We start from the raw sequence: 57372 nt of genomic DNA, 5'->3' as shown, positions 1-57372 counted from the left end.
CCCGACTGACACCACACTGACCTTTAAAGTGGATGACAAAGAATACACCACCGAGCCGGGTACCGCCGCGAAACTGACATTATCACCGGGTATGCACAGCATTGAGAATGCAAAGGGTGAGAAACAGAATTTTATGGTGTATGACAATAACAGCGGCGGCATTATTAACCCGGATAATCACGTCTATTATATGCTGTCTGAGATCTATGCGGTGGAAGGGCAGAGCGATCGCTTTAAACCGGCGCTGTATGATGTCACCATTAACGGCCATGATTTGCAGATGCCGGTACGCAGCAGCAATGCCACCCTGATTGACCACAATCTGTTTAATTGCAGTTACCCTGTCGGTACGGCGTTCCCGGCAGAGATTACCACCAGTAACCGCCAGTCTGTCGGCAATATTAAAACCAAGTGTTTTGATAAAGCAGAACTGGTGGCCTATATCGAATCGGATTACGGCGAAAAATTACAGCCGGTTGCGCCGGGTGATGAGCTGAAAGACTCGGTGAATATGACCTTCGATTACACCATTCCGGAGCCGCAGTTCAAAGATGCTGAAACGCAGAAGCAGGCCCTGAAATTAACCGGGCTGCTGAAACAGATTAAAGAATCGGATAATCCGGATATTCATGACGACCTGAAGAAAGAGATCCACCAGACCATGATGGATCTGGTGTCTGCTTCTGCCGGGTCCGCGTCATCCAATACGGTGGCGGAAAATGAATACTACAATACCTTTATCACACAGACTGGTAATTTCAGCGGTTTTGGTATTCAGCCGAAATAAGTGTTTTTCACCGGAGATGTTAAGGGCGGCATGTGATGCCGCCCTTTTTATTAATTTTTTTTATGAAAAATAATGCATTGCTGGTTTTATCAGCAACAAAAAATTAAACAATAAAGAGAGGGACATCAAATAAAAAAAGAGTATGATTTCAGGAGAGCCGTATTTTTCATCTGAAAACCGGCCGGTAGTATAAAAAAACAACATCAGGGTTAATCTGATGTAAATAATGGTTTAAAACACACTTTATTGCGTAACATCTGTTACGGAATCCTTTATCTGCAACAAAGTAATGGCGGAATAATGTACGGTCCGCCCGGTAAAATAACACATCACTATGTCAATAGCGGTGTATTTTATTGTTCATTTTGTTAAAGGCAGATGTCAGTTTTGTTCTGAACTCCCTCACTTTCTGCTCATGATTTTTTCTGCGGCTGTCAGGCTCAGAAGAAATTAATCAGATTTTTTAAAGTCTCCGGGGGATTAAGTACATCAGCATTATGGAGATAGTATGAAGTCAAGAAGTTTAACGACCTGGATTGTGGCTGCGTTATTTATCGGGGTGATTGTCGGCTTTGCGCTGAACAAACTGGCCACGCCCGGGTTTAATCAGCAATATTCCGCTGATATCTCAGTGGTGACAGATATTTTCCTGCGACTCATTAAAATGATTATCGCACCGCTGATCATCTCCACGCTGGTAGTGGGTATTGCGAAAATGGGGGATGCGCGGACACTCGGCCGGGTTTTCTCCAAGACGTTGTTTTTGTTTGTCTGCGCTTCTTTTATTTCCATCACACTCGGGCTGGTGATTGTTAACCTGCTTAAACCGGGTGCGGGAATTAACTTTGTGGCACCGGCGGATACGGTGGTGGACAATGTGGCGACCGCCGCGTTTTCGGTGAAAAACTTTATCGCCCATCTGATCCCGACCAGTATCGTTGATGCCATGGCCCGTAATGAGATTTTGCAGATCGTTGTTTTCTCTATTTTTATGGGGATAGCGCTTTCCGCAATCGGTGAGAAAGGCAGACCGATTCTGACACTGCTGGAGTCCGTCGTCAGCCTGATGCTGAAACTGACCGGCTATGTCATGTTGTTCGCCCCGCTGACGGTGTTTGCCGCCATTTCCGGTATGATCGCCGAGCGCGGGCTGGTGGTGCTGCTGGAAGCCGGTATTTTTATGGGTGAATTCTACCTGACACTGGCAACATTATGGCTGGTGTTAATCGGTCTGGCGGTTCTGATCACCGGGCGCTGTATTCTGCGGCTGACCAAAGGGATCACCGAACCGGCACTGCTGGCATTTACCACCTCCAGTTCCGAAGCGGCGTTCCCGGGCACACTGAAACAGCTCGAGCAGTTTGGTGTCTCCAATAAAATCGCCAGCTTTGTACTGCCGATTGGCTATTCCTTTAACCTCGTCGGCTCCATGGCATACTGCTCTTTCGCGGTTATCTTTATCGCCCAGGCCTGTAATATTGAGATTTCCATGGGGGATCAGATTACGATGCTGCTGATCCTGATGCTGACATCCAAAGGTATGGCCGGTGTACCGCGTGCCTCGCTGGTGGTGATTGCCGCCACACTGACACAGTTTAATATTCCGGAAGCCGGGTTAATTTTGCTGATGGGCGTCGATCCGTTCCTCGATATGGGCCGTTCCGCGACCAACGTGATGAGTAACGCCATGGGCGCCGCGATTGTCGGACGCTGGGAAGGCGAGCATTACGGGGAAGGTTGTCACGGAAAACCGCCGGTAACGGTTGTTGATATGGCAGAGCCGGAGTTGCTGAAAAAAGCAGGCTGAAGAACCTATTCTATGTATAAAAAAACACAGGTGCGGGTTTTCACCTGTGTTTTTTATATCTGACGTTTGTATCTCATGACCCGCTTAACACTTTTACATTTTCATTGATCTGTATTTCCGTATTAAGATCTCATTTTTTATAAAATAAACTTTAGGTTTTTATTTTATAAATTTAATTCAATCATCAAATGTAACGATAATATGTTATTTTATCATTTTAAAATCGTTAATTAATGGTTTATCTGATTGTTTTAACATTGATTTTTTAATTATGTGGCAGTGGTGTGATACCGGTCTGTTCCTTCATGAAATTCACCAACTTCTTCATTTTAATCATTTGTTTTCGTGCACAATAAGCCACCATAATCGGGGCAGATAATTTTATTTTTAAATTGTGAGTCAATAGGTTCTTCATTTTTCTGATTTAATACGAGTGAATATAATGACAAATAAAACTTTTGAGTATCAGGAGCCATTCCCGTTATCGGAAGATAAAACGGACTATTATTTGCTGAGCAGGGAGCATGTTTCCACGGCGACATTTGAAGGCCGTGAGATGCTTAAGGTTGAACCTGAAGCGCTGACGCTGATTGCTCAGCAGGCCGTGCATGATGCTTCCTATTTCCTCCGTCCGGCACATCAGAAACAGGTGGCGCAGATTTTAAGCGATCCTGACGCCAGCGAAAACGACAAATATGTCGCGCTGCAACTGCTGCGCAATGCGGAAATCTCTGCCAAAGGGGTTCTGCCGAACTGTCAGGATACCGGTACCGCGACTATCGTGGCGAAAAAAGGCCAGCAGGTGTGGACCGGCGTCAATGATGCGGAATGCTTATCCCGTGGTATCTACAACACATTTCAGCGTGAGAACCTGCGTTATTCACAGAACGCGGCGCTGGATATGTACACGGAAGTGAATACCGGCACTAACTTACCGGCACAGATTGATATCCTGGCCACCGAAGGCGCGGAATATCACTTCCTGTTTATCAACAAAGGCGGCGGCTCTGCCAACAAAACCGCGCTGTATCAGGAAACCAAAGCGATTCTGGAACATGATCGCCTGAAAGCGTTCCTGATCGACAAAATGAAGTATCTCGGCACGACTGCCTGCCCGCCGTACCATATTGCGTTCTGTATCGGCGGCACCTCACCGGAAATGAACCTGAAAACGGTGAAACTGGCATCGACCAAATATTATGACAATCTGCCGGATACCGGTAATGCGCTGGGACGCGCCTTCCGCGATCGTGAGCTGGAGCAGGAACTGCTGGAAGCCACCCGTGAGTTCGGTTTCGGTGCGCAGTTCGGCGGTAAATATTTTGCCCACGATATCCGTGTGATCCGCCTGCCGCGTCACGGCGGTTCCTGCCCGATTGGTCTGGCACTGTCCTGTTCGTCTGACCGTAACATTAAAGGGAAGATAACCAAAGACGGGATCTGGCTGGAGAAACTGGAATACAATCCGGCAAGTTACATTCCGGAATCCATGCGCAAAGAGAATGAAAGCGACATGGTCAGCATCGATCTGAACCGGCCGATGGCAGAAATCCTGAAAGAACTGAGCAAATATCCGGTCTCCACCCGTGTCTCTCTCAGCGGCCCGCTTATCATTGCCCGTGATATCGCGCATATGAAACTGAAAGAGCGTCTGGACAGCGGACAGGGATTACCGCAGTATTTCAAAGATCATATGGTGTACTATGCGGGTCCGGCGAAAAAACCGGAAGACCTGGTCTCCGGCTCCCTCGGCCCGACCACCGGTAACCGGATGGATCCGTATGTGGACTTGTTCCAGTCGCAGGGCGGCAGTATGCTGATGCTGGCAAAAGGAAACCGCAGTCAGGCGGTGACCGATTCCTGTAAAGCACACGGTGGCTTCTATCTGGGCAGCATCGGCGGTTCTGCGGCGATTCTGGCTCAGGAATATGTGAAGAGCCTGGACATTCTGGAATACCCTGAACTGGGTATGGAAGCCGTCTGGAAAATGGAAGTGGAAGGGCTCCCGGCCTTTATCCTGGTGGATGATAAAGGGAACAACTTCTTCGAACAGGTTCAGACGAAAAAATGTGAGAAATGCGTGGCAGGCCAGCCTGCCTGAGCCAACACTTTCCCTGAGGAGTTTGCATGAGCGACGAACGTTATCAACAACGGCAACAGAAACTGAAAGAGCATGTCGACGGGCGCGTTGCCGCGGCTCAGAAGACCGGCGGGGTCCTGATGGTCTTCACCGGTAACGGGAAAGGGAAATCGACAGCGGCCTTTGGTACCGCGACACGCGCCGCCGGACACGGTATGAAAGTCGGTGTGGTGCAGTTTATCAAAGGCCAGTGGGAGTGCGGCGAGCGCAATGTGCTGGAAAAACTGGGGGTTGAATTTCATATTATGGCCACCGGTTTTACCTGGAACACGCAGGATAAAGAAGGCGACACCAAAGCAGCACAGGAAGTATGGCAGTTCGGTAAAGCAATGTTACAGGATCCGTCTTATGACCTCGTGGTGCTGGATGAACTGACTTACATGGTGCGCTATGGCTATATTGATCTGGATGAGATTATCAGTTACCTGAAAAACCGTCCTGAAAACCAGAGCGTAATTATTACCGGCCGGGGATGTCACCGTGATATCACGGATCTGGCAGACACCGTCAGTGAACTGCGTCCGGTTAAACACGCATTTGACAGCGGTATTCAGGCACAGAAAGGGATCGACTGGTAATTCATTTCGTAAATACAATCCTGCTGTCACAATCGCTCCGTTGATACGGGGCGATTTTTTTTGCCGGTAAAGCGGTGTTATCGCGGTTTTTCAGAATAGACTGCTGGTGCCGGATAAACCTGTATTGATATTTTCAAAGGCAGGAGATATACCCTGTAAAAAACGGAAACGAATATAATGAAATTAAAGACACTCTCTGCTCTCGCGGTATCTGTTGTTGTTCTGGCCGGTTGCCAGAATATGAATTACGACTCGCTGGCGCAGTCCGGTGGTCAGTTATTTCAGGCCGCAACCCTGACCGATGCGGATATGGTGAAACTGACTGACGGCGCCTGTAAAGAGATGGATGCCCAAAACAAGGTTGCACCGGCATCAAGCCAATATACTGCCCGTATGAACAAAATTGCCAAATCATTGGGCTCTGACGTTAACGGCACCAAAGTGAATTACAAAGTGTATATGACCAATGAGCCGAATGCCTGGGCGATGGCGAACGGCTGTGTCCGTGTTTACAGCGGCCTGATGGACATGATGAATGACAATGAAATCGAAGGTGTTCTCGGGCATGAATTAGGACATGTCGATCTTGGCCATACTAAGAAAGCCATGCAGGTGGCTTATGCTGCTGTGGCGGCAAAAACCGCAGCAGGTTCAGCGGGGGGGATTGCATCCCAGCTGAGTAATTCTCAGTTTGCTGATATGGGGGTAAAACTGGTGAATGCCCAGTTCTCTCAGCATCAGGAAACGGAGGCCGACAATTACTCTTATGATTTGCTGAAGAAACGCGGCATTTCCACTGAAGGTCTGGCCACCAGTTTTGAAAAACTCGCGAAAATGGATAAAGGGCAGAACAGCATGTTTGATTCTCACCCGCCGACCACAGAGCGCGCAGAGAATATCCGTAAGCGGATCGCGGAAGATAAAAAGTAATTATTCCTCATAATAAAGACGTGATACCTTTTGGTATCACGTCTTCACAAAATCAGATTCCGGTTAATCATAAATATCGCCGCGCCAGCCAACTTTTACTATTAAAACAACAAGTTCATCATCAATAATATCATATATGGTACGGATATCACCCATCCGGTAACGATAGCGGTTACTTGTTCCCTGCATTGATTTTATATTAGGTCCTGAACGCGGACTCTCTTTTAAAAGAACTAATTTATTTAACAGCCGCTTCCGGTATACATTATCCAGTTTTTTTAATTCTTTTTCAGCTTTCGGGGAGAATTTAACGTTATACATTATTTATTCTCCTCTAATAGCTGCTCCAGCGTTTTAAAATTTTTGATACTTTGTCTGGTAAAACTCAGCCTTTCCATTTCGGCCTGCTCTGCCAGTTTTTTATCAATTTCGTTATCGTTGCGTTCATCCGTAAACTCAGGGTTATCCATTGTTATTCCTTTAATAGATCATCCAGTGATATTGTGTCTGAATCATGGCTGTAACTGACAGCACTATCTTCAGCATCTTCAATTTCGTTTATCTTATTAATGATAAACTGATAAAGTTTGGGTTGGATTATGACACCCGCTAACTCATTATTATCATCATAAATAAGGATATCCTCACCTTCTGATAAATCCGGATTTTTTATCATTGAAATGATGTTTTGATTAAAATCGTTTATGCTGACTTTCATGTTTGCCTCGTAAAATAATGTGATATGAGATAAGTATATCAGATTGTCAGTTTGGCAATGAAATAAATAATGATAAAAACAGGCTTGTACATAATTTATCTGCGCGGGTAATATAGCAGGCGATATATGACGGGTTCAAATATATCTTTTTGTGAAGTATTTATATTTATTTATTTATTTATTTATTTTGATATTATATTTTTATATTAAAAAACAGAGGTGACGTATTGTTATCCGGATAATGCAGACAACAAAAAGCACGCCCTCTGTATCAACAGAGGACGTATTGATTAAGACAAAATCAGTTCTTTTTCCCGTGATTTCTCATGGATCCAGTCACTGAATTTCCGCAGATTGAGTGATCCTTTTTTGTCCTCTTTATAAGTAAGGACAAAGCGGTTACCGGTACTCATCGGCAGGTCGCACGGGATCACCAGATCACCGTTTTCCAGATCTTTCTGGATAGCAAAACGCGGCAGCAGCGCCACACCGAGATTTGAGCGGATAGCGGAGATCAGCATCGACAGCAGATCAAAGCGCGGACCGACCCGGGTTTTCGGATTGTGAATGCCGGAGAGCTGGAACCAGTCACTCCAGGCATCGAGGCGGGTGGTCTGGTGCAGCAGAGTAAACTCTTCCAGCACCTGGCTGGTGGTGAGTTTGATACTGTCATCGCGCCACAGCATGCGGCTGCACACCGGCACCAGTTCTTCCTCGAACAGATATTCAAAATCCGGCCACGGATTACAGAAATCCTCGCGCATGATCGCCGCATCGTATTTCAGACTGGTAAAGTCCGCCGGAGTAGTTAATGCGCTGATACTTAAGGCGATTTCCGGATGTTTTTCACGGAAGCTCTGTAAATTCGGGATCAGCCAGTGTGTGCTGAAGGTCGGTGTTACTGCCAGTTCAAACAACTGCTGTGATGACTGCCAGGACATAATATCCCGGGTGTCTTTCTCCAGCTTATCCAGCGTGTCATGCACCAGTCCGAGGTAATGTTTTCCGGCATCACTGAGGAAAATGCGTTTGCGGACGTGATGAAACAGCGACACATTCAGAAATTCTTCCAGCGCGGCAATCTGACGGAAAACTGCACTCTGGGTCAGTGATAACTCTTCCGCTGCCCGGGTGTAGCTCTCATACTGTGCAACAGCTTCGAAGGTGATCAGTAAATCCGTTTTCGGGATCTTCTTTCGCATGGCGTTTTACTCCCTAAAAATATAATCCATTTTACCGGGTGGGGGATGGCGGCAGAGTGAAACCACTCCCGGCCTGATGCCCCATATGACAATACATGCTGCATGCGGCATTAATCACGGACATGGCTAATGCCGCGCCGCTGCCTTCACCCAGCCGGAGATCCAAATATAAGAAAGGTTTCAGACCGAGCTGCTCAAGCGCGATACCCGCGCCTTTCTCGGCGGAAAAGTGGGACGGGATCAGATAGTCCCGGACAGCAGGGGCCAGACGGCAGGCTGCGATAGCGCAGGCGTAAGATAAAAAGCCGTCGAGCACGACGGGAATACCGCAGACGGCAGCACCCAGAATGACACCGGTCATGCCGGTCAGATCATACCCGCCGACTTTGGCGAGCACATCAATGGCATCTGCCGGATCCGGCTTGTTCACCGCGATAGCCTGTCTGACGATCGCTTCTTTGTGCGAGACTCGATCCAGCGGCAGATTGGCACCGATACCGACGGTATCATGCGGATCAAGCCCGCACAGGACACTGATCATTGCAGACGCCGGGGTGGTATTGGCGATCCCCAGTTCCCCGGTGCCGACAACGCGGATCCCGGCGGCAACCCGCTGTTTTACCAGCTCAGCACTGGCGATCAGCAGATGCTCCGCATCGGCGTAAGACATTGCCGGGCCTTTGGCGATATTGCCGCAGCCGCGTGCCAGTTTCAGGGAAATCATGTCATCGATAGGATCGCAGTCAATGCCGATATCCACCGGCAGCACGCTGGTGCCGTTGCTGCGGGCAACCGCGCAGACACCGGTCAGCTGTTTCTGGATATTGCGCGCCTGAATAGCAGTGACTTCCTGCGGGGTGACAGCGACACCTTCTGCAAATACGCCGTGATCCGCGCACATCACAATAATTTCTTTCGGCAGATTATCCGGATGGTCAATCCCCGGCATGCCGGCAAGATGCACCGCCAGATCTTCCAGGCGTCCGAGACTGCGCGGCGGCTTGGCTAACCCGTTGATATGCTGCTCTGCCGCCTGCATGGCCGCGTGATCCAGAGGCGGGATCGCACGGATCAGGTCTTTCAGTGTTGTCATTGTTTTTATGCTCACATTCTGTTTTTATAATCAAACAACAGGCGTAAAACGTGATCGCCCGTTAAACACAGCTAACGTCATAAATCCGTCGCGGCATTCCGTCACACTGTAACTGTCCTGTTCACAGGGGAATTGCCACATGGCCTCTGCGGGCAGGCCGAACCAGCGGGTGATGATAAGCCCGAGCACGCCCTTGTGGGCGACAATCAGCCGGGTTGCCGGGGTTTCTGATGCCTCCCGGCGCAGTTCATCTGCCAGCGCCTGAACCCGCGCCGCAAACTGCGGAAACGGCTCGCCGCCGGTCGGCGCGGCATGCAGCCAGTCCTTCATCCAGGTCTCCCAGTCCGCCGGGTAACGGGCGGCAATCTCACGGTAATGCTGCATTTCCCACTCCCCGAAGTGCATTTCATTGAGGCGCGGGTCACAGCGATAGTGATGAGTTTCCGGGGCGCGGATGTATTCCGCTGTCTGTCTTGCCCGCTGTAATTCACTGATTAGTATCGTATCTATATGAATATCATGCAGATAAGCAGCCACGGCGGCTGCCTGGCGGTGGCCGTGTTCTGTCAGCGGCAAATCGGTGCTGCCGTAGAACAGGCCGTCTTTGTTCCCGGCGGTTTCCCCGTGGCGGATAAGAATAAAGCGGCTGATACTCATCCGCTTACACCCAGAACAGGGCGAGCAGGAAGATGATTTCCCCGCACTCTTCAGCGGCACCGAGTGTGTCCCCGGTTTGTCCGCCAAGGTGATGGCGGAAATAGCGCCCCAGCCCGTAAATCATAAAGGCGGTGATAATCAGTGCGCCGAGGGCTTTCATCCCGCCTGCAACCGTGACAATCACCGCGCCGGTGACAAGGGTGATGACAAACTGGCGCAGAGTGATACGACCGATATAAATATTGCCCATCCCTTCCCCCTCGCGGGCGTAGCGCTGGTTGTACATCACCAGTGACATACAGGTGCGGCCTACGACCGGAGCGCAAATCAGCAGTCCGGCGGCGGTCAGAGACAGGGAAGAGGCGGCGAGAAGCTCATACGCGGCAGCAGATTTTGCCATCAGGGCAAAAATCAGTGCCAGACAGCCATGTGTACCGATGCGGCTGTCGCGCATGATCTCCAGCATTCTTTCGCGTTTGCGGGCGGAAAAAATGCCGTCACAGGTATCTGCCAGGCCATCGAGGTGAAAACCGCCGGTGATCAGGATCAGTCCCAGTACATAGCCCAGCGCGGCGATCAGCGGACTGTGAGTCGCCTGCGCAATCCACACCGTCAGCAGTGTTGCAATGATCCCGGCAATCAGTCCGACCACCGGAAAAAACGGCACACCGCGCCCGTACTGCTGAAACTCCGTACCTTCACTCCAGCGCTGCGGCACCGGAATCCGGGTAATAAACTGGAGTGTCGCCCACAGGTATTTCAGGTTCATTTGATCTGAACTCCGATCCCGGAGACCACCAGCCAGACCTGTTCGGCCTGACGGGCGAGTTTTTGGTTAATACGTCCGGCGATATCGACAAAATGACGTGCCAGCCGGTTTTCCGGTGTGATGCTCATGCCCAGTTCGTTGGTAACGATATACACCGGGCACTCACTCTCTTTGCAGGCGTCAATAATATGGTCGATTTCGCTGTTGATGCCGATCTCCAGCTTGGCATAATCCAGCGTGTCCGGATCCGCGCCGCCCGAGGCATCATAAAGCAGGTTGGCAATCAGCGTGGTGATACATTCCAGCATCACCCCTTCGCCCGGTTTGCGTTCATAGCGGATAGCATGGGCAATGTTTTTAAAGCCTTCCCATGTGCGCCAGTGCTGCGGGCGATCGGCCTTATGACGCGCCACGCGGGCGGCCATTTCGTCATCTGTTATCACCGAGGTGGCGATATAGAGCGCACTGTGACAGCGGTTATCCACCAGTTCTTCAGCAAAACTGCTTTTACCGCTGCGGGCGCCGCCGGTGATTAAAATCATGCTGTTTTCTCCTTATGCGCACGCATCAGACGGCCGATTTCATTAATATTGAGGTGTTCCCGCATCTGCTGCGCCAGAATATTAAACTGCTGTTCTTTATGCAGTGCATAGTCAAACGTGCTTTCCGGCAGCGGCTCCAACCCTTTCTTTTTCCGCAGTTGATTGAGCAGCGGACGGGTGAAATTGTTGCGGTCAAAAATGCCGTGCAGATAAGAGCCCATCACACTGCCGTCCGGGCTGACCGCGCCATCAGCATGGTTGCACGGCTCGCGGTTTTTCTCATGCATCTGTGCAAACGGGATGGCATCCGCGCCGGTTTCGGACACGCCCATGTGGATCTCATAGCCGCTGATCGGTTCGCCCTGACAGGCAGACCAAATTCCCGGCAGTGAATGACAAACAGTACCGGCGGTTTGGGTGGTATTTTTTTCCGGAGAGAAGCGGGTGGTGATATCGAGCAGCCCCAGTCCCGGCAGATCGGATAATCCGGATTCGACATCATCATAAATATGTTTACCGAGGATCTGATAGCCGCCGCAGATCCCGGCAACCGGTGTGCCCTGTGCATGGCGGGTGAGAATGGCTTTATCCATTCCTTTCTGGCGCAGCCACAGCAGGTCTCCGAGGGTGTTCTTACTGCCGGGGATAATCAGCAGATCCGGTTCACCGACCAGCAGCGGATCAGATTCATAACGCAGACGGACATCCGGCTGGGCGGCAAGGGCATTGAAATCGGTGAAATTGGCAATGTGCGGCAGCTGAACCACCACAATATCCAGCACTTCTTCGGTTTTGCCGTCATATTTGCCGACCTGTAATGCGACGCCGTCCTCATCTTCCAGATCCACATCCAGCCACGGCAGTACGCCGAGCACCGGAACGTGAGTCAGATCTTCGATTTGTTTAATGCCCGGCATCAGCAGTGCGACATCACCGCGGAATTTATTGATGATCACGCCGATCACCCTGGCGCGTTCGTCATCGGTCAGCAGGGCGAGTGTGCCGTAAATCGAGGCGAACACACCGCCGCGATCGATATCCGCCACCAGGATCACCGGGGCGTCTATCATTTCCGCCATGCCCATATTCACAATGTCGCCGTCGCGCAGATTGATCTCCGCCGGGCTGCCCGCGCCTTCCAGCACAATGATGTCGTGCTCAGAAGCCAGGTCATTGTAAACATCACGGATCATGGCTTTCAGCTGCGGTTTGTAGCGGTGATACTCCGCCGCATCCATATTCTGCGCGACTTTCCCCATCAGGATAACCTGGGATTTGCGGTCAGAGGTCGGTTTGAGCAGAACCGGGTTCATGCGCACATCCGGTTCAATACCGGCGGCTTCCGCCTGAAAGATCTGCGCGCGGCCCATCTCTTTGCCGTCACGGGTGATCCCCGAGTTCAGTGCCATATTCTGTGATTTGAACGGCGCACAGTGATGCCCGTCCTGAGAAAAAATCCGGCAGAATCCGGCGACTAATACACTTTTTCCGACATCGGAAGCCGTACCCTGGATCATCAGTGAAAATGTCATGCCATTACCTCGTGTGTTCCGGCGGCGGGAGTTGTCTGCTGCTGCAATTGTGCAAACAGCGCCTGTTCAGTTTTGCACAGCGGCAGTCCGGTTTCGCAGTGGAGTTTGACCAGCCACGGCTGTTCCAGCCCGGCGGCGGTGATCATCTCTTTTTGCAGGAAAACAGATTCCGGCGTGCCGTGGCCGCACACCTCGCCGTGCGACATCACGTAAATACCATCACAGACCTGATAAATCAGATCAATGTCATGGCTGGAAATCACGATGTGTTTACCGGCGGCGGCAATACGGGCCAGCAGATCAATCATCTGCTGGCGTCCGGCGGGATCCAGCCCCGCAGTCGGTTCATCGAGCAGCAGATAGTCTGACTGCATCACCAGCGCCCCGGCAATTGCCACGCGTTTTTTCTGCCCGAAACTCAGGTGCTGCACCGGTTTGTCGCGGAAGGCGAGCGCATCCACCAGCCGCAGTGCCTCATCGGTGCGGCGTTTGATCTCATCCTCTTCCACCCCGAGATTGCGCAGGGCAAACGCGATATCACTGTCCACATCCGTATAGAAAATCTGCATATCCGGATCCTGAAAAACGGTCACCACATGCTGACGCAATTCCAGCAGGGATTTTTTGTCGTATTTCAGTGGATTACCGCGCCAGAGTACCTGACCGCCCTGTGGCTTCAGAATACCGGACAGGTTCATAAACAAAGTGGATTTCCCGCAGCCGTTGGCACCGATAATACCGGTGATCTGAGACGCGCCGAAATCCATCGTCAGGTTTTTCAGGATATTATCGTCCTGATAGCGGAATGTGAGACCACTGACCGATAATTGCGGGTGATGATTCATAGGTGGAAATCTCCCTGATAGAGCTTCACATTCAGTGCGACGGACATTTGCTGATAGCGCATCATCACGCGGGAAAACAGCATGGTGACCAGCATCGCCAGTGAGCGGTAGCCGGTGCGCAGGTTGCGGTAGCCGAAGCGCAGGGATTGTGCGTGATAAATAGTGGCGGCTTCTTCCAGAAAGATAAAGATAAAGCGCCAGGTCAGCAGAATCTGCTCAATCAGCACCAGCGGCAGACGGCCGCGTTTCATCAGTTTAATCAACTGTTCAAACGGCATATTGAGCATAAACCAGAAGGTGGCAGCGAGAGCTGCCATGCTGCGCCAGAAGGTCTGATTGGCGGTTGCCAGACCGGCGGGATCAAGACCCACCCAGTACTGACCAATCTGAATACCCCACAGCAGACTGTCCGGTGTGCGGGAAAAGGAGATAATAATGGCCACCAGACCCACCGCCAGAAAACTGAACGGGATCAGCAGCCATTTCAGATAGCGGAGCGGCGATACCCGCAGTAACCAGCAGGTAAACGCCGCAATACACAGTAATAAAGCCGCCTGGCCTGCCGGCGGCAGGCTCATTGCCAGAACCATCATCACAACCCAGAAAGCGAATTTCGCTACCGGATCGCGCTGACGCCAGCGGCTTTGATAACTCAGCGCATCAAGGCTTTGCATTTTTCCGGCCGCTGCGGTAGTAACCGAGCACGTAGAAAATCACCGCAGTGCCCAGACAGCCCTGTAATGTGAACAGCAGACTTTCGATTTCACCACTGGCCGGTTCATACAGAGACTCAAACCAGGGTTCATAATCCGGCGCGATAGCGAGGATCTGCTGCTCTGCCTGATCATCTGAGCCGCCGTATTCACCGCCATGATCGATAAAAAACGGGATGATAAAAATCGCAACAGTCAGAAACAGTAAAATCAGTGTCTTTTTCATGCCCGCACCTCGTTACTCACCAGATTACGTTTCACCAGCTGATCATAAACCAGTACCGTCAGCAGACCTTCCGCAATCGCAATCGGTACCTGGGTCAGACAGAAGATACCCATGAATTTCAGGATCGCCGCACCCATCCCCATCTGCGGATCCGGGAAAGCAACCCCGAGCTGCACCGAGGTGACAAAATAGGTGGTTAAATCCGCTATCACCGCGACAAGGAAGACGCAGATATCCTTACGCCAGCCCAGTTTAGTGGTGAAACGCCAGACCAGATAACCGACGATCGGTCCGATAACCGCCATCGACATACCGTTGGCACCGAGGGTGGTCAGGCCGCCGTGTGCCAGCAGTAATGCCTGGAACAGCAGCACGATGGAGCCGAGCACCGCCACCACGGATGGCCCGAACAGGATCACCGCCAGCGCCACCCCGGTAGGGTGAGAACAACTGCCGGTCACTGACGGGATCTTCAGTGCGGAAAGCACAAAGATAAAGGCACCGCACAGCGCCAGCAGAACTTTCTGGTTGGCATCTTCCTGAACAATCGCTTTAAGGCGGACAATCCCCGCACCGAGGAACGGCAGGAAAATCAGCCACCAGGCAATCGCCCACATCGGCGGTAAAAAGCCCTCCATGATATGCATGGCAAAGGCTTCCTGGGGTGCAATCATCAGCAGAATTGTGACGGCGGCACCGGTTAACGAGAACTGCGTGAGTTTCTGTTGCATAACAACCTCACCGAATTATTTCCGGGTTTTATTAATTAATACCGTTGAGAAATAAGGCAGTGTCTGTTCGTCGTCGATCTCATCCAGGCGTCGCCAGCACTGTTCAGTTTCCAGTGTGGCATCGGCCATCAGGATGGCGTGATCAAAGAGATCATGGCGGCGGAGCAGATCGCGTACCTGTTGTAAACGACCATAGACTTTCATTAACACAATGCATTCATGATGCGTGATCGCATGCTCCAGCTCTTCAGGAGATGCGGTACACGACATGACAGCAAGGCTCTGGTTTTCCATTGCCAGCGGGACAACGGCCCGGGACGCGATAGCTGCAAACGAGGTCACGCCCGGAATCACTTCCAGCCATGGCTGATTGCCGATACGCTCCAGCAGGGAAACCCAGGTACTGAACAGCATGGAATCGCCCAGGGTGATAAAGCCGACTTTTTTACCGTCAGCCACATCGTCCTGAATCGCTTTCGCGACGTCATCCCAGACTGCTTCTTTCGCTTCCTGTGAGGCTTTCATCAGGAAGTGATAGGTTTTCACCGTGGTGTTACCGGTGATATACGGGGTGACAATGGTATGTGCCAGGCTCGGGGCATCTTTTTTACCGGCCGGGGCATACAGGATATCCAGCTCACTGATAATCCGTGCGCCGCGCACCGTGATAAGGTCACTGGCACCGGGACCGGTGCCGATAGCGTAAAGTCTGCCCTGTGGTTTTTCTGTTTGCTGACTCATGTGCGGATATTACTCCCCGTTATCCATTGTCTGCGCCAGGTGTTCGACAAACATCTGACGGATCATATTGTTCTCACCCATGCCCTGTAACCACGCGGTTGCCTCGATCCCGGCCTGTTCCAGTTGTGTTTTCCAGGAATCTTCTTCATCGGAGGCCATATCATTGATGGCATGGTCACCGGCGACCAGCATCAGCGGCATCAGGTGGACTTTGCGGACGTTTTCGGCTTTCAGACCTTTAATAATCAGGTCGATTTCCGGATAGCTTTCCACCGCGCCGACACGGGCCGGGAAGCCGCTGTTGGTCATCATGTGATCCAGACAGGCATAAGCGGAGAAGGCGTGGTGAGTGGCACCGTGACCCATAAAGACCACGCGCTCATCTTCTTTCAGTTCCGGCATCTGGGAGTGCAGGGCATCAATCAGGAGGGAATAATCCTCAAAACTGCTCAGCAGCGGTTTGCCCACGCGCAGATAGCGGAAGAACGGACGGTATTTTTCGACCTGGCTGACGATCTTTTCGTACTCATCCCCGTTAATCACATGCAGTGACTGGATAGCCACATCCTCATAACCCTGCTCATGCAGATGGCGTAATGCCTCTTCCGGGTTACTGATATGCAGGTTATCGCGCTCTTTTAACCTGCGGATAATCATGCCGGAGGTGAAGGCGCGGAAAAAATCACGGCCGGGGAACGCTGCCGCAAGCTGCTTTTCACCGCTTTCGATATTTTTTTCACGGGTTTCCGCGTAACTGGTGCCGAAACTAATCACTAATAACGCTTTTTTCATCTCATAACCTCAGTAAATCAACAGACAGAAAAACGGGATGTCAGATACTGCTCTACCCCGCAAAGATCCTGCAATTCAGTCACATCACCGGACACCCGGGTTTGCGGGCGTACCACGACAATGCAGGGAATTCCCAGCGCCAGACAGGGGGCGACTTTTTCACTGAATCCGCCCTGTGTGCCGGACTCTTTGGTGATCACCACATCCGCACCGCAGTAACGGTAAAACGCTTCATTAAACTCCGCCGAAAACGGCCCTTTGAGGGCAAAAATCTGATCAATGGTCATCCCGTAAGATTCACACTGTGCCAGAACGTCCTGTGTCGGCAGTACCCGCGCCAGCACAGTTTTTCCCGGCAGACGGGCAATATAATCCGCCAGCTGTTTACTGCCGGTGGTCAGCAAAATCCGCTGACCGAGTGTCATGGCAATCTCACAGGCGCTGTCAATGGAGTCCGTTTTGTAAATCAGCGGGTTATCAACCGCGTCAATATCACTCGGACGGTTATAACGCACCAGCGGAATACCCAGCTCACGCTGCACCTGCAAAATTGTGTCGCTGAGCACGGCGGCGTAAGGATGTGAGAGATCCGCCAGCAGGCGGATCCCGTGACGGCGGCAGTATTCCGCCATCGCCTGTGCATCCATCCGGCCTTCCCGGATCTCACCCTGTAAGCCGGCTGCCTGCTGACGGCCTGCGGCGGTGGCGACAGAGAGCCGGTAGCGGACCCCCTGTGCATCCAGGCGCTCACAGAGCAGACGGGCATCACTGGTCCCGCCGAAAATCAGCAGTCTGCCGTCATTCACAGTTTGTATCCCCGTGGTGTGATCATCAGATCATCACTGATATAGGTGGATTTATTACCGACAATCACCAGGCTGGTCATATCGACACGCTCATATTCCATCTCACCGAACGTGGTGATCCATTTCTCTTCTTTCTTACGGGCCGCGGCTTTCACCACGCCGACCGGGGTGGTGGCGGCTTTGAACGGTGCCATCAGTTCAAATGCACGGGCCAGATGACCTTCGCGCCCCAGGCTGCGCGGGTTATAGAAACAGATAACAAAATCGGCTTCGGCGGCGGCTTTGATGCGTTTCTCAATCACCTCCCACGGCGTGAGCAGGTCGCTCAGGCTGATGTGGCAGAAGTCGTGCATCAGCGGGGCACCCAGCAGAGAGGCGGCGGCGATACTGGCGGTAATGCCCGGCACCACACGCACCTGAATATCGCGCTTCTCTTTGGTGACGATTTCGAGGATAAGCCCTGCCATACCGTAAATCCCGGCATCACCGCTGCACACCATCGCCACGTTTTTCCCTTCCTGTGCCAGCTCAATGGCCAGATGGCAGCGTTCGATCTCTTTGCGCATGCCGGTTTTGATGACTTCTTTGTCGCCCACCAGAGGTTTCACCAGATGGGTATAGGTTTTATACCCGACGACCACTTCCGCTTCTTTCAGTGCGGTGACGGCTTCTTCGGTCATCATGGCTTCACTGCCGGGGCCAATGCCTATAACGGTTAACATACTGTTTCTGCTCCTAACGTAATGGTGATCCCCCGGGTCTTACAGGTTTGCCCTATCAGACAGCCTTTGCTCATCAGCCAGGCGACCGGCCGGGATACACTCCCGACACCCGTGGTTTTTTTAACAAATTCCGATTCCGGGAACTGTGCCGCCACAGGGGCCAGCTCCTCAGCACTGAATACGGTAAACGGCACCTGATAACGGGCCGCGAGCGCCAGCAGGGCGGGCTCCTGTGCTTTCAGGGTAATACTGCCGATAGCGCGGACGGCTTCCGGCAGCAGATTGTTCTCAGCCAGTTGTTCAGCAAACAGTTGCTGAACCTCATCTGCCCGGGTATCTCTGCGGCAGCCCATACCGGCAATAATCCGGCGCGGGATCAGTTTATACACCGGCACCGGCAGCATAATTTCCTCGCGGCGGTAACTGACACACACCAGCGCATCCAGTTCCGGCAGAGAACGCAAATCAGCCACCGGGATAAGCCCCGGTAAGGCGTATTTGTCCTGCTCAGCCGCCATATCCGGATGCCACCAGATACCGATGCGCTCTCCGCTGACCATCATCTGGTTCAGGGTTTTGACGGTGTTGCGGAAATCGGAGAAAGTGGCATCCATATCCCGCGCCAGCAGATCAAAACTGGTGACCTGATTCACGTCCGTGGCGGTGGTGATCACCGCCTGTCCGCCGATTCTGCCCGCCAGCCAGGCGGCCAGTTCATTGGCACCGCCGAGATGGCCGGAGAGCAGGCTGATCACATGCTGTCCTTTTTCATCCATCACGATCACCGCCGGGTCACTCATTTTGTCCTGAATCACCGGCGCCAGTACCCGGACGGTAATGCCGGTCGCGGCGATGACAATCAGGGCGTCATTCTCTGCAAATGCCTGTTGTAAAGTCGCGGCAAAGCTGTCACGGAACGGCTCAAAGCCCTCCGACACCAGTTTTTCGCTGGTGTAACAGGTCACCGGGAGCAACGGGCGGATCTTTTCCGCCAGTGCTTTACCGCCCGGTGTCAGGCAAAACAGCGCAATGCGCTTACCGCGAGGCTTTGCGGTACTCATGGCTGAAGCCTGCGTCATACAGTTTTGAATAGTGATACTCGTCGCCGAGGAACGGCCCGACCAGAATCAGTGCGGTTTTGCGGATTTTTGCTTCGCGCACGGCGACGGTGATCTCCGCCAGTGTGCTGCGCAGCACCTGACAATCCGGCCAGGTCGCCTTATACACCACCGCCACCGGGGTGGTTTCCGGATAACCGCCTTCGGTCAGTTGTTCCACCACGCCTTTGATATCCTGAACTGACAGGAAAATCGCCATTGAGGTCTGGTGAGCGGCAAAGCTGCGCAGACTCTCTTTCGGCGGCATCGGTGTACGGCCTTCGATACGGGTGATAATCAGGCTCTGGGACACTTCCGGTACGGTGTATTCCACACCCAGTTCCGCGGCGGCACCGAGGAAGGAACTGACGCCCGGGATCGCGCTGAAACCGATATTGTGTTCTGACAGCACTTCACCCTGTTCACGGATAGAGCCGTACAGGGAGAGATCGCCGGTTTGCAGGCGCACCACCAGTTTGTGGCTTTTCACTCCGTCAACCATCACGGTGATGATGTCGTCGAGGGTCATGGCGGCGCTGTCGTAGCTTTCGACGCCGTCTTTACAGTAGTCCAGCAGATCAGTATTGATAAGCGAACCGGCATAAATGACGATGTCAGCCTGTTGTAAAATACGGTAGCCTTTCAGGGTGATAAGACTGATATCCCCGGGACCGGCTCCGACAAACCAGACTTTCTGACGGTCAAACTGTTCAGCCACAACGCGCCTCCTTACGGCAGGAAATAAGATAGGTAGGATTATTCGGTTTAAAATAATAACTGTGTCCGAGCGCGGTCATATTTCCGGCCTGTAATTCACAGCAGTCCAGTTCGCTCACCGTACACTGTTTCAGGTGTGCAATGGCTTGTGTCAGGTTATCCAGCAGGATAAAGGTCATCACCAGGGTGCCGTCGCTGTGCAGATGATCGAGAGACCAGTCGATAATCTCCGTGAGATTGCCGCCGGTACCGCCGACAAACACGGCATCTGCTTTTTCAGCCAGTTCCACCGGTGCATACGCGTCAATCACGCGGATCTGCGGGCAGCGGAAATGGAGGCAGTTCTCTTTGATCAGCGCAATGGCTTCCGGTTTTTTCTCGATGGCAATAATCTCAAGCGCCGGGTGGCTGAGTGCCGCTTCAATGGAAACACTGCCGGTACCCGCACCCACATCAATCAGGCGCTGTGCGCCCTGTAAATCCAGCCGTGACAGGGCGAGTGCTCTCACCGGCTCTTTGGTCATCGGGATCTGTTGTCCGCGTAAAAACAGTTCGTCTTTCATCAGGCCACGCTGCCCCGCTTATCAATTAACACCACATTCATGTTGTAATCACCGGTGACCTCTTCTGCATTGAGAATGGTGATCCGCTCATTCCGGCCGGAAAGGTTTTCCCCGATAATCATCCGCCGGGTCTGACCGCGCAGCAGGATTTCGGCGGCGATTTCTTTCGGGCCGATCTTACTGTCGGTCACCATACCGATACGCTCATGGGCGAGCAGCCAGTCAAAATCGGGGCTGCGGTTATGGCTGCTGGTGAGATAGATATCATTCATATCCATGCCGGCACGGGAACACAGGTATTGCACTGAGCTGATACCCGGCACTATCTGTACCTGTTCCGGTGCAAAGGTTTCGCTGATGCGTTTGCCGATGCCGAAAAACATCGGGTCACCGGAGGCCAGAATGACAATGCGGCGATCAAGACGTTCTGCTATCCAGTTCATCAGGCCGCTGATATCCGCATCAATGACACGGGTTTCGGCAGACAGCCCGGCAAATTCATCCAGATGGCGCTGACCGCCGATTAAAATATCCGCGCCGGAAATTACGTCCGCTGCCCGCCGGGTCAGATACGCTTCTGAGCCGGGGCCCACACCTGTCACATAAATCATCGGAATCCCTCCGTTATGGCGCTCAGCGGACGGTTGGTCCCCAGCACCTGATTATCAAACGAGAACAGAATGGCATCGCAGTGCGGCGGCTCATCGGAGAAACGCAGCATCTGATTAATCCGGTCACAGATTTTTTCCGCGATCCGCGGGTAGACCGCCTGCCAGCCCTGCGCATTGATCAGTTCAATCGCCGCTTCGGTAGTGGTGCAGCCGTCCACGTCCTGTAATAAAGAGAGCGGGGCGCCGATCAGGGCAAGATTAGCGATCAGGGTTTCCATCCGCGCATCCGCAATATGGCTGTGGGTGTGGAAAATGCCTGCGGCGATTTTGACCAGCTTGCCGAAGTGCCCGAGGATCACCACCTGCTCAAACTTCAGTCGTGTGGCTTCCTGCAACATATAGCCGACAAAGTTACTCATGGTGACGACATACGCACCGTCCAGTCCGAGCTGTTCGCTGACAAACCGTTCGCCGTGGTTACCCGGCACCAGGAAAACGCGGGTCATACCCTGAGCGCGTTTCATTTCCAGTTCGATGGACAGGGAGCGTTTCCAGCTCTCTTCCGACATCGGTGTAACAATGCCGCTGGTACCGATTACCGAAATCCCGCCGAGAATACCGAGACGACCGTTATAGGTTTTTTTCGCCCGCTCTTCCCCTTCCGGGGCAAAGATGGTGACATCCGCCCCCCGGTTCGGGCCGATAGCTTCACGCACCGCGGCTTCAATCGTCTGGCGCGGGGTTTTGTTGATGGCGGCATCACCGATTGGCAGTCCGACACCGACTTTGGTCACACGGCCGACACCTTCGCCGCCGTCCAGGGTGATAACACCGCTGTCATTGAGCGCGACCCGGGCGAAAATCAGCATGCCGTGGGTGGCATCAATATCGTCGCCGCCATCTTTGCGGATGGCAGCGGTGGCGGATTGTCCGCAAATCAGCGGCTCTTCCACATTCAGGTTCAGTGTCACGCCGGACGGTGTGACAATCGAAACCTGCTGAATTATTTCCTGACGCAACACCATCAGCGCCGCCACTTTGGCGGCAGCGGTGGCACAGGAGCCGGTGGTATACCCCTTGCGCAGTGCCTTGCCTTTGTGCCAGACGACGCCGGTGCCGTTATCGTCAGGTGCTGTGGTGTTTTCCTGCGTCATGATTACGCCTCCGGCATCCGGTAAAGGATGGCGTTGATAATTGCGGCGGCCACGTTACTGCCGCCTTTGCGGCCGAGTGCGGCGATACACGGCAGCGAGCTCTCCGCCAGCGCATCTTTGGATTCTGCCGCGCCGACAAAACCGACCGGCACACCGACAACGGCAACCGGTTTTTCTGTGTGTTCCAGCACGCGGAACAGGGCGGTCGGCGCATTACCGAAGACAAAAATTTTCTCCCCCGGCTCTTGCATGGCGATATCCACTGCCGCCATGGAGCGGGTCATCTGCTGTTCTTTGGCAGCGGCGACCACACGCGGGTCACTGACATAGCAGCGGCACTCTGAGCCGTATTTCGCCAGGCGGGTTTTGTTGATCCCGGACAGCGCCATCGTGGTATCGGTATAAATAGTGCAGCCGCGCATAATGCCGTCACGGAGGATTTCAATCACGCCGTCAGAAAAATGCAGAATATCCAGCCAGTCAAAATCGGCAGTGGTATGGATAGCGCGTTTGATAATCGCCGCGTGATCATCACTGGCGAAACGGTATTCCGGTCGTGTTTCGCGGATAATGTCATCAATGATCAGAAAACTGTTTTTTTCGATTTCCTGCGGCTGTTGTATGTAACTCATATTTTTCCCTTACAAAATCCACTGTGCCAGAAGATGAATGACGGCGAACAGCGCCAGTGCGGCGGAAGAGGCAACCCACATCAGCCGGATGGTGCTGAGAATATCGTCTGCATTGATGTCGCGGGTGTTGTCACCGATCCACGGTTTATCAACCAACTGCCCGAAATAGGTATTCGGCCCGCCCAGCTGCACACCGAGTGCCCCGGCGACCGTCGCTTCGGACCAGCCGCTGTTCGGACTGCGGTGATTGGCGTGATCACGTAACCCGGTGCGGAAAGCGTCCCGGTAACGGTATTTCAGAACAAAGGCGGCGAAAGTGAACAGCAGCCAGCTCAGACGCGCCGGGATATAGTTGGCGACATCATCCGCACGGGCGGAAAACATACCGATATCGCCGTACTTTTCATTTTTATAGCCGACCATCGAGTCCAGGGTATTCACCGCTTTATAGGCCATTGCCAGCGGCGCACCGCCCAGTAATAAGAAGAACAGCGGGGCGATGACACCGTCGGTGGTGTTTTCCGCGACCGTTTCGGTTACCGCGCGGGTGATCTGCGGCGGTGTCAGCTCCCGGGTATCACGCCCGACGATCCACGATAATTTTTCACGGCTCTCAGCCAGATCATCTGCTTTCAGCGCGTCATACACCCGCATTGCCGCATCCTGCAAACAGCGGGTGGCAAGGACGGTGTAGGTCATCCAGATGGTGACGAGCCAGCCGAGACTGGTTTCCAGATAAAACGCCAGCGCCAGCACACCGTAACTCACCGCCCAGGCGCCGCCGACGATCACAATCCACAGCACGGCTCCGCCCCGGCGCAGTGCCGCACTGCTCTGACAGCGGCGGCGGATCACACCTTCGGTCTTGCGGATGGCGTTGCCAATCCAGCGGACCGGGTGCGGCCAGTGCTCCGGGTCACCGAGGCGCCAGTCGAGCAGGAACGCTGCCAGCCAGCTGAGTAACGTCATAACACACTCCGTGCCAGGGCAAACCAGTGATCCAATAATCCCGGACGCTGGGCAAAATGCACATGCAGATAACCGGCAAAGGTGTTACCAACCTGATAACCGCCGTGCCAGCGTTTGAGGATTTCGCCGTCGCGCTCTTTGATAAACTCAAAAGCAGGCGGCAGATCAGTGACAAAATCAGAATAATGGAACTCATGGCCGCGCAGGCGTTCACCGGCACGTACCAGTGTGGTGTCTGTCAGTGCGGTGCCTTCGCAGTAACCAAAGCGTTTCAGGCGGTTACCCATGGTGCTGTGCCCGGCAATGATGCCGGTCATCGGGAACGTGTTGCCACTGCTGTCTGTCAGGGTTTCACCGAGATACATCAGCCCGCCGCACTCCGCATAAACAGGAATACCGCGCTGATGTGCCGCCCGCAGTGCGTTCCGCATAGCCGTGTTAGATGAAAGTTTTTCAGCATAGACTTCCGGATAACCGCCGCCGATGTAAATCATATGGCACGGATCCGGCAGGGCGCTGTCATTCAGCGGGCTGAATGTGACAATCTCCGCACCGCTCTGACGCAGTAAATCGAGATTATCGGGATAATAGAAGTTAAAAGCGGCATCATCCGCTACGGCGACAGTCAGCCCGCGTCCGGCACCCGGTGTGGCGAGCTGTATTGGAGTGCTGTCTGCCGGTGCCTGCCAGTGTGTCAGGGAAAGCAGCTTATCCACATCAACGGTTTTTTCTATCTGATCAGCCAGACGCTGCCAGCGCTCAGTCTGCTGTGCCTGCTCCTGCGGCGGGATCAGCCCCAGATGACGGGAAGGGAGTTCTATGTCATTCATGACCGGCACGTAACCGATCACCGGCACATGGCAGTAGTGTTCAATCGCGTGTTTCAGGAGCTGAAAATGGCTGTCACTGTTCACCCGGTTAATCAGCACCCCGGCGATATTCAGTGACGGATCAAAATGCTGAAATCCCATCACCGTGGCGGCAACAGAAGTGGAAACCGCTTTGCCGTCGACCAGCATAATCACCGGGCAGTCCAGCTGTTTTGCCATCGCGGCGGTGCTGCAATAGTGCGGATCGGTACCAAAACCGTCATACAGCCCCATCACGCCCTCAATCACACCAGCGTCTTTGTCCTGCATATAATGACGGAATTGCGGGGTCAGAACGGACGCCGGCAGCATAAAGGCATCCAGGTTACGGGAAGGTACGCCGGTGACAGCGGTATGCCAGCTGCTGTCGAGGTAATCAGGGCCGACTTTGCAGGGCTGGACACGCAACCCGCGGGCATTGAGTGCCCGCATGATCCCGAGGGTGATGGTGGTTTTTCCGCAACCGCTGCTGGTGCCCGCGATCACGAAGACCTGTTTTTGTGCCTTATCCATACGCTACCTTTGACACGGTGTTGTTGCCAAAAAAACGTCCTGATACCAGGAAAGCAAAAAAAGGTTAAATAAATTAACCCGGTGAACTGTCTTTTTATTTTCATGATCATAAGCAATACAGAATATTGCTGAACAGCGATGCGAAAATGTAATGATCATTTAATTAACATTGCCGATTTTTGATATAGTGATTTTTTACGGCTATTTATATTCAGGTTTAATAAAACATAAAATGCTGCTTTTATATATCTGCTTATTACAGTTTGTGAGTTTCTTCACATAAATACTTGATTTGTGATCAAGATGAATAAAATGCAACTACTTTATTTTTATAAACATATGCAAATATGTTAATTAAATGATCTTGTTTTTATTATTTGTTAATGATAATTTCATAAATAACAGCTGTTTTGTTGATTATAATAACCTGTTTTTATGAGCTGAATGTAAAAAGCTATTTATTTCAGCTGCTTGAAAGTGCATGATCTACTTGATTTTTTTTCATGAACTCTTCCGCCACGTGAACGTATTATTGGGATATTAGTCATATATTTTTTCCTGTGATTATTTAATAATACAAAATATTAAACAGAATTGTCTTTATTACGCATTTATCGTGAATAGATCAAAGAATAAAATTCACGGGTAATTAATACTGCTGTCCAACGACAAAACATCATTAATAAATAGTATTTTTTATCACCACCAGGTGTTGTGCATAACGAATAAAATGATGTGATTTTTTCATGTTGATTAATCTGATTGATAAGGCAATAAAATGAGCAAAGGTAAAGTATGGCTGGTCGGAGCCGGACCCGGAGATGCATCATTAATTACCGTAAAGGGACTTCACTGTATACGTCATGCCGAAGTGCTGGTGCATGATCGTCTTGTCAATCCTGAGCTGATCGCCTGTGCCCCGGCGGACTGCAAAATCATCAATGTCGGTAAAACACCGAATCACCATCCGGTGCCGCAGGAAGAAATCAATGCCATCCTGGTGAAATATGCCGCAGAAGGTAAAAATGTGGTGCGCCTGAAAGGCGGGGATCCGTATGTGTTCGGGCGCGGTGGTGAAGAAGCGGAATCCCTGGCACAGAACGGCCTCGATTTTGAGGTTATCCCGGGGATCAGTTCCTCTATCGGCGGACTGGCATATGCAGGCATTCCGGTCACTCACCGCGATCACGCATCAAGCTTCCATGTGGTTACCGGTCATATGTGTCAGGGGAATGAGCCACAGAACTGGAACGCATTGGCTGCCCTTAACGGTACGCTGGTGATCCTGATGGGGATGACCCGTCTGGCTGAAATCAGCCAGCTCCTGATCGACGGCGGAAAATCACCGGATACCCCGGCTGCCGTGGTCATGTATGCCAGCCAGCAGCGCCAGCAGGTGGTTACCGCCACCCTCGCCACCTTACCGGAAGAGGCTGCGCGTCATAAATTACATCCGCCGGCACTGATTGTCGTCGGTAATGTGGTGAATCTGCACCAGATCCTGGCATTTGCTGCCACACAAATTGATATTACGCAGGAAGCCCCATTAGACGCTGCGTCATAGTATTATCCTTAAAATAATAAGCATCCGGCTGTATGCAGGTGATACTGTGTGCAGCCCTTACATTTGGAGGAGGCTATGAGCGAACACGGTGGTAATGTGGTAGAGGTGGCTGAGCTCCTCGGCATCTCACCCGCATCTATCTTCGATTTCAGTGCCAATATTAATCCGCTGGGGCCGCCCGAGAGGGTTAAAGCCATCATCCGCGATAACCTGTCTGTTATTGAACGCTACCCGGATATTGAATACCGCTATCTGCATGCCGCACTGGCTAAAGGTGCCGGTTGTGAGCTGGGACAGGTCATTGCCGGTAACGGAGAGACGGAACTGATTTATGCGCTGGTGCGCCATCTTAATCCTCACAGCGCATTACTGTTAACCCCCGGATTTGCCGAATACCGCAGAGCACTGGAACAGCAGGGCTGCGATATCATCGAGCACCCGCTGACGGAAGAGAATGATTTCCAGCCGGATGAATCCCTGCTGGCGGATATTGAAGCCCGCCGCCCGGACTGCGTCTTTATCGCCACGCCGAATAACCCGACCGGGCTGATGCCGGACACCGCGCTGCTGCACAAACTGGTGTCCCTGTGTGAATCCCGTCATATTCATCTGATTGTCGATGAAGCCTTTATTGATTTTATGCCGGAAGGATCACCGCTGACAGCGCGTCTGCCGGAAACCCGCTACCTTTATCTGCTGCGTTCACTGACAAAATTTTTCGCCATTCCCGGTCTTCGCCTCGGTTATCTGCTGTGCGGCGACAGCCACATCATCAGCAACCTGAAAGCCTGGCGTGAGCCTTGGACGATCAACGGCCTGGCGGCGCTGGTGGGCGAGGTGCTGCTGGATGATGAAGCATACATCCGCAAAACACAGGATTTTATTGCCGCCCAGCGGGAATATCTGTGCAATGAACTGCGGCAGTTTCCGCTGCTGAAAATCCGGCAACCGGCAGCAAACTACATCTTTATCCGCTGCCTGAACGGCGTGGAACTTCAGTCCGCACTGCTGAAATATAAGCTGCTGATCCGCCGCTGTCAGAACTACCCGGGGCTGGATGGCTCTTATTACCGGATCGCGGTCCGCAGTCAGGCGGAAAACCGTCACCTTATCGGCGCATTAAAACAGGTATTTCAACATGGCTGAGGCACATTGTCCGGCATCCTGCGGAGAATTGTTGCAGGGATGGATCCTCGGGGGCGAAAAACTGGTTTCCTGCCCCATCAACTGGTACAGCTATGTCTCGGTGGAAGAGGGTGTTCCGCTGGGGCTGGAACGGCCCCGTATGCGCCAGATGCTCGAACAGGTGCTGAAACATCTGGATATTGTCCCGGAAGCCACTGGTATGCTGCGGATCGAATATGAATCCACCATCCCTGTCGGCAAAGGGCTGGCGAGCAGTACGGCGGATATTGCCGCCACTGCCCAGGCCACCGCGCGCTTTTACGGTCATGAGTTATCACCGGAAACCCTCGCAAAACTGTGTGTGGCGGTTGAACCGACAGACAGCACACTCTTTTCTTCCCTGACACTGTTTGATCACCAGACGGCTGAGACACAAATATCACTCGGCTGGGCGCCGGATCTGAAACTGTTGCTGCTGGAAAGCCCGGATGTGGTACTGACAGAAGATTTTCATAAACGTGATCGCCGTGCCGCACTGCTGGCGCGGGAATCCCTGCTGGCTCAGGCCTGGAAACAGCTTACCGTCGCCTGTGAGCAGCATGACCCGCAGCGCCTGGGCGAAGCAGCCACTCTGAGTGCGATCGCCAGCCAGGATCTGCTGCCCAAACCCGGCTTCAGTGAACTGCGTGCGCTGGCAGATAAAGGAAAGATTTACGGCCTGAATGTTGCCCACAGCGGCAGCGTGGCCGGGCTTATCTATGATGACACCCTGCATGACAAAGATTTTATTTATGACTGGATCCAGCGGCATCAGTTGGACCGGTTTTATCCGCAGGTGCATGAGGTGAGCATGGCACCCGGCGGCGTCCGCTAATCCTCCGCCATCCGCGTCATTCTTCAATCCGCAGCTGTGTTGGCTGCACTCAATAAACCGGGTCACATACTGGTGTATGCTCCCCGGTTTCTTTCATTTGCCGCCTTGCTGCAAATTGAATAATTTAGCGGATGACCTCCGCGCTGATTTTTCTTCAGAACCACATCTACGGTTTTCATCATGTCAAAGTAAAAGGCAGATAACCGGCAGAGAAACGAAAAGCATGCGTGTTATGGATGACGGGGCTGAGCATTCCCCCTCAATTTACCGCGCGGCACCACAAAGTACGCGCTGCTTTGCTGCGTCCCGGCAACGGGCAGGATATGATTCAGACAACTGATTCTGACGCTGTCCGCAAAGGAGACACTATGCTGCGTTATCCGCTTTTTTGTGATTTACAGGGAAAAACCTGCCTGATCGTGGGGGGCGGGGAAGTCGCCGCCCATAAATGCCGGACACTGTTACAGGCGGGGGCGCATGTCACCGTCATTGCCCGCTGGTTTCACGGAGACCTCACCGCTCTGGCGCAAAAACCGCATCTGACGCTGACGGAAGCGGACTTTGATGCCGCACTGTGGCCGCAACGCTGCTGGCTGGCCTTTGCCGCGACGGACTCGCCGGAAGTGAATCAGCAGGTGCTGGAACAGGCCAATGCCCGCCACTGCTTCTGTAATGTCACTGACGCGCCGGAAAGTGCCTCATTTATCTCCCCGGCCACCATTGATGTGCCGCCGGTTCAGATTGCGCTGACCTGCGGCGGAAACCCGGTCTATACACAGTTCCTGAAACACCGTGTCATGCAGGCAATTCCGGCGGATGCGCCGGTGAAACTGCGTGCCGCCGCACGATTGCGTGAGCAGGTAAAAGCCACTCATGCTTCCCGCGATGCCAAACGGCAGTTCTGGCAGACGTTTTTTACCGATACTGCCCTGGAACAACTTCTGCCGCTGGACGATGATGAACTGCTGACTGACTATCTCAATTACCTGCTGGCTCAGTTTACCGAAGAACACGGAACTCACTGAAAAAATAAAATCCCGGCACCGAAATAGCGGTTCCGGGGTAATTATGTGAGCTGAATGGTTTATTTCAGCCACGGGATAACAAAAAAAGAACAGTGTTTTTATCATATTAATAATAAAATTTTTACTTTTTTGCATCATTCGTTTTTTTATTTCTTTATCGCATTCCGTTACATGATTTAATAAGATGTGTGTCACACTATTTCGTCATTATTTATCAAAATATATTCATATAAAATATACTATAAAATATAGTTTAAACATTAAAAATTAATTGCTATTTATGGTAAATTCAATAATATAATGACGATCACAAAATCAGGATTGATTTATTTATCATTAGGTTTAAATAATTGTTAATTAAAGTTTTTGTTTGTTGTTTTTGATGGTATCCATATGATTTTAAATGAAATTTAAGTGTGATCTGCATCGTGTTTTATCTCCCGCTGAAAACCATTCCATTTTCGCAAGATATCCTTACTTTATATCAATTGTTTTTAAATCCCCTGAATTGCACATTATCATCAGTGGAAAGTTAAGGAATTAAATAGGGATGAATACCAGATTTGTACTTAGATATTTTCTTAATTAATACCAAACGGATTTAACCGGTTTTGTTTTAACTTTAATTCCGAACATTCAGTTTATTTAGAGGTATATCATGCAGAAGCCTACCATTGTTATTGGTGTAATTGGTGCCGATTGCCATGCCGTCGGTAACAAAGTTTTAGATCGCGTGTTTTCCCAGCATAATTTTAATGTGATTAACCTGGGTGTCATGGTCAGCCAGGACGAATATATCGACGCCGCTATTGAAACCGGCGCACAGGCCATTGTTGTTTCCTCTATTTACGGTCACGGCGAAGTGGACTGTTTAGGTATGCGTGAGCGCTGCATCGAACGTGGTCTGGGCGAAATTCTGCTGTATGTCGGCGGTAACCTGGTTATCGGTAAACAGGAACCGGCTGAAATCGAGAAAAAATTCAGCGACATGGGCTTTAACCGCGTCTTCTTCCCGAGCACAGACCTGGAATACGTCTGCGATGTCATGAAAAAAGACATTGAAAAAAGCCCGGCACGTAAAGAAGGAATGACCGCGTAATGATCAACGTCTCGATAGATATCGGTTCAACCTGGACAAAAGGTGCCGTGTTCGACGTGGGAAGTGATGATCATATTGAATTAAAGAATTATGCCCTGACCCCCACGACGATTGACCATCTGGCAGACGGATTTTTCACTGTACTGAATAAAATCCTCAATGTGTCTGATGCGCGTCCTTTACTGGAAGCCGGGAAAGTTAACATTAATTATTCCTCTTCCGCCAAAGGCGGGTTAGCGGTAGCGGCACTGGGTCTGGTTCCGACAATCACCCTTGAGTCAGCAAAAGTCACTGCTCACTCAGCGGGCGCAAAAGTGTCTCAGCACTTTGCGTATAAGCTCAACCGGACTGATATCCGCAAACTCGAACAGACACCCCCGGATATTTTCCTGTTCACCGGCGGGACGGATGGCGGCGATGTCGGATACGGATTACAAAACGCGAAAATGCTGGCGGAATCCGATCTGAACTGCTCCATCATTTATGCGGGCAACCGTGATATTCAGGACGATATTGCTGAGATCCTCGGCCATAAAGAACTGACTGTCGTTAACAACATTTTACCGAGTCTGGATAGTCCGAACCCGTTCGATGCGCGTAAAGCTATCTGTGACATCTTTCTGAAAAAGATTGTGAAGGGCAAGGGACTGGACGTCATTGTTGAACAGACCGGCGAAGAGCCGCGTCCGACACCATTCTCTGTCTTTGAGTTAGTACAGCAAATCCGTGACAACGTTCCCGGCTGGGAAGAGTTTGTGCTGATGGATATGGGTGGCGCAACGACGGATATTTATTCGTCCTGCAACAACAGCTTACTGCCGGATACCATTTTACACGGGATTCCGGAGCCGAAAGTGAAACGGACTGTGGAAGGTGACCTTGGCATGCGTGTATCGGCGGTGATCGCCGGTGAAGCAGGCCGCGAATTAGCCGAAGCGCAGTTTGTGAATCATCCGGAGCAGCTGGATGCCTTTTACCGCTACACCCGTTATGTCAATGAGCACCCTGATTATCTGCCTCAGACGGATGAAGAACGTGTTTATGACCATCTGTTAGCCGGTATTTGTGTCGCACTGGGAACTGAACGCCATGCGGGTACAAAACAGCAGGTGACCACCTGTGCAGGTACGGTGGATTTACAGATTGGCCGTGATTTATCACGGGTCAGCAAAATCATCGGTACCGGCGGCTGGTTGTCGCGGACAGCTGATTTTGACATCAAACAGTATATGCGGTACCGCAAATTCGATAACAAAGGCCGTCAGATTCTGCTGCCGGACGAATTTGAGTACTACCGGGATTCACAAGGGTTATTTCCTCTGTTAGCCAACGTCGCCTGCCGGTATCCGAAAGCAGCAGCTCAGACCGGCGTGCAGATTTTGACCAGATAGCAAGATTATTGGAGCCATTAAATGGAACTGAAGAATAAAAAAATTGCAATCGACGACTTCATGGCCGAGCGCAAAGACGTATTAAAGACCTGGGTGACAGGGAAAGACGTGGAAAACTTTGAAGATGGCGTCAAATATCAGGCGACTATCTCTGAAGATAAAAACTTTGCCAAAAAATTATTCGAAGCTGACCGCGATGGCATCACATTAAGCCAGCCGCGTGCCGGTGTTGCCTTAATCGAAGAGCACATCGAGCTGCTGAAAAAACTGCAGAAAGAGTGTGACCTGCTGCCGACCACTATCGATGCGTATACCCGTCTGAACCGTTATGAAGAAGCAGCAGTCGGTATTCAGAAATCTGTTGAAGCCGGTACCTCTAAACTGAACGGCCTGCCGGTGGTTAACCACGGTGTTGCCGCCTGCCGTCACATCACTGAATCCCTAGATAAACCACTGCAGATCCGTCACGGGACGCCGGATGCACGTCTGCTGTGTGAAATCTCCATGGCGAGTGGTTTCACCAGTTACGAAGGCGGCGGTATCTCCTATAACATCCCTTACGCAAAACGTGTCACCCTGGAAAAATCCATCCGTGACTGGCAGTACTGCGACCGCGTCATCGGTTTATATGAAGAAAACGGTATCCGTATCAACCGCGAACCATTCGGTCCGTTAACCGGTACGCTGATCCCGCCATTCATTTCTCACACTGTGGCAATTATCGAAGGTCTGGTGGCGCTGGAGCAGGGCGTTAAATCCATCACCGTCGGTTACGGCCAGGTCGGTAACTTAGTGCAGGATATCGCGGCAATCCGCTCCCTGCGTGAACTGTCTCATGAATACTTCCGTGCTTACGGCTACGAAGATTATGAGCTGAGTACGGTATTCCACCAGTGGATGGGCGGTTTCCCTGAAGATGAATCCCGTGCGGCAGCCGTTATTTCCTGGGGTGCGGCGGTTGCCGGTATGTCCGGTGCAACCAAAGTGATCACCAAGTCTCCGCATGAAGCATTCGGTATCCCGACTGCGGAAGCGAACTGCCAGGGTCTGCGTGCCTCCAACCAGATGCTGAACATGGTCCGCGACCAGAAATTCCCGCCGTGCAAAGACGTGGATCTGGAAGTGGAACTGATTAAACGCGAAGTCCGCGCAGTGATGAAGAAAGTCCTTGAATTGGGTAACGGCGACATTGCCGTCGGTACTGTCCGCGCATTCGAAGCCGGTGTTCTGGATATTCCGTTCGCTCCTGCGATGTGTAACTCCGGCAAGATGATGCCTATCCGCGACAACAACGGCGCAATTCGTGTGTTCGACGCAGGCGCAGTTCCGCTGCCGGATGACGTTCTGTCTATGCACCATGATTTCGTTGCTGAGCGTGCCCGCGAAGAGGGTCGTGAAGCTTCATTCCAGATGATTATTGATGATATTAACGCAGTATCTCACAGTAAATTAGTAGGAAGACCATAATGAAAATTAAACAGGCATTGTTCACGGCGGGTAACTCATCCTTCTATTTTGACGACCAGCAGGCTATCAAAGACGGCGCAGGTCACGACGGTTTCGTTTACACCGGTAAGCCGGTCACGCCGGGCTTTACCGCAGTGCGTCAGGCGGGTGAGTGTGTGTCAGTCCAGTTAATCCTGGAAAACGGTTCAGTGGCAATGGGTGACTGTGCCGCAGTTCAGTACTCCGGTGCGGGTGGTCGTGACCCGTTATTCCTGGCGGAAAACTTCATTCCGTTCCTGGAAAAACACATCAAACCGCTGCTGGAAGGCCGTGATGTCAGTGAGTTCCGCAACAATGCTAAGTTCTTCGATGAACTGAAAGTGGAAGGCAAACAACTGCACACCGCTATCCGTTATGGTCTGTCCCAGGCACTGCTTGACGCCACCGCGCTGGCAAGCAACCGTCTGAAAGCTGAAGTTGTGTGCGACGAGTGGCATCTGCCGGTTGTGGCTGACCCAATCCCTCTGTTCGGTCAGAGTGGTGATGACCGCTACAACGCTGTGGACAAAATGATCCTCAAACACGTTGACGTTCTGCCGCACGGCCTTATCAACAACGTGGATGAAAAACTGGGCCGTCAGGGTGAAAAACTGCGCGCTTATGTTGAGTGGCTGGCCAAGCGTATCGTTGAGTTACGCACAGAAGACACCTACAAACCGTCACTGCATATCGACGTTTACGGCACCATCGGTTTAATTTTCGACAAAGATCCGATTCGTTGCGCAGAGTACATCGCAAGTCTGCAGGAGCAGGCCGGTGATCTGGAACTGTACATCGAAGGTCCGGTTGATGCGGGTAACAAACCAGACCAGATCCGCCTGATGAAAGGCATTATGGATCACCTGAAAAAACTGGGTTCCAAAGTCAAAATCGTTGCTGACGAATGGTGTAACACCTGTCAGGACATCATCGACTTCACGGATGCCGGCTGCTGTGACATGGTTCAGATCAAAACGCCTGACCTGGGCTCTGTTCACAACATCGCTGACGCGGTGCTGTACTGCCAGAAACACGGTATGGAAGCATACCAGGGCGGTACCTGTAACGAAACCGACGTCAGTGCGCGTACCTGTGTGCATATCGCGATTGCGACACGTCCGATGCGTATGCTGATCAAGCCGGGTATGGGCTTCGATGAAGGTATGAACATCGTTCATAACGAAATGAACCGCACACTGGCTGTACTGAAAGCAAAAGCATAAGGAAGCATTATGTCCAGGACATTTAAAATCCTGTCCCCTACTGCCATCCTGGGGTACGGATTTCCGGAAGAGAGTTTTATGAAGGCGATGGAAGAATTGCCGGATCTTATCGCCGTCGACGCCGGGTCTTCTGACCCGGGTCCTCACTACCTCGGTTCCGGTAAAGCCTTTACCGACCGTGCCGGGGTAAAACGCGACCTGCGTTATATGCTGAAGGCGGGTGTGAAAAACAATATTCCGGTTGTCGTCGGAACTGCCGGTGGTTCAGGCGCACAGCCGCATCTGGAATGGTGCCGTGAAATCATTCTGGAACTGGCTAAGGAAGAAGGACTGTCATTCAAGATGGCCCTGATCCCGGCGGACATTGAGAAGAAAACCGTTCACGAAGCACTGGATGCAGGCAAAATCACGCCGCTGGCGTTTGTGCCTGAACTGACGCATGAAGTGATCGACGAAAGTACCTATATCGTTGCTCAGATGGGTGTTGAGCCGTTCCAGGAAGCACTGGCAGCCGGTGCTCAGGTTGTGCTGGCCGGCCGTGCTTATGACCCTTGCTGCTTCGCGGCACTGCCGATTATGAAAGGGTTCGACGAAGGTCTGGCTCTGCACTGCGGTAAGATTCTGGAGTGTGCGGCAATCGCAGCCACCCCTGGCTCCGGCTCCGACTGTGCAATGGGTATTATCGACGAAACCGGTTTCACCCTGAAAGCATTCAACCCGATCCGTAAGTTTACGGACACCTCAGCAGCGGCTCACACCCTGTATGAGAAATCCAACCCGTATGTATTACCGGGACCGGGCGGCGTGCTGGATCTGAAAGAGTGTAAGTTTGAAGATCTGGGTAACGGACAGGTTCGTGTAACCGGTTCACGCCATGTATCAACACCGTATACCGTTAAACTGGAAGCGGCTCGCCCGGTCGGTTACCGCACCATCACTATCGCCGGTACGCATGACCCTATCATGATCGCCGGTATGGATAAGATTCTGGTGGAAGTGCGTAAAAGTGTTGAGAAAAACCTCAGCATCGACCCTGATACCGTGAAAATGAATTTCCATCTGTACGGTAAAAACGGTGTGATGGGCGACGCAGAACCTGAAACGGTCACCAAGAGTTATGAGCTGGGTATTTTACTGGATGTTGTTGCTCCGACTCAGGAGCAGGCGGACAGTATTTGTTCCCTGGCGCGTTCCACTATGCTGCACTACGGGTATGATGGCCGTATCGCCACCGCAGGCAACTTAGCCTTCCCGTTCTCTCCGTCGGATATCCGTGCCGGTAAAGTGTATGAATTCTCCATCTATCATCTGATGGAATACACCCCGGATATTAAATTCCAGTTCCGTATGGAGAATGTAACACCTGAAGGAGTGGCGAAATGAAAAAGTCAATTTTAGAATTAGCCAAAGTTGTGCGTTCTAAAAACTCCGGTCCGTATGAAATTGTAATGGATATTTTATTCAAGGATAAAGAAACGTATACCGCGGTAAAAAATTCAAAACAATTTAATAAAGACGTAGTTGCCGGTCTGTACTGTGTGAAACCTGACTTTATCGATAATATTGTCTGGTTTGACCCGGCGAACGCTGTGAAAATTGTCATGCCGAGACATATTGTTTCTGGTGCTGTCGGAGATACCGATGTTTATGGTGCCCAGCAACATGCGCCTTTATTAAAAATGGAATTTGATATTTAACAATATCACTCATTCAATATCTCATTAGTACGACAACTCGGTGTGGCGTACGGGGCTTCCCTGTACTCCGCATCGATTTCAGAAACAGAAATCGTCATTTTTCTCAGTGTGTTGTATAAATTTATTTAATATTTAAAGCCACGGAAGGCTGGGTAAAAATAACTGAAATAAAATTTCAGAGGATATTAAGTAAGTTGAGAACAAATGCGACCCAACACAGAATGGAATTATTATGAAATCGAAGAGTTTAACCACTTGGATAGTCATTGGCCTTATTGTCGGTGTGATTGTCGGCTTCAGCTTTAACGAGATGGCATCTGCTGAATTTAATAAGGTCTATGCAAAAGATATCTCTATTATTACCGATATCTTCTTACGTCTGATTAAAATGATTATCGCCCCATTGATTATATCAACACTGGTTGTTGGTATTGCGAAAATGGGTGATGCGAAAACGTTAGGTCGTGTTTTCTCCAAAACACTGTTCTTATTTATCTGTGCATCCTTTATCTCAATCCTGTTAGGTCTGGTTATCGTTAACCTGTTCCAGCCGGGCGCAGGTATTAACTTCGTTGCAGATACTGCCGGTGCGGTTGAAGGCATGGTGGAACCGGTTCCTTTCTCCTTCAAAACCTTTATTGCCCATGCGATCCCGACCAGTATCGTTGACGCGATGGCGCGTAACGAAATTCTGCAAATCGTTGTATTCTCCATCTTTATGGGTATCAGTCTCTCCGCTATCGGTGAGAAAGGTATGCCGATCATCAACGTACTGGAATCCCTCGTCAGCCTGATGCTGAAATTAACCGGTTACGTGATGCTGTTTGCGCCACTGACTGTGTTTGCCGCTATCTCCGGTATGATCGCAGAACGCGGCCTGGGTGTACTGGTCAGCGCCGGTATCTTTATGGGTGAGTTCTACTTCACACTGGCGATGCTGTGGGTGATTCTGATTGGTCTGGCTGCACTGGTTGTCGGCCGCTGTATCTTCCGTCTGACCAAAGGTATCACTGAGCCTGCACTGCTGGCATTCACCACATCAAGTTCTGAAGCCGCATTCCCGGGAACGCTGGAAAAACTGGAAGAGTTCGGTGTTTCCAACAAGATCGCCAGCTTCGTACTGCCAATCGGTTACTCCTTTAACCTCGTCGGTTCAATGGCTTACTGTTCATTTGCTGTTATCTTTATCGCTCAGGCATGTAACATCACCCTGTCTATGGGTGAGCAGATCACCATGCTGCTGATTCTGATGCTGACATCCAAAGGGATGGCCGGTGTACCGCGTGCCTCTCTGGTGGTTATCGCGGCGACGCTGAACCAGTTTAACATTCCGGAAGCGGGTCTGATTCTGCTGATGGGTGTGGATCCGTTCCTTGATATGGGCCGCTCTGCCACTAACGTGATGAGTAACGCTATCGGGGCTGCAATGGTTGGCCGCTGGGAAGGCGAGCACTACGGTGAAGGCTGCCGCGGAAAACCAAAGTCAGTTATTGAACCTCCGGTGTCACAGGCAACATCAGCCTGACCGGGCGTTCAGAAGAAACAAGACAGGCGCGGTACAGGGGATACCGGTACCGCGCCGCAATAAAAAAACCGTTTTATGTGTCATGTATTAAGCGCAAAATACCCTCAGTTATTTTGCGCTTTTTTTTGTGTAAGATTATTGAGATACCGCTGAAACACTCACTGTGCCATCTGTCACCTTAACGGCAAAGGCGGCGACGGAATAGGCGGTATCTTCCGCACACAACCCGTCCGTCAGCCGGAAACGCTGTTTTTTCAGCGGGCTGACAATCCACAGTTCATTGTTGTGTTCCGCAATTAATCCGCGCGACAGCACGCTGGCCTGCGCAAAGGGATCGATATTACTCAGGGCAAAAATGCGCTCGTCCGGATAAGGGCGAAACAGTGCTACCTGTTCACCCTTTACCAGCGCACACACGCCGGTTCCGGGGGTGATATCACTGACCTGACAAACCGTAATCCATTGACTCATCATTATTCCTCCCCGATCAGAGTGACCGCAATCCGCTCTTCCGGGCGGGCCGGACGATGTTGTAAGCGCTCACTTATCATTTGCACATTCGGATCCGGCAGCGGGCTGTTAATAAAGTGACTGAAGCGCTTGCGGGCATGCGGATTGTTCACTGTTTCCTGCCACTCACAGGTCACTTTTTCGCGCAGCAGTGCCAGTTCCTGCTCCAGCTGTGCATTCAGTCCCAGTTTGTCGCTGACAATCACATCCCGCAGGTAATCAATCCCGCCTTCGAGGCTTTCCAGCCAGGTGGATGTCCGGCTGAGTTTGTCGGCGGTACGGATGTAAAACATCATAAAGCGGTCGATGTAGCGTATCAGTGTCTCTTTATCGAGGTCAGCCATCAGCAGATCGCCGTGGCGCGGTTTCATGCCGCCGTTTCCGCAGACATACAGGTTCCAGCCTTTGTCTGTGGCGATAATCCCGATATCTTTGCCCTGCGCCTCGGAACACTCGCGGGTACAGCCTGAGATGCCGAATTTCATTTTATGCGGGGTGCGGATACCTTTATAGCGGTGCTCCAGCTCAACGCCCAGCGCGGTGCTGTCACCAACCCCGAACCGGCACCATGCCGTGCCGACACAGGTTTTCGCCATCCGCAGTGCTTTGGCATAGGCGTGCCCGGTTTCAAATCCGGCGGCGATCAGTTTTTCCCAGATAGCCGGTAAATCCTGCTTTTGTGCCCCGAACATGGCAATGCGCTGTGAGCCGGTAATTTTGGTATACAGATGATATTCCTGCGCAACCGCACCGATGGTCAGTAAACCTTCCGGGGTGATTTCGCCGCCCGGCGAACGCGGGATCACCGAATAGGTACCGTCCTTCTGCATATTAGCGAGGAAATTATCGTTGGTATCCTGTAGCGGTACCAGGTCGTCGCGGAGAATATAGTCATTCCGGCAGGAGGCGAGCAGGGAACCGATAGTGGGTTTGCACACTTCACAGCCGTAACCTTCGCCATAGCGGCCCAGCAGCTCATCAAAGGTTGTGATTTTTTCCACGCGGATCAGGTGATACAGCTCCTGGCGTGAATAGGCAAAATGCTCACAGAGGTGATGATTCACCTCAATACCCAGATTGGTCAGTTCGGCATTCAGTACCTGTGTGATCAGCGGAACACACCCGCCGCAGCCGGTTCCGGCCTTGGTTTCCGCTTTAATATCTGCCACCGTCTGGCAGCCGTTATGAATGGCCTGAATAATATCCCCTTTGGTGACATCAAAACAGGAACAGATTTGCGCGCTGTCCGGCAGAGACTCCACGCCGATTGCCGGTTTGCTGCCGGCGTGGGCAGGCAGGATCAGAACATCCGGATTTTCCGGCAGTTCGATGCGGTTGAGTGCCAGTTGCAGCAGATTACCGTAGTCTTCGGTATCCCCGACCAGCACCGCACCCAGCAGATATTTATTATCGTCGCTGACAATCAGCCGCTTATAAACCTCATTGGCTTCATCGAGATAAATATAACTGTGGCAGCCGTCATCTGTCGCATGTGTGTTGCCGATACCACCGACATCCACACCCAGCAGTTTCAGTTTTGCGCTCATATCCGCGCCGGTAAACTGATTCTCCTGCCCCAGCAGATGATCCGCCGCCACCTGTGCCATTTTGTAGCCCGGTGCCACCAGTCCGTAAGTTCTGCCGTGCCATGATGCGCACTCCCCGATAGCATACACATCCGGGTCAGATGTCTGACACTGATCGTTGATCACCAGGCCGCCGCGCTCCGCCACAGCCAGTCCGCACTGGCGGGCAAGGCGGTCACGCGGGCGTATCCCGGTGGAGAAAACGACAAAATCAGTCTCCAATGATGAACCGTCGGCAAAATGCAGCACTTTGCGGCTCTCTCCGTTATCGGATGCGGTAATTTCTGTGGTGTTTTTGCCGGTATGTACCGTTACACCCATCCGCTCAATTTTTTGCTTCAGCTGTTCACCGCCGAGTGCATCAAGCTGTTCCGCCATTAATACCGGCGAAAACTCAATAACATGCGTTTCAATGCCCAGATTTTTCAGCGCACCTGCGGCTTCCAGTCCCAGCAGACCGCCACCGATAACCACACCCTTGCGGCTGCGGCGGGCACAGGCCTCAATGGCATTGAGATCTTCAATCGTGCGGTAAACAAAGCAGTCGCGGGTATCACTGCCTTTAATCGGCGGGATCCACGGATAAGAGCCGGTCGCTATCACCAGTTTGTCGTAATGCACGGTGCGGCCGGTATTGGTGTGCAGCACCTTTTCCTGCCGGTTAACGGTGATCACCCGTTCATTGGTTAATACCGTAATATTATGTTTCTCATGGAAACCGGGTTTGACCAGCGATAATTCTTCTGCCGTATGATGGGAAAAATAGGAGGAAAGATGCACGCGGTCATAAGCGACACGCGGCTCTTCGCAGAATACGGTGATATCGAACTGTCCGGCGTCCGCTTTATCGGTAAGCTCTTCGGTAAAGCGATGACCGACCATGCCGTTACCGATGATTGCTAACTTGACGTTGCTCATTTCAGCCTCAGATTTTGTGTGGATTAAGGCTAAAAATACGGCGATCCCGGTTTTTCTCATTGATGTATATCAAATGCAGCTTAATCAATTCAGCTTATGTAAATAGTTGCTTTAAATAATTTTTGTCAATACTCCTGAAGAGGTATCTGCATGCCGGGGGCTCCGCCATATTATCTGTCTTTATATATTAATTGACATATTATTTTTTAAACCGGTTATTTTTACTCATTTAATGGTGAACAAATATTTCATAATATATCGCACGGGTTCCGGATTAAAATTAAATGTCATTAATAACAGATAATGGTATATTTAACTAACGTAAAGGGAACAGTTTAAGAGGAACGGATACCCCATGCATGATGAAAAAATCGTTTTCAGTGATATCGTTGTTGACAAAGATGATGAAATTCATGATGTGAAATTTCACGGAAAATCCGGAGAGTATTTCAAAATATGGATAGTTAATCTGTTCCTGACAGTTCTTACTCTCGGGATATATTCTGCCTGGGCGGCGGTCAGAAAACGTCGTTATTTTTACGGTAATACCGATATCGGCGGGTCACACTTTGATTATCATGCCGTACCGCTGAATCTTCTGCTGAGCCGGATTATTGTTATTGCGTTTATACTTCTTTATGTTTTGTCAGGTTTAATTCACCCGATATTACAGCTTGGTATTCTGCTGATTTTATTTATTTTATCACCGTATTTTATTTTACGGTCCTGGCGATTTAATACCCTGATGTCTTCATTCCGGAATATCCGTTTCAATTATCATTGCCGCTTTGCTCAGGGGTACTGGGTAATACTGGTTATGCCATTTTTATTAATTACTATACTGGTTATTGCCGTTATTGCTGGCGGAACAGGAGCCACTCTTATGCGGTGCTCCGGGCCCGGCGGGTGTGATGCGACAGCAAGTTTCATACAGGGCATTATCCAGATGATTATTATTCTGGCCGGTATGTTTCTGGTATTTGCCGTACAGGCCAAACGAATTTATGATCTGTTTTTCAATCAGTTATTCTATGGAAAACAGCCCTTTGCTATTCAGTCAGAACTCAAAAAATTTCTTCAGTTTTATGTGATTGCAGCGCTGATATTACTGCCTTTTATCTGCTTAGGCGGAAGCATTATGTGGCAAATGATGATGACGGTAGCAATGGCAAATTATTATCAGATGACGGTTTCCCCGGTATCGTTTGCGGTGAATGTGGTATCCATGTATCTGATTTTTCTGTGCGGGCTTATTGTGACTTCCGCTTATCTGCGTGTTGCGGTTATCCGCTATGGCTCCGCGCATGTTTCTCTGGGTAACATGCTGCGTTTCCGGTCAGATATTTCGCTTTTTCCGTATCTTATGCTGGTGTTCACCAACAGCCTGATGGTTATTTTTACGCTGGGATTTGCAACACCTGTCGCGCAAATCCGCCATGCCCGCTATATGGCCGAAAATATGAAAATTATCGGTGATATGTCACTGGCAACGGTCAGCGCGCATGATGAAAATAAGGCGGGTGCGATTCAGGATGAAATAGTGAACGCCTTTGATATCGGGGTTTCTTTGTGAAAATAACCGGTGAGTTCACGTATGCGGGAAAGGCAGAGAAGCATGTTGCTTATCTTGAGGCTGATAATGAAAATACCCGGCTGAGAGTTACTGTAAACGGGCATACTCATGAGTATGCCTTGTCTGAAAGCCGCCTTTCTCAGCCGCTGGGCTCATTACCTGACTCACTCTTTTTCCCTGACGGGAATTGTTTTACCGCTCCCCGGAATGTTCCTCTGCACACGGTTGTCAGCAGTAAAAAAGTGTCCGGCGCTTTTATTCATGCCGTTGAGAAAAACAAACTTGCGCTGATTGGTTCCGTTACCGGCATCGTCTGTGTCTTTCTGCTTTATTTTATGGTCTTTATCCCGGCCGCGTCATCGGCTATCACAAAAATCGTTCCTGATGATTTCAGTCTTTATCTCGGGAAATATTCACTGGAATTAATTGACGGGGAATATTTCACTAAAAGCCGGTTACCGGCAGAAAAACAGCAGGAAGTCACTGAACTGTTTTTATCGGTGATTCCGGATAAATTAAAGCAGGATAAGCTGCCGCTGAAAATCGCATTCCGTCACTCAGAAGACGGGGCGAATGCATTTACGCTGTCTGACGGCACTATTATTGTGACGGATGACCTGATTAACATGATCGATCACGACGATGAGCTGGCGGCCATATTACTGCATGAAATGGGGCATCATTATCACCGTCATGTCATGCGTTCTCTGGTTGAATCGTCAGTGCTGGCCATTACCTTTATGTGGTTCACGGGCGATGTCAACGGGATTGAGGACACCCTGGTGCATTCCGGCGGTTCATTATTGGCACTCAGTTATTCCCGTAATATGGAAACGGATGCGGATGCATTTGCCGCGCAAGAAATGAAGGCGCAGCATCGTTCACTGAAAAGGATGATATCTGTTTTTACCAAATTATCAGATTCGGCAGACGATGACGAAAATTCATTTCTCAGTACACATCCGGGCTGGGAAAGCCGTATTAAGGCCATTGAAAATCAGGAATAATCATCCGGAGTCGTTGTAACCATCTGTTTACCAGTCTGTTTTTATGGCAGCCCATTCTCTGTGCTTTTGCCGCCGGATAGATATTACGTCCGGTAACCCGGGCAAGGCAACCCCCGTATTTTGCGTATTACCGCATCAGAAACAATCCCGTCACAAATAACAGATTCAATTCCCGTGCCTTTTTCCGGGGTGATCGCTGTTTGTTACCAAATTAACAATTCTGCCAATTAGTGATCTGTTTCAACATTTAATCGTGCTTGCCGATTTTTGTTATCCCCTTTTTCAGAGTGTGACTAGGATTGAATCAATTCTTATGAGGAGAGTGACGAGGTAAGCACGATGGAAAAGGAACGTATCATCCAGGAATTTGTTCCCGGCAAACAGGTCACGCTGGCGCATCTGATTGCGCATCCGGGCAGTGATCTGGCGAAAAAAATCGGGGTTCCCGGTGCTGAAGCCATCGGCATTATGACGCTGACACCCGGCGAAACCGCAATGATTGCGGGTGATCTTGCCACAAAGGCCGCAGGTGTGGACATCGGCTTTCTTGACCGTTTCACCGGTGCTCTCGTGATTTACGGCTCTGTCGGCGCAGTGGAAGAAGCATTGATCCAGACTGTTCGCGGGTTAAGCCAGCTCCTCAATTATGCCGTTTGTGATATCACCCGCAGCTGAGCGGGTGCAGTTAAGGATGCCGTCTGAATGAAACGAATTGTGTTTGTGGGTGATGTGGGGGCAGGAAAAACGACATTATTCAATGCGTTGCAGGGAGATTTTGATCTTGCGCGTAAAACACAGGCGATTGAGTTCAATGATGAGGGCAGTGTTGATACACCGGGTGAATATTTCAGCCATCCCCGTCTCTACCACGCGCTGATTAATACGCTGGCAGATTGTGATGTGCTGGTTTATGTCCACGCGGCAAATAACCCGGAGTGCCGGATCCCAGCCGGATTACTCGATATCTATCCTCATATGCGCCGCTTTGCGGTTATCAGCAAAGCCGATGCACCGGATGCGGATGTGCCCGCCGTACGCGAGCTGCTTTCCACCTGGGGATTTGAGGAACCGGTACTTGCCATCAACAGCCTTGATCCTGATGACGTCCTGAAAGTGAAACAGTTTTTGGCCACAGCCGACAGCCAATAAGAGGAATATCCGATGAAGAAACTAATAACGGCCAATGACATCCGGGAAGCACACGCCGCAGGCAAAACCCGTCTGGATGTGGTGCTGAAAGAGAGCATTGTCACGCCGGAAGCCCATGTTGTGGCTGAACAATTGGGCTTTGTGATCTGTGAGGTGGATGCCGCACAGAACAGCGCACCGGCTGCCGCACCGCTGGCGGCAACCGCCGGAACAGAACCCAATATTTCATCCGCAGAGCGTCAGAAAATCCGCGAGTGCATTATCGCGCAGCTGCCTGACGGCAATGTCACCGAAACCCTGATTGCACAACTGGTCGATAAAGTGGTGCAGGAGCGTATCGCGCAGATTAAAGCGAAAGTGGCGGCATTCAAACCGGCGGAAGAGAACACTGATACCCCGAATACCCAGAGCTACCGCAGTGTCACCGGCAAAGGCGGCATTAAAGTGGTCGACAGCAGCTCGGTGAAATTCGGTAATTTCGATGGTGCGGGTCCGCACCGTGTCGGGATTGCGGATCTGATCACCGCGCAGGACAACAGCAGCATGGCTGCCGGGTTTATGCAGTGGGAAAACGCATTCTTCCCGTGGACCCTGAATTACGACGAAGTGGATCTGGTTCTGGAAGGCGAGCTGCATGTGCGCCATCAGGGCGAAACCATGATCGCGAAAGCCGGTGATGTGATGTTTATCCCGAAAGGCTCCGCGATTGAGTTCGGCACACCATCGACTGTCCGTTTCCTGTATGTGGCCTGGCCGGCTAACTGGCAGGATTGCTGAGGGGTATCGCCATGACCTTTATCACTGAAGACTGGCTGCGGGATAACTTTACGCTGAGCGAAGGCAGTGAAATTCATCTGCCTGCTGACAGCCGGATGACACCATCCGCCCGTGAGCTGATCGAAAGCCGCCGTTTACAGGTGAAATTTCAGGATAAACAAGGTCGTCTGTTTGTGGAAACGCCGGATGAGTCCGGTAAAACCGAAACGGCTGTCCCTGACCTGAAAGCGGTACACGGGTTAACCAGTAAGGATAAAGCGGATGTCGCGGCCTGCGAATTATGCCATCAGCCGGTGGCGAAAAAGCCGGACACGCTGACACACCTTAACGGCCACACCATGGTGGCAAAAAATGATCCGCGTCTGGCGTTCCGCGCCGCGCTGGATGCCACTATCGCCGAAGTCGTCTGGTTACAGACTGAATTTGCACAGACGCCGCTGAAAGGCTGGCTGGCGGACATCCGCTCTGTGCTCGGCAATATTATGCGTGCCGATGCGCTCAATGAACCGCTCGGTGAACAGAGTATTGCGGATCTGAACGCGGATGAGCTGCACAAGCTGTCTCATAATCCGCTGAAATACCTGGGTCATGATCATATCGTTCCGGATGTGAGTCACGGCCGTGATGCGGCGGCGCTGAACCTGCTGCGGACCAAAGTCCGTGAAACGGAAATCAGTGCGGCGCGTATTTATATCGATTGTTATTTTCAGGTCATCCGCCCTGACATTATGCAGGCGCTTAACCGCCTCTCCAGTGCGGTGTATGTCCTGATGGTGATGGTGGTGCGCGAAGGCGGCGTAATGACCACACAGGCTCTGAAACAGGCTCTGATGCAAGGGGGAACACATGCTCATTGAACGATGCCGTCAGCAGGCAAAACTGAACCCGCCGCGGGTGGTTCTGCCGGATGCGCTGGATGAGCGCGTGATCCACGCCGCCCGTTATCTGAAACAAAATGGTCTGGCGGAGCCCGTTCTGCTGGCAAACCCGTTTGCGCTGCGTGATTTCTCGCTGCGTACCGGTGTCATTATGGACGGTCTGAGCACCATTGATCCGGACAGTGCGGATGAGTGGCGCGCAGAGTTTGCGGATGCCATCACCGCGCGCCTCGGCGAAAAAGCCCCGGAAGATGCGGATGAGGCCATGCGTCAGCCGCTGTGGTTCGGTGCCGCCATGGTTGCTGCCGGAAAAGCGGATTTATGTGTGGCGGGAAATATCTCGTCAACTGCCGCAGTCCTGCGGGCCGGGCTGAAAGTGATCGGCCTGAAGCCGGGTGTGAAAACATTATCATCTATTTTCATCATGTTGCCGCCGGGAACGGAAGGCAATGTGCTGGGTTTCGCTGATTGCAGTGTCGTACCTCAACCCACTTCTGCACAGCTGGCGGATATTGCGCTGAGCAGTGCGGAAACCTTCACGGCAATCACCGGTGAAACCGCGCGTGTGGCGATGTTGTCTTTTTCAACAGCAGGCAGCGCGAAACATCCTAATGTGGCGATGGTGCAGCAGGCGGTGGAAATTATTCATGCACGCGCCCCGCAGTTACAGGCGGATGGTGAACTGCAGTTCGACGCGGCATTTGTGCCAAGTGTCGCTGCGCAAAAAGCCCCTAACAGTGAGTTAAAGGGGCGGGCAAATGTCATGGTCTTTCCGTCACTGGAAGCAGGCAATATCGGTTACAAGATTGCCCAGCGTCTCGGCGGTTACCGGGCACTCGGCCCGCTGATTCAGGGATTAAATGCACCGGTGCATGATTTGTCACGCGGCTGTAATGCCCGCGACATCATTGAACTGGTGCTGGTAGCACAAACACAGTTAGCTCAGGCCGGACAACCTGTCCGCCGCACTGAAGCAGAAAGCGTTATTTAAACCGGTCCCTGATGGGATCTCAATGAGAGGAAAATATCATGGAAGCATTAGGACTGATCGAAACTAAGGGTCTGGTTGCATTAATCGAAGCATCCGATGCGATGGTCAAAGCAGCACGCGTTAAATTAGTCGGTGTTAAACAAATCGGCGGTGGTCTGGTAACAGCCATGGTGCGCGGTGATGTTGCAGCATGTAAAGCAGCGACTGACGCAGGTGCGGCAGCAGCTCAGCGTATCGGTGAACTGGTCTCTGTACACGTTATTCCTCGTCCGCATGGCGATCTGGAAGAAGTGTTTCCTATCAAAATGTCCGGCGATAAATCAATCGATTAATCGTTGTTAGCGTGGCGTGCTTCTGACGCCACGCGATTTTAATCTCCCCGGTTTTTTTGCTGTCACTCAGACGGCAGGGGATTTTTTTACCTGAAATCCGTAGCCGGCTGTATTCAGGCTGCTGAAATATAAAGAGAGGTGAACATGAAACTGGCTGTCGTTATCGGACAAATCGTGTGCACCGTGCGTCATCCCGGACTGGAATCCGACAAATTACTGCTGGTGGAAATGATTGACCGCCAGGGGCGTCCTAACGGTGAGGTGGCCGTCGCAACCGACAGTATCGGTGCGGGTAATGGTGAATGGGTGCTGATCGTCAGCGGAAGTTCGGCGCGGCGTGCTCAGAGCAAAGAAGCGTCACCGGTCGATCTCAGCATCATCGGCATTGTGGATGAGGCCGTTATGGAAAGTCAGGTGATTTTTCATAAATAAATCGCCGCAACGAGTCACAGAAAGAGGCGTGGGTGAATATGGATCAGAAAGAAATTGAGAATGTGGTAAAAGCGGTTCTGGCCAGCATGAGTGCAGGCACACAACCGGCGGCTGCATCAGCGGCACCACAGCAGGCGGCAGCCTCACAAAATAACGGTTTCGGGGTGTTTGAATCCCTGGATGATGCCGTTCTTGCCGCCAAAGAAGCACAAAAATCATTAAAAACCGTTGAAATGCGTAATCTCTGCATCGGTGCAATCCGCCGTGCGGCAACCGAACATGCCCGTGAATTGGCGGTTCTGGCTGTTGAAGAGACCGGCATGGGCCGCGTGGAAGATAAACTCGCGAAGAACTTAGCACAGGCAAACGGCACCCCGGGTGTTGAGTGTCTGCGTCCTGAAGTGTTAACCGGCGACCACGGTTTAACCTTAATCGAAAATGCGGCATGGGGTGTTATCGCCTCTGTCACACCATCCACTAACCCGGCAGCGACGGCAATCAACAACGCTATCAGCATGATCGCCGGGGGTAACAGTGTGATTTTCGCGCCGCATCCGGCTGCGAAAAAAGTCTCACAGCGCACTATCACCGTTCTGAACGAAGCCATTGTTGCTGCAGGCGGTCCGAACAACCTGCTGGTGACGGTTGCCAAACCGGATATCGAAACCGCACAGCGTTTATTCAAATATCCGGGGATCGGCCTGCTGGTCGTGACCGGGGGTGATGCAGTGGTGGAATCTGCCCGCAAACACACTAACAAGCGTCTGATCGCGGCCGGTGCCGGTAACCCGCCGGTGGTGGTGGATGAAACGGCCGATATCGAACGCGCGGCGAAAGCCATTGTTCACGGTGCATCATTCGACAACAACATTATTTGTGCGGATGAAAAAGTGCTGATCGCGGTTGACTGCATTGCAGACAAACTGATCACCGAAATGCAGCGTAATCACGCGGTATTACTGACCCGTGAACAGAGCGAGAAGCTGATCCCGGTACTGCTGAAAAATGTTGATGAAACCGGCCACGGCACTGTCAGCCGCGACTGGGTCGGCCGTGACGCAGCGAAAATTGCCGCGGCTATCGGTATGACTGTCCCGGCGGATACCCGTCTGCTGATCGCGGAAACCGACTGCAAACATCCGTTTGCCGTCACCGAACTGATGATGCCGGTTCTGCCGATCATCCGCGTGAAAGATGTGGATCAGGCCATTGACCTGGCGGTGAAACTGGAAGGCGGCTGCCATCATACCGCAGCAATGCACTCCAATAACATCAGCAACCTGAACCGCATGGCGAATGCCATCGACACCAGTATTTTCGTGAAAAACGGACCGTGTATTGCTGGTCTGGGACTGGGCGGCGAAGGCTGGACAACCATGACGATCACCACACCGACCGGTGAAGGTGTGACCTGTGCGCGGACGTTCGTCCGTCTGCGCCGCTGCACCATGGTGGATTCATTCCGCATCGTGTAAGCCGCTGCGGTGGGGCCTGCGGGCTTCACCGCTTTTTTCCCGGTTAGTGTGAGTTGTTCACGTTAACCCTGACGTTATGTTTTAAACCGGAGGAACCGATGGTTCAACGCAATCAGGAATGGCTGGCATCGCGCTTACAGCGGGCAGCGGAAATCTGTAATCAGCCGCAGGCGGGTGATCACAAAGATGCGCCGTTGTGGCTGGGGATCGATCTCGGTACCTGTGATGTGGTGTCCATGGTGGTGAATGCAGAAGGACAGCCGGTCGCGGTGTGCCTGGACTGGGCAGATGTGGTGCGCGACGGTGTGGTCTGGGATTTCTTCGGTGCGGTAAAAATCGTTAATAAACATCTGGATGCGCTGGAAAAACAGTTCGGTTTCCGGTTTGAGGTGGCGACAACGTCATTCCCGCCGGGAACAGACCCGCGTATCTCGGTGAATGTGCTGGAATCCGCCGGTCTGGTGGTTGCCAGAGTGCTGGATGAACCGTCTGCGGTCGCTGACATGATGGGGCTGGATAAAGCCGCTGTTGTGGATATCGGCGGCGGTACCACCGGGATCGCGATTGTGCAGAAGGGCGAAGTGACCCGCTCCGGCGACGAAGCCACCGGTGGTCATCATATTTCCCTGACCCTGGCGGGCAATCAGCGCATTGAGCTGGAAGATGCCGAGCAGATGAAGCGTGAGCGCGGTGAAAGCATCTGGCCGGTGATTCGTCCGGTCTACGAAAAAATGACGGATATCGTCGATGATCATATCCGCGGTGAGGATGTGACCGAACTGTGGCTGGCGGGCGGCTCCTGTATGCAGCCCGGTGTGCAGCCGTTGTTTCAGGCGCGTTTCCCGCATCTTACCGTGGTACTGCCACAGCATTCTATTTTTATGACACCGCTGGCGATTGCCGTCTGCGGTGTGTCTCAGGGAGAAAACCGTCATGCCGGATAATCGTTTACCCGCGGCTGAGGTTCAGTCCGCTATCTATCAGGCGCTTGATTTGGTGAATGCCCGTCAGGTGCGTGAGTTTTCTGTCCCGCCGACCACGTTAATCGGCCCGGGTGCCGTCGGCCGCAGCGGGGATGTGCTCGCGGAGCGCGGAATTAAGCACGTTTTTATTATGGTGGACGGCATGCTGTTACAGGCCGGTCTGACCGATGTGCTGGAGCGTAATCTGAGCCGCAGCGGTATTGCGTATGAAATCTGGCCGTGCCCGCCGGGCGAGCCGATGGATAAAGATGTGTTCCGTACCGTTGAACATCTGCTGAAAGTGCAGTGTGACGGCATTATTGCCCTCGGCGGCGGGTCGGTGCTGGATGCGGCGAAAGCCGTTGCGGTGCTGGCTGCCAATCCGGATCTGCCGCTGGCGGATATGATGCCGGGTGCGGCGCTTAATCCGCGTCTGCCGTTTATCGCTATCCCGACCACTGCCGGTACCGGTTCGGAAGCAACCAACGTTTCCGTGATTATCACGGCGGAAAACCATATCAAACTGGTGCTGGCACACAGCCAGTTACTGCCTGATCTCGCCATTATTGATGCCTGTCTGACACTCGGCGTGCCGCCGCATGTGACGGCAATGACCGGCATCGATGCGTTAACACATGCGATTGAAGCGTATGTGGCGAGCAACGTCACGCCGCTGACTCAGGCGCTGGCACTGCGGGCGATCTCCATGATCAGCCACGCGCTGCCGATCGCTGTCGGCCAGGGGCATGATATCAAAGCCCGTGAGGACATGATGCTGGCTTCCTATATGGCCGGGATGGCGTTCTCCAATGCCGGTCTGGGGCTGTGCCATGCCATGGCGCATCAGATTGGTGCGGCATACAACATTCCGCACGGCAAGGCGAATGCCATCATGCTGCCGCAGGTAATGCGTTTTAACCGCCTGGTCTGTAAACAGGCGTACAGCGAAATTGGTCATGCGCTGACTCAGCGGCCGATGACCGACATGGAGGCCATTGAGGCCGTGGAACAACTGATCAGTGACGTGGAACTTGCGCAGACGCTGCCATCTCTGGGCGGAAAACGTGAGGATTTCGAGGGGTTTGCCAAAGCGGCGTTGCAGGATATCTGCATCAAAACCAATCCGCGTGCGGTCACAGCGGCTCAGATAACGGCGATTTACGAGTCAGCCTGAGTCAATCAATAAGAACAGCCTGCGCGACAGGCACGGAAGGAGAAGGGTATGGGCATTAATGAAATCATCATGTACATCATGATGAGTTTTATGCTGATAGCAGCCGTGGATCGTATCTTCAGCCAGTTCGGTGGCTCAGAGGCAATCCTCGGTAAAATCGGCCTGGGTAAAGTCGGGAAAGGCATTGCCGGTTCCGGTGAACAGTTCGAAGAAGGCTTTATGGCAATGGGTGCGCTGGGTCTGGCCATGGTCGGTATGACCGCGCTGGCACCGGTTATCGCCATGCTGCTCGGGCCGGTGATTATTCCTGTTTATGAAATGCTGGGCGCGAACCCGTCTGTGTTTGCGGGCAGTATTCTGGCTATCGATATGGGCGGCTTCTTCCTCGCGAAAGAGCTGGCAGGCGGTGATGTGGCAGCGTGGTTATATTCCGGTGTGCTGCTGGCGTCCATGATGGGTGCAACCATGGTGTTCTCCATTCCTGTTGCGCTGGGCATTATCGAGAAGAAAGATCGCCGCTTCCTGGCACTCGGTGTGCTGGCGGGTATCGTAACCATTCCGGTCGGCTGTATTGCCGGTGGTCTGGTGGCGAAATTCTCCGGTGTGGAAATTGACGGTCAGGTGGTGGATTTCAGTATGACCATGCTGCTGGTCAATATGATCCCGGTGATCATCGTGGCGGCGCTGGTGTGCCTCGGCCTGAAATTCATTCCTGAGAAAATGATCAACGGTTTCCAGATCTTCGCCAAAATCCTTGTCGGTATCATCACGATCGGCCTGGCAGCAGCAGTGGCGAAGTTCACTGTGGGCTGGAACCTGATCCCGGGCCTTGATCCGATTTTTATGGCGGAAGGTGATGTGCCGGGCCAGGTGATGCGCGCCATCGAAGTTATCGGTTCTATCTCTGCGGTGCTGTTAGGGGCGTACCCGATGGTGCTGCTGCTGACCCGCTGGTTTGAAAAATCCTTTATGAAGATCGGCAGCCTGCTGAAAATCAACAACATGGCGGCGGGCGGTATGATCGCGACTCTCGCGAACAACATCCCGATGTTCGGCATGATGAAGAAAATGGATACCCGCGGCAAAATCATCAACTGTGCATTCTCCGTATCTGCTGCTTTCGCACTGGGTGACCACCTGGGCTTCGTGGCTGCCAACATGGCTCCGATGATCTTCCCGATGATTGCCGGGAAAATTATCGGCGGTATCACTGCAATTTTCGTTGCCATCATGATGATGCCGAAAAATATTGAGCAGGAAGATGCGGCTGCAGCGGCTGAAGAAGCGGCTGAAAGTGTCGCGGAGGAGAAATAAGCATGAAAACCCTCGAACTCTTAAGTGTCGGTATTGACGTGGGCACCACCACCACACAGGTGATCTTCTCCCGTCTCGCTCTGGTAAACCGCGCGGCGGTGTCACAGGTGCCGCGTTATGAGTTTGTGGATCGCAAAATTATCTGGCAGAGCCCGGTGCTGTTCACGCCGGTGGATAAAGACGGTCACCTGCGTGAGGAAGAACTGCTGGCACTGGTGCTGGATCAGTACGCCGCCGCCGGGATGGACCCGGCGACGATTGACTCCGGTGCCATCATTATTACCGGTGAAACCGCCAAAACCCGCAATGCACGTCCGGCAGTGGTCGCGTTATCCCAGAAACTCGGGGATTTCGTGGTCGCCACCGCCGGGCCGCATCTGGAATCGGTGATTGCCGGTTTCGGTTCCGGAGCCCAGACACTCTCTGAGCAGAAGATGGCGCGGGTACTGAACATTGATATCGGCGGCGGCACAGCAAACTACGTGCTGTTCGAAGCCGGTCATGTGATCAGTTCCGCCTGCCTGAACGTCGGCGGCCGTCTGTTCGAAACAGACAGCAGCGGACGCGTCACTTATGTGCATGCGCCGGGCCGCCTGATCGCCCGTGACTGCTTTGGCGAGCAGACCGACCCGATGTCCCTGACGCCGGTACAGCTGAATACCATTGCCGATCGCATGAGTGAGCTGCTGTATGAAGTGATCAGCGGCAATCTCACTCCGCTAGGACGTGAGCTGCTGATGACAGACGGTCTGCCTGCGGAAAGCAGCTTTTATGCGGTCACACTGTCCGGCGGTGTCGGGGAGTGTTACAGCCATCCGGAAAGCGGCAATGATTTCCGTTTCGGCGATATCGGGCCGCTGCTGGCACAGGCGATTCACCGCAATGCGGATTTCAGCGCGTTACCGATGCAGACCCCGGCACAGACTGTCCGTGCCACGGTGATCGGCGCCGGTGCGCATACGTTATCCCTGTCCGGCAGCACCATCTGGCTGGACAGCATCACGCTGCCGGTCCGCAATATTCCGGTGGTACATCCGGCACTGGGCCGCGCGGATGATGAAGATCTGGTGAATACCTGGAGCCGCGCACTGACGCAGATGGATCTTAATCCGCAGCAGGATCTGTACGCGCTGGCCCTGCCGGAATCACTGCCGACTAACTACGCCTCGGTACAAAGCTGTATTGATGCTCTGGAACGCTTTACCAAAACATACCCGAACACCATGCCGCTGCTGGTGATCGCGGGACAGGATTTCGGTAAGGCACTGGGCATGCTGCTGCGTCCGCTGATGAACGGCCGCGAACTGGCTGTTATCGACGAAGTTATCACGCACACAGGCGACTATATCGACATCGGCACGCCGTTATTCAGCGGCTCTGTCGTCCCTGTTACTGTTAAATCACTCGCATTTCCTTCCTGAGGGAACGTAATATGAAATTGAAAACCACGCTGTTTGGTCAGACCTACCAGTTCCGGGACGTGAAAGACGTTCTCGCGAAAGCTAACGAACTCCGTTCCGGGGACATCCTGGCGGGTGTCGCGGCAAGTAACGCACAGGAACGTGTGGCAGCAAAACAAGTGCTGTCCGAACTGACAATTGCGGATGTCCGCAACAACCCTGTCGTTCCGTATGAAGAAGACTGCGTAACCCGTCTGATCCAGGATGATATCAACGAAACCGAATATAACCGGGTCAAAAACTGGACTATCGGTGAGCTGCGTGAGCATGTCCTGAGCGACACCACCTCTCTTGATAACATCAATCTGCTGCGCAAAGGCCTGACCTCAGAAGTCATCGCCGGTGTGGCAAAAATCTGCTCCAACGCAGACCTGATTTACGGCGCGAAGAAAATTCCTGTCGTGAAACGTGCGAATAACACCATGGGTCTGCCGGGCCATTTCAGCGGCCGCTTACAGCCGAACGATACCCGTGACGAAGTGCAGAGTATCGTGGCGCAGATTTATGAAGGCCTCTCTTACGGCTGCGGTGATGCGGTTATTGGTGTTAACCCGGTAACAGATGATGTGGATAACCTCAGCCGCGTGCTGGATGCTATCTACGGCATCATTGATAAATACGATATCCCGACGCAGGGCTGTGTGCTGGCACACGTCACCACACAGATGGAAGCTATCAAACGCGGTGCGCCGGGCGGCCTGATTTTCCAGAGCATCTGCGGCAGTGAAAAAGGTCTGCGTGAGTTCGGTGTTGAGCTGGAAATGCTGGACGAAGCCCGCCATGTCGGTGCGCAGTACAACCGTATCGCAGGTCCTAACTGCCTGTACTTTGAAACAGGACAGGGCTCCGCACTGTCAGCGGGTGCTCACTACGGTGCTGACCAGGTGACCATGGAAGCTCGTAACTACGGCCTGGCCCGTCACTATGATCCGTTTATGGTAAACACCGTTGTCGGCTTTATCGGACCGGAATATCTCTATAACGACCGCCAGATCATCCGCGCCGGTCTTGAAGATCACTTTATGGGCAAACTGAGCGGGATCTCCATGGGCTGTGACTGCTGTTACACCAACCATGCGGATGCGGATCAGAACCTCAACGAAAACCTGATGATCCTGCTGGCCTCTGCGGGCTGTAACTTCATCATCGGTATGCCGCTGGGTGATGACATCATGCTCAACTACCAGACCACCGCGTTCCATGACATCGCGACTATCCGTCAGTTACTCGGCCTGCGCCCTGCGCCGGAATTCGAAGCCTGGCTGGAAAAAATGGGTCTGATGGAAAACGGGCGTCTTACCAATCGTGCCGGCGATCCGTCACTGTTCTTCTGATTTTCGGGGTAAATCACCATGGATCAAAAACAAATTAATGACATCGTACGCAGCGTGATGGCTCAGATGGGACACACGGGCGAAAACGTACAGGCGGTTGCCGCGGCAACGCAGGCTGTACTGAATCAGGGTAATACGTCTGTTGAATCCGTTGAGTGGGATCTCGGTTCACCGGAAGCAAAACAGTGGATCGGCGTGCAGAATCCGCACCGTGCGGAAGTGTTACAGGAACTGCGTAACAGCACCGGTTCCCGTGTCTGCTCCGGTCGTGCCGGTGTGCGTCCGCGCACCCAGAGTCTGCTGCGCTTCCTGGCCGACCACTCGCGCTCCAAAGATACCGTACTGAAAGAAGTCCCGGCGGAATGGGTGAAAAAACAGAACCTGCTGGAGTTACAGTCTGAAATCACAGACAAAAACCAGTATCTGACCCGTCCGGATATGGGCCGTATTCTGAATAAAGAATCCATCGAACTGCTGAAAACCAAGTGTGTGCAGGCGCCGGATGTGCAGGTCATTATCTCTGATGGTCTGTCCACCGATGCTATCACCGCAAACTACGACGAAATTCTGCCGCCGCTGATGAAAGGTCTGGAACAGTCCGGTCTGAAAGTGGGCACGCCGTTCTTTGTCCGTTACGGTCGCGTAAAAATTGAAGACCAGGCCGGTGAAGTGCTCGGCGCGAAAGTGGTTATCCTGCTGGTGGGCGAACGTCCGGGGCTGGGTCAGTCTGAAAGCCTCTCCTGCTATGCGGTGTACTCACCGACAGTGGCGGGCACAGTGGAAGCAGACCGTACCTGTATCTCGAACATTCACCGCGCAGGAACACCGCCGGTGGAAGCCGCCGCAGTTATCGTCGATTTAGCCAAACGCATGCTGGAGCAGAAAGCGTCCGGTATCAACATGAACCGTTAACGGGGAACTGAATATGCCTGCATTAGATCTTATCCGGCCGAACGTGACAGCGATGCGTCTTATCGCCAATGCACACGAAGATTTCTGCCGTGAACTGAAATTACCGAAACATATCCGCAGCCTC

At 52.2% G+C, this 57372-nt stretch carries 60 protein-coding genes (2 of these 60 only partly in view); 33 read left to right on the top strand and 27 right to left on the bottom strand.

Features of this window, described 5'->3' with window-relative positions; all coding sequences use genetic code 11:
- The 5 genes from N7387_RS00755 to N7387_RS00735 form a co-directional block, all read left to right on the top strand.
- Nucleotides 1-787, top strand: the 3' portion of a protein-coding gene (locus tag N7387_RS00755; RefSeq protein ID WP_274370478.1) for a hypothetical protein. Its footprint begins 107 nt before the window's first position; 787 of the gene's 894 nt are visible here — the last part of the coding sequence; its start codon lies beyond the left edge, outside the window; it ends in the stop codon at nt 785-787.
- A 508-nt stretch (nt 788-1295) separates the two neighbouring features.
- Entirely contained in the window at nt 1296-2594 is a 1299-nt protein-coding gene (locus N7387_RS00750; RefSeq protein WP_279796119.1) for a dicarboxylate/amino acid:cation symporter, read from the top strand.
- A 442-nt stretch (nt 2595-3036) separates the two neighbouring features.
- Nucleotides 3037-4695, top strand: coding sequence for a fumarate hydratase (locus N7387_RS00745; RefSeq protein WP_262860485.1), 1659 nt, complete (start codon nt 3037-3039; stop codon nt 4693-4695).
- Nucleotides 4696-4721: 26 nt separating this feature from the next.
- Nucleotides 4722-5312 carry a cob(I)yrinic acid a,c-diamide adenosyltransferase gene (cobO, locus tag N7387_RS00740; protein WP_024472838.1) on the top strand — a complete coding sequence of 197 codons (591 nt, stop codon included), beginning with the start codon at nt 4722-4724 and terminating at the stop codon, nt 5310-5312.
- 177 nt (nt 5313-5489) lie between these two features.
- Nucleotides 5490-6242 carry a M48 family metalloprotease gene (locus N7387_RS00735; RefSeq protein WP_279796117.1) on the top strand — a complete coding sequence of 251 codons (753 nt, stop codon included), beginning with the start codon at nt 5490-5492 and terminating at the stop codon, nt 6240-6242.
- Nucleotides 6243-6305: 63 nt separating this feature from the next.
- On the opposite strand, the gene N7387_RS00730 is transcribed toward N7387_RS00735, so the two are convergent.
- The 25 genes from N7387_RS00730 to N7387_RS00610 all read right to left on the bottom strand — a co-directional run bounded on the left by N7387_RS00730 (nt 6306) and on the right by N7387_RS00610 (nt 25456).
- A complete protein-coding gene (locus N7387_RS00730; RefSeq protein WP_279796116.1) occupies nt 6306-6563 on the bottom strand; it encodes a type II toxin-antitoxin system RelE/ParE family toxin in 258 nt (85 codons plus the stop codon).
- Nucleotides 6563-6712, bottom strand: coding sequence for a hypothetical protein (locus N7387_RS00725; protein WP_162817250.1), 150 nt, complete (start codon nt 6710-6712; stop codon nt 6563-6565). The genes N7387_RS00730 and N7387_RS00725 overlap by 1 nt, the downstream gene beginning before the upstream one ends.
- Before the next feature lie 2 nt (nt 6713-6714).
- Nucleotides 6715-6960, bottom strand: coding sequence for a hypothetical protein (locus N7387_RS00720; protein ID WP_262860482.1), 246 nt, complete (start codon nt 6958-6960; stop codon nt 6715-6717).
- Between the two features lie 290 nt (nt 6961-7250).
- Entirely contained in the window at nt 7251-8162 is a 912-nt protein-coding gene (locus N7387_RS00715) for a LysR substrate-binding domain-containing protein (RefSeq protein WP_025154349.1), read from the bottom strand.
- A gap of 31 nt (nt 8163-8193) precedes the next feature.
- Entirely contained in the window at nt 8194-9255 is a 1062-nt protein-coding gene (cobT, locus tag N7387_RS00710) for a nicotinate-nucleotide--dimethylbenzimidazole phosphoribosyltransferase (RefSeq protein WP_262860481.1), read from the bottom strand.
- A gap of 30 nt (nt 9256-9285) precedes the next feature.
- On the bottom strand, nt 9286-9912 hold the full coding sequence (gene cobC / locus N7387_RS00705) for an alpha-ribazole phosphatase (RefSeq protein ID WP_279796113.1): 627 nt from the start codon (nt 9910-9912) through the stop codon (nt 9286-9288).
- Nucleotides 9913-9916: 4 nt separating this feature from the next.
- On the bottom strand, nt 9917-10681 hold the full coding sequence (cobS, locus tag N7387_RS00700; RefSeq protein ID WP_279796112.1) for an adenosylcobinamide-GDP ribazoletransferase: 765 nt from the start codon (nt 10679-10681) through the stop codon (nt 9917-9919).
- Complete coding sequence (gene cobU / locus N7387_RS00695; protein WP_045139127.1) at nt 10678-11223, bottom strand: bifunctional adenosylcobinamide kinase/adenosylcobinamide-phosphate guanylyltransferase; 546 nt, start codon at nt 11221-11223, stop codon at nt 10678-10680. Before cobU ends, cobS begins: the two co-directional genes overlap by 4 nt.
- On the bottom strand, nt 11220-12755 hold the full coding sequence (locus N7387_RS00690) for a cobyric acid synthase (protein WP_279796110.1): 1536 nt from the start codon (nt 12753-12755) through the stop codon (nt 11220-11222). Before N7387_RS00690 ends, cobU begins: the two co-directional genes overlap by 4 nt.
- Nucleotides 12752-13600, bottom strand: coding sequence for an ATP-binding cassette domain-containing protein (locus N7387_RS00685; protein ID WP_279796109.1), 849 nt, complete (start codon nt 13598-13600; stop codon nt 12752-12754). Before N7387_RS00685 ends, N7387_RS00690 begins: the two co-directional genes overlap by 4 nt.
- Nucleotides 13597-14274 (bottom strand): energy-coupling factor ABC transporter transmembrane protein, encoded by a 678-nt coding sequence (locus tag N7387_RS00680; RefSeq protein WP_262883317.1) that lies wholly within the window; start codon nt 14272-14274, stop codon nt 13597-13599. Before N7387_RS00680 ends, N7387_RS00685 begins: the two co-directional genes overlap by 4 nt.
- On the bottom strand, nt 14261-14539 hold the full coding sequence (locus N7387_RS00675) for an energy-coupling factor ABC transporter substrate-binding protein (protein WP_024472830.1): 279 nt from the start codon (nt 14537-14539) through the stop codon (nt 14261-14263). The genes N7387_RS00680 and N7387_RS00675 overlap by 14 nt, the downstream gene beginning before the upstream one ends.
- Nucleotides 14536-15270 carry an energy-coupling factor ABC transporter permease gene (locus N7387_RS00670; protein WP_274370411.1) on the bottom strand — a complete coding sequence of 245 codons (735 nt, stop codon included), beginning with the start codon at nt 15268-15270 and terminating at the stop codon, nt 14536-14538. Before N7387_RS00670 ends, N7387_RS00675 begins: the two co-directional genes overlap by 4 nt.
- Before the next feature lie 15 nt (nt 15271-15285).
- Nucleotides 15286-16011, bottom strand: coding sequence for a cobalt-factor II C(20)-methyltransferase (locus tag N7387_RS00665; RefSeq protein ID WP_279796108.1), 726 nt, complete (start codon nt 16009-16011; stop codon nt 15286-15288).
- Nucleotides 16012-16020: 9 nt separating this feature from the next.
- A complete protein-coding gene (locus N7387_RS00660) occupies nt 16021-16803 on the bottom strand; it encodes a sirohydrochlorin cobaltochelatase (RefSeq protein ID WP_279796107.1) in 783 nt (260 codons plus the stop codon).
- A gap of 17 nt (nt 16804-16820) precedes the next feature.
- Nucleotides 16821-17609: a cobalt-precorrin-6A reductase gene (locus N7387_RS00655; RefSeq protein WP_262862789.1), complete on the bottom strand. Its 789-nt coding sequence runs from the start codon at nt 17607-17609 to the stop codon at nt 16821-16823.
- Nucleotides 17606-18331, bottom strand: coding sequence for a precorrin-3B C(17)-methyltransferase (locus N7387_RS00650; protein ID WP_025154337.1), 726 nt, complete (start codon nt 18329-18331; stop codon nt 17606-17608). The genes N7387_RS00655 and N7387_RS00650 overlap by 4 nt, the downstream gene beginning before the upstream one ends.
- The gene (locus N7387_RS00645) at nt 18325-19392 is read right to left on the bottom strand and encodes a cobalt-precorrin 5A hydrolase (protein WP_279796105.1); all 1068 of its coding nucleotides are present in this window, start codon (nt 19390-19392) and stop codon (nt 18325-18327) included. Before N7387_RS00645 ends, N7387_RS00650 begins: the two co-directional genes overlap by 7 nt.
- Nucleotides 19367-20146: a cobalt-precorrin-4 methyltransferase gene (locus tag N7387_RS00640; RefSeq protein WP_036408525.1), complete on the bottom strand. Its 780-nt coding sequence runs from the start codon at nt 20144-20146 to the stop codon at nt 19367-19369. Before N7387_RS00640 ends, N7387_RS00645 begins: the two co-directional genes overlap by 26 nt.
- A complete protein-coding gene (locus N7387_RS00635) occupies nt 20139-20708 on the bottom strand; it encodes a decarboxylating cobalt-precorrin-6B (C(15))-methyltransferase (RefSeq protein WP_279796104.1) in 570 nt (189 codons plus the stop codon). The genes N7387_RS00640 and N7387_RS00635 overlap by 8 nt, the downstream gene beginning before the upstream one ends.
- On the bottom strand, nt 20708-21319 hold the full coding sequence (locus N7387_RS00630) for a cobalt-precorrin-7 (C(5))-methyltransferase (protein WP_279796103.1): 612 nt from the start codon (nt 21317-21319) through the stop codon (nt 20708-20710). The genes N7387_RS00635 and N7387_RS00630 overlap by 1 nt, the downstream gene beginning before the upstream one ends.
- Entirely contained in the window at nt 21316-22473 is a 1158-nt protein-coding gene (cbiD, locus tag N7387_RS00625; RefSeq protein ID WP_279796102.1) for a cobalt-precorrin-5B (C(1))-methyltransferase CbiD, read from the bottom strand. Before cbiD ends, N7387_RS00630 begins: the two co-directional genes overlap by 4 nt.
- A 2-nt stretch (nt 22474-22475) precedes the next feature.
- Nucleotides 22476-23105, bottom strand: a complete 630-nt coding sequence (locus tag N7387_RS00620; RefSeq protein ID WP_004239019.1) for a cobalt-precorrin-8 methylmutase — start codon at nt 23103-23105, stop codon at nt 22476-22478.
- Nucleotides 23106-23114: 9 nt separating this feature from the next.
- The gene (gene cbiB, locus N7387_RS00615) at nt 23115-24074 is read right to left on the bottom strand and encodes an adenosylcobinamide-phosphate synthase CbiB (protein WP_279796101.1); all 960 of its coding nucleotides are present in this window, start codon (nt 24072-24074) and stop codon (nt 23115-23117) included.
- The gene (locus N7387_RS00610; protein ID WP_279796100.1) at nt 24071-25456 is read right to left on the bottom strand and encodes a cobyrinate a,c-diamide synthase; all 1386 of its coding nucleotides are present in this window, start codon (nt 25454-25456) and stop codon (nt 24071-24073) included. Before N7387_RS00610 ends, cbiB begins: the two co-directional genes overlap by 4 nt.
- A gap of 778 nt (nt 25457-26234) precedes the next feature.
- Between N7387_RS00610 and cobA the strand changes: the two genes are divergently transcribed.
- The 11 genes from cobA to N7387_RS00555 all read left to right on the top strand — a co-directional run bounded on the left by cobA (nt 26235) and on the right by N7387_RS00555 (nt 38464).
- A complete protein-coding gene (gene cobA, locus N7387_RS00605) occupies nt 26235-27020 on the top strand; it encodes a uroporphyrinogen-III C-methyltransferase (protein WP_262883309.1) in 786 nt (261 codons plus the stop codon).
- 63 nt (nt 27021-27083) lie between these two features.
- A complete protein-coding gene (cobD, locus tag N7387_RS00600) occupies nt 27084-28166 on the top strand; it encodes a threonine-phosphate decarboxylase CobD (protein ID WP_262860488.1) in 1083 nt (360 codons plus the stop codon).
- The gene (locus N7387_RS00595) at nt 28159-29019 is read left to right on the top strand and encodes a GHMP kinase (RefSeq protein WP_279796099.1); all 861 of its coding nucleotides are present in this window, start codon (nt 28159-28161) and stop codon (nt 29017-29019) included. Before cobD ends, N7387_RS00595 begins: the two co-directional genes overlap by 8 nt.
- Nucleotides 29020-29342: 323 nt before the next feature.
- Nucleotides 29343-30044, top strand: coding sequence for a bifunctional precorrin-2 dehydrogenase/sirohydrochlorin ferrochelatase (locus tag N7387_RS00590; RefSeq protein ID WP_279796098.1), 702 nt, complete (start codon nt 29343-29345; stop codon nt 30042-30044).
- 658 nt (nt 30045-30702) lie between these two features.
- Nucleotides 30703-31143, top strand: a complete 441-nt coding sequence (gene glmS / locus N7387_RS00585) for a methylaspartate mutase subunit S (RefSeq protein ID WP_004236129.1) — start codon at nt 30703-30705, stop codon at nt 31141-31143.
- Entirely contained in the window at nt 31143-32534 is a 1392-nt protein-coding gene (glmL, locus tag N7387_RS00580; protein WP_004236127.1) for a methylaspartate mutase accessory protein GlmL, read from the top strand. Before glmS ends, glmL begins: the two co-directional genes overlap by 1 nt.
- 21 nt (nt 32535-32555) lie before the next feature.
- Nucleotides 32556-34001 carry a methylaspartate mutase subunit E gene (locus N7387_RS00575; RefSeq protein WP_004236125.1) on the top strand — a complete coding sequence of 482 codons (1446 nt, stop codon included), beginning with the start codon at nt 32556-32558 and terminating at the stop codon, nt 33999-34001.
- On the top strand, nt 34001-35242 hold the full coding sequence (locus tag N7387_RS00570) for a methylaspartate ammonia-lyase (protein ID WP_046892013.1): 1242 nt from the start codon (nt 34001-34003) through the stop codon (nt 35240-35242). The genes N7387_RS00575 and N7387_RS00570 overlap by 1 nt, the downstream gene beginning before the upstream one ends.
- 9 nt (nt 35243-35251) lie before the next feature.
- Entirely contained in the window at nt 35252-36625 is a 1374-nt protein-coding gene (locus N7387_RS00565) for an acyclic terpene utilization AtuA family protein (RefSeq protein WP_279796097.1), read from the top strand.
- The gene (locus tag N7387_RS00560) at nt 36622-36939 is read left to right on the top strand and encodes a DUF4387 domain-containing protein (RefSeq protein WP_025154321.1); all 318 of its coding nucleotides are present in this window, start codon (nt 36622-36624) and stop codon (nt 36937-36939) included. The genes N7387_RS00565 and N7387_RS00560 overlap by 4 nt, the downstream gene beginning before the upstream one ends.
- Before the next feature lie 232 nt (nt 36940-37171).
- A complete protein-coding gene (locus N7387_RS00555) occupies nt 37172-38464 on the top strand; it encodes a dicarboxylate/amino acid:cation symporter (protein WP_262883303.1) in 1293 nt (430 codons plus the stop codon).
- Nucleotides 38465-38599: 135 nt separating this feature from the next.
- Here N7387_RS00555 and nirD read toward each other — a convergent pair whose 3' ends face one another.
- Entirely contained in the window at nt 38600-38935 is a 336-nt protein-coding gene (nirD, locus tag N7387_RS00550; RefSeq protein ID WP_279796139.1) for a nitrite reductase small subunit NirD, read from the bottom strand.
- Nucleotides 38936-38937: 2 nt separating this feature from the next.
- Entirely contained in the window at nt 38938-41478 is a 2541-nt protein-coding gene (gene nirB / locus N7387_RS00545) for a nitrite reductase large subunit NirB (RefSeq protein ID WP_279796096.1), read from the bottom strand.
- A 355-nt stretch (nt 41479-41833) separates the two neighbouring features.
- Here nirB and N7387_RS00540 point away from each other — a divergent pair, with 355 nt between their 5' ends.
- The 17 genes from N7387_RS00540 to eutL form a co-directional block, all read left to right on the top strand.
- A complete protein-coding gene (locus N7387_RS00540; RefSeq protein WP_279796095.1) occupies nt 41834-43051 on the top strand; it encodes a YjgN family protein in 1218 nt (405 codons plus the stop codon).
- The gene (locus N7387_RS00535; protein WP_262860459.1) at nt 43048-44058 is read left to right on the top strand and encodes a M48 family metallopeptidase; all 1011 of its coding nucleotides are present in this window, start codon (nt 43048-43050) and stop codon (nt 44056-44058) included. Before N7387_RS00540 ends, N7387_RS00535 begins: the two co-directional genes overlap by 4 nt.
- Nucleotides 44059-44397: 339 nt before the next feature.
- A complete protein-coding gene (eutS, locus tag N7387_RS00530; RefSeq protein WP_004236109.1) occupies nt 44398-44733 on the top strand; it encodes an ethanolamine utilization microcompartment protein EutS in 336 nt (111 codons plus the stop codon).
- A gap of 27 nt (nt 44734-44760) precedes the next feature.
- Nucleotides 44761-45207, top strand: coding sequence for a EutP/PduV family microcompartment system protein (eutP, locus tag N7387_RS00525; RefSeq protein WP_279796094.1), 447 nt, complete (start codon nt 44761-44763; stop codon nt 45205-45207).
- Between the two features lie 12 nt (nt 45208-45219).
- Nucleotides 45220-45984 carry an ethanolamine utilization acetate kinase EutQ gene (gene eutQ, locus N7387_RS00520; protein WP_004236107.1) on the top strand — a complete coding sequence of 255 codons (765 nt, stop codon included), beginning with the start codon at nt 45220-45222 and terminating at the stop codon, nt 45982-45984.
- Nucleotides 45985-45995: 11 nt separating this feature from the next.
- Nucleotides 45996-46841: an ethanolamine utilization cob(I)yrinic acid a,c-diamide adenosyltransferase EutT gene (gene eutT, locus N7387_RS00515; RefSeq protein ID WP_279796091.1), complete on the top strand. Its 846-nt coding sequence runs from the start codon at nt 45996-45998 to the stop codon at nt 46839-46841.
- Nucleotides 46831-47853, top strand: coding sequence for a phosphate acetyltransferase (gene pta / locus N7387_RS00510; protein ID WP_025154313.1), 1023 nt, complete (start codon nt 46831-46833; stop codon nt 47851-47853). The genes eutT and pta overlap by 11 nt, the downstream gene beginning before the upstream one ends.
- A 38-nt stretch (nt 47854-47891) precedes the next feature.
- Nucleotides 47892-48185 carry an ethanolamine utilization microcompartment protein EutM gene (gene eutM / locus N7387_RS00505; RefSeq protein ID WP_004236103.1) on the top strand — a complete coding sequence of 98 codons (294 nt, stop codon included), beginning with the start codon at nt 47892-47894 and terminating at the stop codon, nt 48183-48185.
- A 144-nt stretch (nt 48186-48329) separates the two neighbouring features.
- Nucleotides 48330-48617 (top strand): ethanolamine utilization microcompartment protein EutN, encoded by a 288-nt coding sequence (gene eutN / locus N7387_RS00500; protein WP_004236102.1) that lies wholly within the window; start codon nt 48330-48332, stop codon nt 48615-48617.
- Between the two features lie 38 nt (nt 48618-48655).
- Complete coding sequence (locus N7387_RS00495) at nt 48656-50092, top strand: aldehyde dehydrogenase family protein (protein WP_025154312.1); 1437 nt, start codon at nt 48656-48658, stop codon at nt 50090-50092.
- 98 nt (nt 50093-50190) lie between these two features.
- A complete protein-coding gene (gene eutJ, locus N7387_RS00490; protein WP_004236098.1) occupies nt 50191-51036 on the top strand; it encodes an ethanolamine utilization protein EutJ in 846 nt (281 codons plus the stop codon).
- Nucleotides 51026-52228, top strand: coding sequence for an iron-containing alcohol dehydrogenase (locus N7387_RS00485; protein WP_279796089.1), 1203 nt, complete (start codon nt 51026-51028; stop codon nt 52226-52228). The genes eutJ and N7387_RS00485 overlap by 11 nt, the downstream gene beginning before the upstream one ends.
- A gap of 48 nt (nt 52229-52276) precedes the next feature.
- A complete protein-coding gene (gene eutH / locus N7387_RS00480; RefSeq protein ID WP_262883296.1) occupies nt 52277-53542 on the top strand; it encodes an ethanolamine utilization protein EutH in 1266 nt (421 codons plus the stop codon).
- 2 nt (nt 53543-53544) lie between these two features.
- Complete coding sequence (gene eutA, locus N7387_RS00475; RefSeq protein WP_279796088.1) at nt 53545-54963, top strand: ethanolamine ammonia-lyase reactivating factor EutA; 1419 nt, start codon at nt 53545-53547, stop codon at nt 54961-54963.
- 11 nt (nt 54964-54974) lie between these two features.
- Complete coding sequence (locus tag N7387_RS00470; RefSeq protein ID WP_046892029.1) at nt 54975-56336, top strand: ethanolamine ammonia-lyase subunit EutB; 1362 nt, start codon at nt 54975-54977, stop codon at nt 56334-56336.
- 18 nt (nt 56337-56354) lie between these two features.
- Nucleotides 56355-57248: an ethanolamine ammonia-lyase subunit EutC gene (gene eutC / locus N7387_RS00465; RefSeq protein WP_004236091.1), complete on the top strand. Its 894-nt coding sequence runs from the start codon at nt 56355-56357 to the stop codon at nt 57246-57248.
- Between the two features lie 13 nt (nt 57249-57261).
- Nucleotides 57262-57372, top strand: the 5' portion of a protein-coding gene (gene eutL / locus N7387_RS00460; RefSeq protein ID WP_279796087.1) for an ethanolamine utilization microcompartment protein EutL. Its footprint extends 549 nt past the window's final position; the window shows 111 of its 660 coding nt (coding positions 1-111); it begins with the start codon at nt 57262-57264; the stop codon falls past the right edge of the window.

It is taken from the genome of Morganella sp. GD04133 (assembly GCF_029835375.1).
Taxonomy (GTDB): Bacteria; Pseudomonadota; Gammaproteobacteria; order Enterobacterales; family Enterobacteriaceae; genus Morganella; species Morganella morganii_B.
This window is presented reverse-complemented; position numbering and strand designations above follow the sequence as displayed.

Excerpts from the sequence above, each read along its gene's own strand:
- eutQ (WP_004236107.1), top strand. The coding sequence starts at position 45,220 with ATGAAGAAACTAATAACGGCCAATGACATCCGGGAAGCACACGCCGCA.
- cobO (WP_024472838.1), top strand. The coding sequence starts at position 4,722 with ATGAGCGACGAACGTTATCAACAACGGCAACAGAAACTGAAAGAGCAT.
- N7387_RS00670 (WP_274370411.1), bottom strand. The coding sequence starts at position 15,270 with ATGCAACAGAAACTCACGCAGTTCTCGTTAACCGGTGCCGCCGTCACA.
- cobC (WP_279796113.1), bottom strand. The coding sequence starts at position 9,912 with ATGAGTATCAGCCGCTTTATTCTTATCCGCCACGGGGAAACCGCCGGG.
- eutJ (WP_004236098.1), top strand. The coding sequence starts at position 50,191 with ATGGTTCAACGCAATCAGGAATGGCTGGCATCGCGCTTACAGCGGGCA.
- N7387_RS00555 (WP_262883303.1), top strand. The coding sequence starts at position 37,172 with ATGAAATCGAAGAGTTTAACCACTTGGATAGTCATTGGCCTTATTGTC.
- eutM (WP_004236103.1), top strand. The coding sequence starts at position 47,892 with ATGGAAGCATTAGGACTGATCGAAACTAAGGGTCTGGTTGCATTAATC.
- cobS (WP_279796112.1), bottom strand. The coding sequence starts at position 10,681 with ATGAACCTGAAATACCTGTGGGCGACACTCCAGTTTATTACCCGGATT.
- N7387_RS00620 (WP_004239019.1), bottom strand. The coding sequence starts at position 23,105 with ATGAGTTACATACAACAGCCGCAGGAAATCGAAAAAAACAGTTTTCTG.
- N7387_RS00735 (WP_279796117.1), top strand. The coding sequence starts at position 5,490 with ATGAAATTAAAGACACTCTCTGCTCTCGCGGTATCTGTTGTTGTTCTG.
- pta (WP_025154313.1), top strand. The coding sequence starts at position 46,831 with ATGCTCATTGAACGATGCCGTCAGCAGGCAAAACTGAACCCGCCGCGG.
- N7387_RS00575 (WP_004236125.1), top strand. The coding sequence starts at position 32,556 with ATGGAACTGAAGAATAAAAAAATTGCAATCGACGACTTCATGGCCGAG.
- N7387_RS00470 (WP_046892029.1), top strand. The coding sequence starts at position 54,975 with ATGAAATTGAAAACCACGCTGTTTGGTCAGACCTACCAGTTCCGGGAC.
- eutC (WP_004236091.1), top strand. The coding sequence starts at position 56,355 with ATGGATCAAAAACAAATTAATGACATCGTACGCAGCGTGATGGCTCAG.
- eutN (WP_004236102.1), top strand. The coding sequence starts at position 48,330 with ATGAAACTGGCTGTCGTTATCGGACAAATCGTGTGCACCGTGCGTCAT.
- N7387_RS00610 (WP_279796100.1), bottom strand. The coding sequence starts at position 25,456 with ATGGATAAGGCACAAAAACAGGTCTTCGTGATCGCGGGCACCAGCAGC.
- N7387_RS00725 (WP_162817250.1), bottom strand. The coding sequence starts at position 6,712 with ATGGATAACCCTGAGTTTACGGATGAACGCAACGATAACGAAATTGAT.
- N7387_RS00485 (WP_279796089.1), top strand. The coding sequence starts at position 51,026 with ATGCCGGATAATCGTTTACCCGCGGCTGAGGTTCAGTCCGCTATCTAT.
- N7387_RS00685 (WP_279796109.1), bottom strand. The coding sequence starts at position 13,600 with ATGAATCATCACCCGCAATTATCGGTCAGTGGTCTCACATTCCGCTAT.
- N7387_RS00745 (WP_262860485.1), top strand. The coding sequence starts at position 3,037 with ATGACAAATAAAACTTTTGAGTATCAGGAGCCATTCCCGTTATCGGAA.
- N7387_RS00540 (WP_279796095.1), top strand. The coding sequence starts at position 41,834 with ATGCATGATGAAAAAATCGTTTTCAGTGATATCGTTGTTGACAAAGAT.
- nirB (WP_279796096.1), bottom strand. The coding sequence starts at position 41,478 with ATGAGCAACGTCAAGTTAGCAATCATCGGTAACGGCATGGTCGGTCAT.
- eutP (WP_279796094.1), top strand. The coding sequence starts at position 44,761 with ATGAAACGAATTGTGTTTGTGGGTGATGTGGGGGCAGGAAAAACGACA.
- N7387_RS00675 (WP_024472830.1), bottom strand. The coding sequence starts at position 14,539 with ATGAAAAAGACACTGATTTTACTGTTTCTGACTGTTGCGATTTTTATC.
- glmL (WP_004236127.1), top strand. The coding sequence starts at position 31,143 with ATGATCAACGTCTCGATAGATATCGGTTCAACCTGGACAAAAGGTGCC.
- eutA (WP_279796088.1), top strand. The coding sequence starts at position 53,545 with ATGAAAACCCTCGAACTCTTAAGTGTCGGTATTGACGTGGGCACCACC.
- N7387_RS00595 (WP_279796099.1), top strand. The coding sequence starts at position 28,159 with ATGGCTGAGGCACATTGTCCGGCATCCTGCGGAGAATTGTTGCAGGGA.
- N7387_RS00590 (WP_279796098.1), top strand. The coding sequence starts at position 29,343 with ATGATTCAGACAACTGATTCTGACGCTGTCCGCAAAGGAGACACTATG.
- N7387_RS00650 (WP_025154337.1), bottom strand. The coding sequence starts at position 18,331 with ATGTTAACCGTTATAGGCATTGGCCCCGGCAGTGAAGCCATGATGACC.
- N7387_RS00665 (WP_279796108.1), bottom strand. The coding sequence starts at position 16,011 with ATGAGTCAGCAAACAGAAAAACCACAGGGCAGACTTTACGCTATCGGC.
- N7387_RS00495 (WP_025154312.1), top strand. The coding sequence starts at position 48,656 with ATGGATCAGAAAGAAATTGAGAATGTGGTAAAAGCGGTTCTGGCCAGC.
- N7387_RS00720 (WP_262860482.1), bottom strand. The coding sequence starts at position 6,960 with ATGAAAGTCAGCATAAACGATTTTAATCAAAACATCATTTCAATGATA.
- glmS (WP_004236129.1), top strand. The coding sequence starts at position 30,703 with ATGCAGAAGCCTACCATTGTTATTGGTGTAATTGGTGCCGATTGCCAT.
- nirD (WP_279796139.1), bottom strand. The coding sequence starts at position 38,935 with ATGAGTCAATGGATTACGGTTTGTCAGGTCAGTGATATCACCCCCGGA.
- cobT (WP_262860481.1), bottom strand. The coding sequence starts at position 9,255 with ATGACAACACTGAAAGACCTGATCCGTGCGATCCCGCCTCTGGATCAC.
- N7387_RS00730 (WP_279796116.1), bottom strand. The coding sequence starts at position 6,563 with ATGTATAACGTTAAATTCTCCCCGAAAGCTGAAAAAGAATTAAAAAAA.
- N7387_RS00715 (WP_025154349.1), bottom strand. The coding sequence starts at position 8,162 with ATGCGAAAGAAGATCCCGAAAACGGATTTACTGATCACCTTCGAAGCT.
- eutT (WP_279796091.1), top strand. The coding sequence starts at position 45,996 with ATGACCTTTATCACTGAAGACTGGCTGCGGGATAACTTTACGCTGAGC.
- N7387_RS00645 (WP_279796105.1), bottom strand. The coding sequence starts at position 19,392 with ATGAGTACCGCAAAGCCTCGCGGTAAGCGCATTGCGCTGTTTTGCCTG.
- N7387_RS00560 (WP_025154321.1), top strand. The coding sequence starts at position 36,622 with ATGAAAAAGTCAATTTTAGAATTAGCCAAAGTTGTGCGTTCTAAAAAC.
- cobA (WP_262883309.1), top strand. The coding sequence starts at position 26,235 with ATGAGCAAAGGTAAAGTATGGCTGGTCGGAGCCGGACCCGGAGATGCA.
- N7387_RS00690 (WP_279796110.1), bottom strand. The coding sequence starts at position 12,755 with ATGACATTTTCACTGATGATCCAGGGTACGGCTTCCGATGTCGGAAAA.
- N7387_RS00680 (WP_262883317.1), bottom strand. The coding sequence starts at position 14,274 with ATGCAAAGCCTTGATGCGCTGAGTTATCAAAGCCGCTGGCGTCAGCGC.
- eutH (WP_262883296.1), top strand. The coding sequence starts at position 52,277 with ATGGGCATTAATGAAATCATCATGTACATCATGATGAGTTTTATGCTG.
- cbiB (WP_279796101.1), bottom strand. The coding sequence starts at position 24,074 with ATGACGTTACTCAGCTGGCTGGCAGCGTTCCTGCTCGACTGGCGCCTC.
- N7387_RS00750 (WP_279796119.1), top strand. The coding sequence starts at position 1,296 with ATGAAGTCAAGAAGTTTAACGACCTGGATTGTGGCTGCGTTATTTATC.
- N7387_RS00660 (WP_279796107.1), bottom strand. The coding sequence starts at position 16,803 with ATGAAAAAAGCGTTATTAGTGATTAGTTTCGGCACCAGTTACGCGGAA.
- N7387_RS00565 (WP_279796097.1), top strand. The coding sequence starts at position 35,252 with ATGTCCAGGACATTTAAAATCCTGTCCCCTACTGCCATCCTGGGGTAC.
- eutS (WP_004236109.1), top strand. The coding sequence starts at position 44,398 with ATGGAAAAGGAACGTATCATCCAGGAATTTGTTCCCGGCAAACAGGTC.
- N7387_RS00635 (WP_279796104.1), bottom strand. The coding sequence starts at position 20,708 with ATGAAAGACGAACTGTTTTTACGCGGACAACAGATCCCGATGACCAAA.
- cobU (WP_045139127.1), bottom strand. The coding sequence starts at position 11,223 with ATGATTTTAATCACCGGCGGCGCCCGCAGCGGTAAAAGCAGTTTTGCT.
- cbiD (WP_279796102.1), bottom strand. The coding sequence starts at position 22,473 with ATGACGCAGGAAAACACCACAGCACCTGACGATAACGGCACCGGCGTC.
- N7387_RS00630 (WP_279796103.1), bottom strand. The coding sequence starts at position 21,319 with ATGATTTATGTGACAGGTGTGGGCCCCGGCTCAGAAGCGTATCTGACC.
- N7387_RS00570 (WP_046892013.1), top strand. The coding sequence starts at position 34,001 with ATGAAAATTAAACAGGCATTGTTCACGGCGGGTAACTCATCCTTCTAT.